Origin of the sequence: Kurthia sp. Dielmo (genome assembly GCF_000307285.2) — a bacterium.
Lineage (GTDB): Bacteria > Bacillota > Bacilli > Bacillales_A > Planococcaceae > Kurthia > Kurthia populi.
The window spans coordinates 271,419-329,089 of the sequence record NZ_HE578956.1 but is presented as its reverse complement, the minus strand read 5'-3'; the positions used below and the strand labels follow the sequence as shown (position 1 = coordinate 329,089).

The window sequence follows — 57,671 nt, the reverse complement described above, 5'->3', positions numbered from 1 at the left end:
TGCACGAAATTTTTTAAGTTCCGCATACGTATAATCAATCACTTCTCCGTCTACCCCAGTCGTTCGCTTCAGCGATTCATCATGAATGACGACTAACTCACCATCACGCGTCATATGAACATCAAGTTCAATGCCATCGACCCCTAACTCAAATGCCTTTTGAAAACTTAATAATGTATTTTCTGGATACATCGCGCGAAATCCACGATGAGCAAAAATTTTCGTCATCGTCTGCCCCCTTTTTTCATTTAGTGTAGCACGAAAAAAAGAGAACTGTATGCTTTTACAGTTCTCTCAATAGATTATTATGCTACATTGTCAACGCGAATATTCGCTTCACCGTTATCCAAGTAAACCGTTAATGTTGCACCAGGTAATGTATCGCCACGTAACAATTCACGTGCGACAACCGTTTCAACATGACGTTGGATAAAGCGGCGTAATGGACGTGCACCAAATGCTGGGTCCACCCCTTCACTCGCAATCCAATCTAACACTTCTGGCTCAATCACTAGATTTATTTCTTGAGAAGCTAAACGTTTACGTAATGAATTCAAATATTTGTCAGCAATTTTCACAAAATGCTCGCCTGATAATGAATGAAACATCACGATATCATCAAGACGGTTTAATAGCTCTGGTTTGAAATGACGTTTCAATTCAGCCATCACTAAGTCTTCAGTTGCATGTTCATTTGAGTCATTCATTTCAAGTAAATAATGTGAGCCTAAGTTCGATGTCATAATAACCACTGTATTTGTGAAGTTGACCGTACGTCCCTGACCATCTGTAATGCGGCCATCATCTAAAATTTGTAGTAAAATGTTAGCCACATCTGGATGAGCTTTTTCGATTTCATCAAGTAACACAACCGCATATGGATTGCGACGAATTTGCTCGGTTAATTGACCGCCTTCTTCATAGCCGATATAGCCTGGAGGTGCTCCGACTAAACGAGAAACGCTATGTTTTTCCATGTATTCACTCATATCAATACGGACAAAATGGTCCTCTGAATCGAATAATTGCTCAGCTAATGCTTTCGCAAGCTCTGTTTTACCGACACCTGTTGGACCTAAGAAGAGGAATGAGCCAATTGGTTTATTCGGATCTTGGATTCCTGCACGTGCACGCCATACTGCTTCTGTTACTAACTTCACTGCATCATCTTGCCCAACGACACGTTTGTGTAACGTATCACCAAGTGCGAGTAATTTTTCGCGTTCACTTTGAAGCATTTTCGTTACCGGTACACCTGTCCAGCGCGATACAATGGCCGCGATTTCATCTGATGTCACGTCTTCACGAAGTAAGCGTGTGTCGCCTGTTTCTGTTAATTTTTGCTCTAATTCTTCTAATTCTTTTTTCAATTGTGGAATTTCACCATGACGCAATACAGCGGCTTTATTTAAATCATACTCTGATTCCGCTTTTTCAAGTTCATTCCGTTTTTGGTCTAAAAGCTCACGTTTCGCCTGAATTTCTTGCAAGGCATGTTTTTCGTTGTCCCACTGAGTTTTCATTGACGCAGAAGAATCTTTTAATTGCTGTAATTCCTCACGTAAATTTTTCAAGCGTTTTTCAGAAGCCGCATCCGTTTCTTTCATTAATGCTTGCTCTTCAATTTCAAGCTGCATTTGACGACGTGTCACTTCATCTAGCTCTTGTGGCATCGAATCGATTTCCGTACGAATCATCGCACATGCCTCGTCAATTAAATCAATCGCTTTATCGGGTAAGAAGCGCTCTGTTAAATAGCGATTTGATAATTCAGCAGCTGCTACGATGGCACGGTCATGAATTTTCACCGCATGATGGAGCTCAAAGCGTTCTTTTAAGCCACGTAAAATTGAAATCGTATCTTCAACAGATGGCTCGCGTACAAGCACTTGTTGGAAGCGACGTTCAAGTGCTGGGTCTTTTTCAATATTTGTACGGTACTCATCTAGCGTTGTTGCACCGATACAGTGAAGTTCACCACGTGCGAGCATTGGTTTTAGCATATTACCAGCATCCATTGAACCCTCTGTTTTACCGGCGCCAACAATCGTATGGATTTCATCAATGAATAAAATGATGCGTCCTTCCGCTTCCTTCACTTGTTTTAACACGCCTTGTAAACGTTCCTCAAATTGACCACGGTAGCTCGCACCCGCAATTAATGCGCTCATATCAAGCTCATAAATTTCATGGTCTTTTAAGCCTTCCGGTACGTCACCTTTCACAATACGCTGTGCAAGCCCTTCGACGATGGCTGTTTTACCAACACCAGGCTCGCCAATTAATACGGGGTTATTTTTCGTTTTACGAGAAAGGATACGGATGACATTACGAATTTCTTCGTCTCGGCCAATGACCGGATCTAGCTTCCCTTCTTTAACCGTTTCATTTAAGTTACGTCCATATGTTTCTAACGGATTTTTATCTTGTTCATTGTTCATTTTCATTTGCATATCGAGTCCCACTCCTTCATCGGATGTAGTTCGTCAAAGAATAGTTTGACCTTCTTTGACCTTTTTGATTAATTTCATTATAGTCTCGTTTGCTTCATAATTCAACTGATATGTTTGACCTTTTTTGACTTTTTCTTTCTTTCTTATTCTACGGCTTTGCAGGCATTTGGTTTCACTTTTCTATTCCCTATTTTGCGAGGAATTGTATGAACTTTTTTCAAAACAAAAAAGGCTCGACCATTGCCGAACCTCATTGATTATTTAATCGTATTAAATTTCTTGTTTTTCAATTCTAATACGACATCGCAAGCATTTGCGATGTCACGCTCATGCGTAATGACGATAACGCATTTTTGCTGTTCATGTGCGAGCTCTGCAAATAGCTTAATGATTTCTTGTGAGTTTTGCTCATCTAAGTTCCCTGTTGGTTCATCAGCTACAACGAGCTGTGCGTCACAGCACATCGCACGAACGATTGCAACACGCTGCTGCTGACCACCTGACAGATGCTGTACATTTTTCTTCGCCATGACTTCTGTAATACCGACACGCGCTAGCATTTCAAGCGCATAGGTTTTGCGGTCTTTACGCTGTGAATTGGTAATTTCAAGTGCTGCTAAAATATTATCCACCGCAGACATATACGGCAATAAGTTGTATGACTGAAAAACGATTGAGACATATTTATTACGATAAGCCGTTAAACCAATTTTTTTCATCGATTTGCCGTCGTATAAAATATCCCCTTTCTTCGGAACATCAAGGCCAGCGATGAGTGATAAGAACGTTGTTTTACCAGAGCCTGATGAGCCGAGTATGCCATATAATTTGCCGCTATCAAACGTTAAATTGATGTCGTCATAGAGCACATCATTTTTAGATTGATACCAATAATTGACGTCTTTTACTTCTAACATATTCGATTCCTCCTATGAGATTAAAATTTTCTTTGGTTTCATACGCATGATGCCAATTGAAGCAATGATGACAGCAAGGAAACTAATGCCTAAGCCAAAGCCACCAAGCTCGATTAATTCCTTCATCGATAATGTAATATCTAAATCACTAATTTGCTCCTGTACATCAGCAGCTTGTGACATATTGCCGCCCATTGTAGGACCTCCTTGGCCACCGCCACTTGGTATCCCTGATGGGGCTCCGCTACCTTGACCGCCACCCATTCCAGGGCCGCCTTGTGCATTTGAAGCGGTATCCGTTGTTTGTGTCGTCGTTTGCTGTTCAATCAATTGCTTACCGACAGCGTTGCCGACAAACTGACCGCTCACACCCGCTACTGCTAGCGCAATAACAAGTACAAAGACAAGCTCTGTAAAGAACTGGGCGATGATTTTACTGCGTTTTTCACCTAGAGACATGAGAACACCAATTTCATATTTACGTTCACGAATGGTTAGCATCACGATCAACGCTAGGATAACGGTACCGGCTACTGCTACTAAAATGACGATTTTATTCGCGAAGCTTTTCACGTTATCAAGCGGCTGTACCATTTGTTGATATACTTGGTCATTTGTTGTTAATGCATACGTATCTGTATCTAAGCCCGTTGCTTCTGCTGCTTTCACAAAGGTATCCATTTTTTCTGGATCTGTTACGTTAAAGACAACGGAATCTGCCGTATTTTTATAGTCGCTACCTTTGACTTTATTCGCAAATGTGTATGATGTATAAATCGTGTTGTACGGATTTAATGATGCCATTTGCATACTACGTGCGTCTGTTGCTTCGGTTGATTTATAAATACCGACAACGCTTAATTTATACGTTTTGTCGTCACCTTTAACTTTAATTGTATCGCCAACAGCAATATCATTTGCTTCTGCTAGATTTGTTTCAATGACGGCTTTATTGGAGTCTGCATCGGCTTCTGTAATGCCTACACCATCAATGATTTCCGCTGTGCCACCTGTAAACGATGAGGCAGTTGCTGTTGCATTTGTACCTGAGATTGAAATATCACCTTGTGATGCCATTTCAGGCATTTGCATACCACCTGGACCACCTTGCTGCTCAGTGTCGCTATCATCAGATGAATCTTCTGATGAAATAGCATCAAATGATTTTGCGTTCACAGTCGTTGTTGATGACAATGAGTACGATGACAAGTTATCGAGTGCGGTGATTTTTTCAACATCATCTAAATCAATTGGTGTAATGCTGAAGCTACTAGGGTCTGGTCGCTCGCCATCACGAGTATTCTCCTGCATCTCCTTCATCGCATTTTCCATATTGGCTGAAAGCGTTACTGTAGCCCCCATACTTTTCTTAGCATTTTCTGCGGCTGTAAGTGAGGCGCTTTGAATCGTCAAACCCGCAAGAATGAAAATTAAAATAGCTGAGAATACAAATGTCAGTAGTAGTGAACGACCGACTTTTGCTTTTGTGCTATAAAAAGCACGTTTTAAAAAGTTCATATCATTTCCTCCTATAAGTAAAATGTGTGACCATTGAGTGATTAAAATGGCTTATGCTGTTGTTTACATTTGTTAGTATAGGAGGGTTGTGCGTCAGAAATATGTCAACGTTTAACTTTTTTCAAAATAAAAAAGAAGTCGCCTATTTGCGACTTCTTTTAAAAATTACTTTTCTATGATAGGTTTGCTTCTTTTTTTAATAAGGAAACAAGTTCCGTTGCAGGCAGTACACGAATAGCTGAAAAATTCTCGCCAGCCCACATCGCTAATAAATCTGGACGATCTAATTCGCCCGCTTTTTTTCGTAGCGGCTGTGTCACATAATGTAGCTCTGGATACGCTTGTGGGGCATCATTGTAGCGCAGCATAAAGTCATTTTCTAACCCGCGTGCTAAGCGCCCGGTATAGGCGCGCGTCAATGCTGTCGTCGTAAAATGCCCATCTAATAATGCTTTAATATGCGTTGGCTTCGTTCCGCTCTCCGGACAGCATAGAAAAGCGGTACCAAGCTGCGCAGCACGTGCTCCGGCATCTAGTACTTCGCGAATACTAGCACCATCCATCATGCCACCTGCTGCAATCACCGGAATATCAATAGCCGCCACCACATCTTTTACAAGCTGCACAAGCGGTGGTGTTTCTACTGGGTCTCTATCGTCAAAAGCCGCACGATGCCCTCCCGCTTCAATTCCTTGCACACATACCTCATCTACACCGAGCTTTTCGGCTTGCTGTGCCTCTTCTACTGAGGTAACCGTTTGAACCGTTTGAATGCCGGCTTTTTTTAATTGCAACACGTGCGCTGGTGTCGGCATATTAAACGTGAAACTTACGACCGGCACTTTTTCATCTAGCATAAGCTGAAATTTTGCTGACCACTCATCATCTGAATAGGTATAGTCCCCAATTGTTGTATCGATTAACTCTGCTTCAATTGCGAGTTTTTCACAGTAATTTTTCGTGAGCGCTGTTTGTCCATTCGGCTGTGCTGGCACGAATAAATTGACGCCAAAATAATCCGTTCCAAGTGCTCGTAACGAATGAATTTCCTCCTTTAGCGCAGCAACCGTTTTATAGCCGCCTGCTAAATAACCAAATCCACCCGCCTGTTCAACTGCATGTACGAGCGCAGGTGTCGCATTGCCACCCGCCATTGGTGCTTGAATAATTTCATACATTCTATTCCCCCCTATCTGCTTTAAGCATACCCTATTTTTCGGCATAAAAAAAAGAGGTGGGCTAAGCCCGACCTCTTATAAATTAGCGTACACCTAATGCCATTTTTGCGTAACGTGACATATGTTCCTTAGACCAAGGTGGATTCCATACGATATTTACGTCTACATCTTTCACTTCAGGAAGTTCGAAAAGCGCTGTACGAATTTGGTCAACGATAACAGGACCTAATGGGCAGCCCATTGATGTCAGTGTCATCGTAATCATCGCAGTGCCTTCGTCATTCATATCAATATCATATACTAAACCAAGGTTAACGATGTCGATACCTAGTTCAGGGTCGATGACATTTTCTAGTGCACCTAGAATGCTATCTTTTAAATCTGCTTCAATTGCCATGAGAACGTAACTCCTCTCTCTATAGTAGATACCTCTATCATACAATTAACGCAAATGCTCTGCAAGCCAAGCAACTCCGGCAAGCATCCCGCTACGATTTACTTTATGTCCCTCATTCTTCGCAATATCAAAACGAATCAACTCTGGATTGTTTTCATATAAAGGCTGGAACTTTGCGACATACGTATCGTAGGCCAAATTAAATGGTACGGTTTTATCTTGCTTCCCATGCCAGAAATAAACAGGACGATTGTTTAGTTTTTCAGGTGTTAAGCTTAAATCGAGCGATGTTAGGGTATTCATTAAATCCGTAAGTTCTTGCTCTGTCAGCTGTAAGTCAAAGCCTTGCGCTTCAATTTGTGCTAATTGACCTTTTGCTAATGTCACGTATGTAGCGGTACCCATGTAAACAGCGGCCGTTTCAACAAAGTCGAAAACCTTTAAGCAACCCAGTGTTGTAATGCCGCCCATCGATGTACCAGCTAAGCCAAAGCGACCTGTAAAGCCTTTGCGACGTAGCTCTTCATAAAGGAATTTTACTTCTTGAATATTTGTTAGCACCGTTTCCCAAAAACGTAAGCTCATTTCAATGGTATTCAATCCTTGTGAGCGCTCACCGTGTAAAATAGCATCCGGCATCAGCACACGCATTCCTTGCTGTACTAAATTATATGCGTAGTGAAGATTATGCTCTTTCGCACTTTGAAAACCATGAATGAAAAGTACGATTGGTGTATCAGCAGTCGCCTTTTCTTCATCATAAACGTGTAACAAAGGGATATTTCCCCATTTTTCATTAGCTACTATCATGTATTTTCAGCTCCTATTCATTCCTATCCTATCAAAAATGCCATTTCATGACAAAACTTTGACGCAGTACAAAAGAAAAAGTAAACTTATTTCGATAGTATTTACGATTTAGTAAGAAAGGGGTAAAAATATAATGAAGCCTCATTTAATTGTGTTAGACTTAGATGGTACGCTATTAACTGATAACAAAATAATTTCTGCACATACAAAGCATGCACTCAAAATGGCACGTGCTGAGGGACATCAGGTCATGATTGCGACAGGGCGTCCTTATCGTGCTAGTAAATTATATTATAATGAATTAGATTTAATGACACCGATTGTTAATTTCAACGGTGCCTATGTTCATCATCCGAGAGCCGCAGCCTTTCATGCGATGCACACACCGATTGGCTTGCCTGATGTGCATGACATCGTAGATTCGCTTGCACCGTTTCAGCTTGATAATATTTTAGCCGAGGTGAAAGATGACGTGTATATCCAAAATCATGATGCGCGTCTACTCGATATTTTAAGCATGGGGAATCCCGTTATTACAGAGGGGCCTTTAGCTCAAACGCTTAAATCTTCACCTACTAGTATTTTATTGCAAGCAAAAGAAAATGATGTAGCAGTGATTCGTAAGCATTTAGCGGATACAAAAGCTGATTTAATAGACCATCGTCGCTGGGGAGACCCGTGGCATGTTATAGAAATTGTACATCGTGGTATTCATAAAGCAAAAGGTGTTGCGCATGTATCGCGTGAATTAGGTATTCCACGCGAACGCATTATTGCTTTTGGTGATGAGGATAATGATTTAGAAATGATTGATTATGTAGGTCTTGGTGTTGCAATGGACAATGCCATTCCTCAATTAAAAAACATAGCGAATGAAATAACAGCCAGCAATAACGAGGACGGGATTGCGGCGCTTTTAGCTGATCGATTACAGCTGAAATTATAGGAGGTTTTTTTATGAAAATTTTTACCGATAGTGCCTGTGACTTACCAAAGGCATATTTTACTGAGCATGATGTCCATTTATTCCCACTACGTGTTGAAATTAGTGGTCAAGAATTTGACGACGTAGTAGGCATCGAGCCAATCGAAATTTACAATCAAATTCGTAACGGCAATCGCCCGAAAACATCCCAAGTATCACCTGAAGCATTCTTAACGGCTTTTACAGAGCTTGCAAAATCAGGCGAACAAGGCTTATACATTGCCTTTTCTTCTAATTTATCAGGCACGTATTCAACAGCAATGATGCTGCGTGAGCAAGTACGCGAAGAGTATCCTGATTTACAGCTTGAAATTATCGATACGAAGTGTGCATCACTTGGTATGGGACTTGTTGTTGAAGAAGCCGTGCGTTTACGTGATGAAAACTTCTCATATGAAGAAGTCATCAACCGCACACGTTTCCAAGCGGAGCATATGGAACACCTCTTTACAGTAGAAGATTTAGATTTCCTAGCAAAAGGTGGTCGCGTGTCAAAATCTAGCGCATTTATCGGGGGCTTATTAAACATTAAACCACTAATGCATATGGAAGATGGCAAACTTGTGCCGATTGAAAAAATTCGTGGCCGTAAAAAAGTCTTTAAACGCATTATCGAAGTAATGGCTGAACGCGGTGAAAACTTATCAGACCAAGTGATTGGTATTTCACACGGCGATGATATGGATGCTGCAAATGAAATGAAACGTATGATTGTTGATGCTTTCCATCCAAAAGCCGTTCAAATCGAGATTGTTGGTTCAACGATTGCGTCTCATACGGGTCCAAGTGTTATTGCAATTTTCTTCTTAAATCGCCAATTTAACGCATAAAAAAACAGGGGTCGCGACTGCGACTCCTGTTTTTTTATGCTCATTAGTTACCGAATAAATTAATACCTACTGGTAAATAGCTACCTACTAGGAATGTGATAATAAAAACAACGATAAAGCCAATCATAAAGCCTTTGCCATTTTTACCTTTTTGACTCTTCACTAATGCCATTTCCATTAAGCCAATTGTGACAACACCTAAAACAAGCTTGATACCATACATCATATCGTTGATGCCATGGTAATTTAAGAATAATAATAGGCCTGAAACAATAATGAAAATGTAGAACAAGCGTAAAATCATATGTGTTACTTTACGACCTTTTGCATCTGGTTTTGAGAAATAAGCAACGAAAAATAAAATGATGCCGACTGCCCAAGCCGTGATGTGCAAATGCGTCGTACTAGATAATGCGTCCATCATAATGATGTCCCCCTCAAAAATTTAAATTTGTGCACTTTTATCGTATCAAAGCCGTTTTAACTATACAACTGATAAAAACCCCCTGGACCAAAGTTCAGGGGGTTTTGTGCCGAATTCGACAATTATTCGAAACGATTCACTAAAGTACCGATACCTTCGATTGATACTTTCACTGTATCGCCTGCTTTTAAAAATTGTGGTGGTGTCATCCCTTTACCAACACCGGCTGGCGTACCTGTTAAAATAACATCTCCTGGCTCTAATGTCACAAGGCTTGAGATTTCAACGATCAAGTCTTCAACTGTGTGCATCATTTGGGCAGTTGTGCCATTTTGACGTACTTCGTCATTTACTTTTGTTACGACCGTTAATTTTTGTGGATCAGGAATTTCATCTTTCGTTACAAGGTATGGACCCATTGGGCAAGAACCATCTAATGATTTCCCTAAGAAATATTGTTTATGTTTATCTTGTAGGTTACGTGCTGTAATGTCGTTGGCAATTGTATAACCAAATACATAGTCGAACGCTAAACCTTTCGGAATATTTTTCCCTTTTTTACCGATAACTACGGCCAATTCACCTTCGTAATCAAGTGAATCCGTTACATCTGCATGCACAGATAATGTTTCTTCATCTGCTGCAATGGCAGTTGGCGCTTTAGTGAATACGACGATATCTTGAGGTGCTTCGCCGCCCATTTCTTTCGCATGCTCACTGTAGTTTTTACCGACGCAGATAATATTTTTCGTCGTACGTGGAATCGGTGCTAACCATTCAATTTCTGTAAATGCACGTTTGAAATCTGCTGGATTTTCTGATTTCTCCGCAGCCTCCACTAACTTACGTGCAGCTTCAACGAATTCAAAGCCAAATGTCATCCCTTCAACGATTGTTTTAGCGAATGATGGTAATACTTGTAGTTGTTCTTGGATTGCTAGCACGTCCCAAACGGCTTCCTCTTTTTTTACTTTAGGTCCGAAGCTAACAACATCGTTATAGCGAAATGATAAAATTTTCATGAATAGTAGCACTCCTTCTTCTTTTTTCCATCATACATCATTTTCTAAATAATTTCCTCCATTTTCGTGCGAATTTTCGGTAAGTTATGAATTTCCACACAATTTGTTGAAATTTCTCTAAAAATGGACATGAAGATGAAAAGAATAACATGGTGACAACGCATTTTCTAACGAATCATTGCGACTTTATCATGTTTTTACAATAATATTCTACAGTACCACTGTTTCACTACTATCAAACGCATAAATTACTTTTTCTGCAATTTTTATTCCTAAAATACATTCGATTGCCTCTGTGTAAAGTGCCAGCTGAATCTCATAACGTTCACGAAGTGCTTGCTCTGGATTCGCATGATTTTTTAAACGGTCGGTCTTGTAATCGAGCAGAATCCACTCCCCTGTCGGCATTTCAAGTAAGCAGTCAATAATCCCTTGGACGATTTGCTCATCACCATCTGCATCGGCTCTGCGATACGTAAATGGTAGCTCACGATGAATTGCTTTTGCCTCTTTGAAACGCGTACCAATGGAAGAGTCGAAAAAGGCTAAAATATTTTTATAATAAATTGTTTTTGCTTCTGCTTCTGTTAACAGTTCATTTTCTACAAGCTGTTCAACGAATGCAGCTACTTGTGGAACCGTCGCAAAGCCTTGCTGTGGTGCATGCTGCATAACGGTATGCATCGCTGTCCCCGCTTCTGTTGCTGTCATCTTCTTCTCCTGCATAAAACGCGGACGTGTTGCAACGCGCTGTGCGGATGGCTTAGTCGTCGCAAAAATTTCTGGTAGTTCCTGCTGCTCAAGCGTTTGCAGACGCTTCAATTCACTAACAGAGGCCTTTGAGCGTTTATGCAAGCGATTTTTATGCGGATACGGGGTATCAAAGCGTTGTTCAATGCGTGCTAGTAACGCTTTATCCACTGGTGTATCCGCTACTTCTACGACTTCATCTTCGACTGTTGCCGCCTGGAATGTCGTCGCATCAACGATTTGAACATCAAAGCGCGACGGCTCATCAGGTCGTGCAGACAATACCATATCAAGCGTCTGTTGGTAATCTGCATGACGCGCAATAGCTGGACCAACCCAGTCAAAATAATTTGAGGCGGTTCGGCGTATATACGGCGGTAGTGGCTCATCGAGAGAAAGCTGTTGCATCTCATGCCACGTAATCGCGGTGTTTTCCCAGTTTTTCACTGTACCGACTAAAAATAGCTTTTCTTTTGCACGTGTCATGGCTACATAAAGGACACGCATTTCCTCCGCTTTCATTTCAAGTAACTTTTTCTCCTTCACTGCTAAAAATGGCAGTGAGGTATATTGCAATCTTTTTTCTGGATCAATCATCTTCACCGCTAGGCCAAAGTTTTGGTCAAATAAATACGGTAAATTGAAATCCATTTTATTAAATGGGCGCCCCATTCCTGCCACAAAAACATAGGGGAATTCGAGCCCCTTTGAGCCATGAATCGTCATCAAGCGTACCACGTTTTCTGATTGGCTAATTGCTTTTGCAGTTCCTAAATCTTCACCGCGTAAACGAATACGGTCAACAAAACGTAGGAACCGGAATAGCCCACGGAATGCTGTTTTTTCATATGCAATCGCCCGGTCATAAAGCGCACGTAAATTCGCTTGACGCTGCTTACCATTCGACATGGCCCCCGCCATTTCATAATAATTCGTATCCATATACACTTGCCAGATTAATTCTGCAAGTGAACCACGGCGGGCTAAATCTCGCCAATCATCAAACTGTAGTAAAAAGCGCTGTAATTTCTCAGCTGTTCCTGCATGAAGACCGCTACGCTCTTTTAGTACAAATGATTTCAGTGCATCATAAAACGATGCTTTCGGTTCGGCTAAACGAATCGCCGCCAACTCATTTTCCGTCATGCCCACAAATGGCGCACGCAATACAGATGCGAGTGGAATATCCTGATATGGATTATCGATAATACGTAATGTATTCATCATAATCATCACTTCAAGCTCTTCAAAATAACCTGCTGATAGCTCCGCATACAACGGGATACCGGCCAATTTAAATTCTTCCACAAAGTCATTTGACCATGTCATAGAACGCATTAAAATAACAATGTCACGGTACTCCATATCACGCTTCATCGGATTACCCGCCGCATCTTTTTCGTACGCATCATACACCTGTGCACCCGTATCAATGAGCTGTTTAATTTGCCCAATAATATACCGCGCCTCAAGTTGTGATTTCTTCATTTCCTCTTCTGCCTGAAGCTCTGGCGTTTCTGCCTCTTCCTCAAGCTCGGGTGTATGCAGTACTGCGAGTGTAATCGGCATATCAAGTTCTGCGTACGGTGCTTGTGGTTTCAATGCAGCCGCATCGTCATAATCGATTTCGCCGACTTCCTCACTCATAATTTGTTTAAAAATATAGTTCGTGCCATCTAATACTTCGTGACGACTACGGAAGTTCGCATTTAAATCAATTTTCATACCCGTATTTTCTGCCTGCTCGGTAAAGCGCGCATACTTATCTAAAAATAGTCCCGGCTCTGCTAATCGGAAGCGATAGATCGACTGCTTCACATCGCCGACCATAAATAGATTCCCATCTGCCTCAGCACCTGCTTTTACTAATTGTAAAATGGTCTCCTGTAGGCGGTTTGTATCCTGGTATTCATCGACAAGTACTTCTTTAAAGCGTGCTTCATACGCTTTGGCGACGTCCGATGCCACAATCTTGCCATCAACTTCCTGTGTTAAAATTGCCAGCGCAAAATGCTCTAAATCGGAGAAATCAACGATGCCTTTTTTATTTTTTGCGGCACTATACGCCACAGTAAATTGTTTCGTTAATTCAACAAGCGTTTGCATTAAAGGATACATATGCTGCATTTCCTCTAATAAGCGCTCTGGACTGCGGCTGAAAAATTGCTCGGTCGCATCAGTTAGTACCTTTTTCGCATCATTACGCTTGGCCTTCGCACGGTCTAATAGTAATTCGTCGCAAGTCCCTTTTTTCTGTGCCTTCAGCTTGCCCCATTTAAACGCTGTGAAAAAGGCATAGGCCTCCTCCCATGAGCGTTCGTTTAGGAATGCTCGAGCTTCGTGTAACAAAATTAAATCTGCCTGCGCGGTTTCACCGTAAGCATCTGGGCCATCGGGTGTATTCGCTAACGCACGTACTTCTAAAATAAGCGCAATGGCCTCGTCGACACTATGCACCATTGTTTGACGAATTGATTGAACAAAATCAAGCTCATCAAGTGACGTCACACCGTCCATATTGTAGCGCTCTGGTAAGTCATCCAACCAACGGAAAGGCTCTGGATTTACGCGAGCCATATCATACAATTTTTCAATTAACACTTCAATGTCCTGGTCATTACGGTCTGATGTAAAGGCATCCACTAGACGATACATCTCACTTGGATCTGCGACATCATATGCCGCCTCTAATACTTCTGCCATCGTGTCATCTTTTAAAAGTGCCGCTTCATTTTCATTGGCAATACGGAAGCCTGGGTCGATATTTAGTAAATATGCATACTGCTTCACAATCGCTAAACAGAATGAATGCAGTGTTGAGATTTGTGCCTTATTCACAAGCGTTAATTGGCGGCGTAAGTGCTGTGATTCTGGATTCGCCTTTACGGCCTTTTCGAGTGCTGTTGCCATTCGTTGACGCATTTCAGCGGCAGAGGCATTTGTAAACGTCACAACTAATAATTCGTCGACATTAATTGGATTGACTTCATCAATGACCTTTTGTATAAGACGCTCAATCAAAACCGCCGTTTTACCTGAGCCGGCTGCTGCAGAGACGAGTGTATCCTGCCCCTTCGCCCAAATTGCCTTCCACTGGTCATCCGTCCATGTGACGTCCTGCGGTTTAATCGGTAATGTTGTCATCTGCCACCGCCTCCTTACGAATTTTCTCAATTACAACTTCTGGCTTGTCGATTGGCAATGCGCGGTATTGTTGATGCGCGTCATTGACATCAAACTGACAAACCGATTTATAGGAACAATATTCACATGCTGTTTTTTGTTTCATACGATACGGACTAATCGACGTATCACCTTTTAAAATGCCTTGTCCCGCTATTTTATGCTTTTGACGGACGAATTTTTGAAGGTCACCCATATCCTTTTCATTAATGACTGAGCTCCAGCTTGCGGATGTCGAGCCATCCTTTTTTAAGTAAGCCGGGATAATATGAGAACGCCCACCATTGTCCGCTAAGTTTTCATCCATTTCAACGAGCACATCTCGATTATCAAGCAGTAGGCCCTTCATTTTGAAGTCCTTCAATACTTCCTGCTCCTGCGCGTCATTACTCAGTACGGCATCCGCTTTTAACATGGGATTGTGGACGTGAATATATAATACACCGCCTGCCTCCGCATGAAGTGGTAGCCATTCACTTGAATTTGTCATCGCAACATCTAAATACGTCAGCATTTGTAGCGATAGCCCATGATAGACATCATTTAAGTCTAATTTTTGCGCAGAAGATTTATAGTCAATCACACGAATATACGGCTTATTATTCACTTCTGTCGCATCAATACGGTCGATTCGTCCACGCATTTGTAGCTTATGCTCATTATCAAGCTGAATAACAAGCGGTGGGAGCATATCGCCCTGTCCTGGACCAAAAGCAGCTTCAATAGCAATTGGCTTAAAGCCCGTCGTTTTGGCATGATTAGCTAGCGACAGCATCGTACGCTCAACGATTTGTGTCAGTTTACGCATAATATAACGATAGCGCGCCGTGCTAAGTAAAATTTTGTGATACAGCATCGGTACGATTTCCGCCACCGCTTCTTGCGAAAGTTTACGGCATTCCTCAACAGACAACTGTCCCCATGTCAGACCGAGTGCCTCTGTTTTTTCTGAAATGTATTTAAGCGCCGCATGGAATAAATCACCGATAGTTGGCGTTTCGAGGCGGTATTCTTTACGTTCCTCTAAATGCAGTCCATAAGTCGTGAAATGTGAGAATGGACAGCTATAATATTTTTCAATACGCGATACACTTGAAATAATGTCTTTTCCATATAATTCACGTGTATATTCTGGTGTTAGATTTTCAGCGCGATTATGCGTAATAAGTGGCCGCATCAAACGCTTCAGTACATCTTCCCAGTAGGGATCATTCTGATAATATTCCTTCAGCGCAGCCCATGCCGGTGTCAGCGCATCTTGGTCATAGTACTGCTTACGAAGCTGAATCATTAAATACGCGAGTGCCGTACGTGGGTGTGCGATATAATGCCAGTCATCCTCGGTATCAAGCGATTCCTCAGGGCTCATATAAATATAGCGCTCCTCTAAGCCCGGTACAAGATCATGAATCTTCTTCAAATAAGTCGACGGCAAGACACTTTTCCCTTCACTATCTGCCATCGTATAGCTAATAAATAATTCATGCGATGCTACGGTAAATGCACGGTAGGCGATAAAATTTTCCTCAAGTAAACGCTCACGAGAGGTTGGTGCAATCTCATTCCCCGTGCGCTCAAACCACTCGCGCTCCGTATCTGCTAGCAAGCCTTCGCGGTCGATACGCTGCGGGTAAACTCCTTCATTCATGCCAATGACAAATACTGCTTTCATATTCATTAAACGCGCTAAATCTGCCGTTACGACTGTCACCTCATCAATTGACGGTGGAATGCGTGAAAACTCAAGTGAATCCAGCCCCTCATCTAAAATTTCAATGAATTCATCAAGCGTTAATTCCACATCGCCAAACATTTCGACGAATTGGTCGAGCACATTCACCCATTCATTCCATGCCTGCTCATGCTCGGTCGCTGCAAGTAGCTTGCCATGCGCATTTTCATAATCTTTTAGCTCTTGTAGCTTCGCAAAAATCGCTAATTCATCAATGAACGTGTATAAAATTTCTGCATAGGCCCGGCCCGTATGTGCTTGCTCTAATTGCTGCTGTAGCTGTTGCAGCGGTTCACGTACAAGTACACGTACCGCTTCAATTTCTTGCTGGAATGCACGCTCTTCATCGGTTTGCTTTGTTGTGAAAAATTCTAAGCCACGGTATTTTTTATACACCCAGCGAATATCATCAAACCAGCGCTCGCCATAAATCCCTTGTGCCATCACAAAGTTTTCTAACCGATCTGCACGCTCGCGCCAAATTTTCTTATCTGCATGTAATGGGAAAAATAAATCCGTCTTAATCGCACGGAAAATCGGCTCATACTTCCAATCCGTTTGAATGCTCTCTAAAATCGAGCGACTAAATTCAATGAGTGGGTGATGCAGCATTGGTTTCTTTTGGCTAATGAAAAACGGAATGTCATATTGCGGAAAAATGGTGGATAGCAGTGGATCATACTGCTCTGCCTGACGGTAAATAATCGCCATTTCATTGTAGGCGATGCCCTCATGTGACAGCGTCCGAATTTTTCGCGCGACCTCATGGATTTCCGCATGAGGATTAACGGCTGCCGCAATATCGAGATGCGCCGTCGTTTTCGCCTGCTTCGGATGATAGTGCTCAAACTGCGATTCAATCGTTTGAAGCGTATCATTGCTATAGCGCATCGTCTGTGTTAAATGGACATCTGGTTTCACTTCAATACCGTTTGAAAACGCGACATCTTTTAAGCGACGTGCTGTATTTGCCGGCTCATAAAATAACGCCTGCTCATCATCTGCATCGAACTCCTGCTCAAATGGTAGTGCTATCGTGACATTTTTTGCGGTCGCAAGAAGCTCTTGCACAAGATCAAACTCCTGCGTGGTAAACGACATAAAGCCATCAATATAAATTGATGCCTCGCGAATCATCGTCGAATGGACTAATTTTTGTTGAAGTAGTGGTAAATAACCCTCGCTATCGACATAGGTCGTCCCCAGTCGCTCCTCAACTGCTGCCTGAATTAATTGAATATCATGCACCTTATCTTGCAACGTGCGCGGTGCGTCTAATTGGTCGAACTCACGTTGAATCAATGCCATCTTGTCGCCATTGACGCTATAGCGGCTTAATTCCTTTAATAATTGCTCCATTTCTTCTGTAAAGCCACGTTTATCCGCAGCTTTCCCGAAAAGACGTAGCTTATCTTTATTTTCTTCTAGGACACTTTTTAGTAGCATGCGGTAACCAAAGCCATTGAGCTCCTGACGGCTAATCCCACCTGCCTCCTGTAAAATGCGCCATGCTAATCGCTTAAATGATGTGACCTGCACGCGAATTGTTCCGCGTGACTCCCCAGCCATCCACGTTAAATTGCGTTCACTTGAAAATGACATTTGGTCTGGAACAACCATAAATATCGGCGCCCCAAGTGGTTCTTTATTGACTGCATCCATGATTTCGCGTTCCATGAAATGTGTTTTGCCAACGCCTGCTCGCCCTGAAATGACACGTAAAGCCATCGTACTCCCCCTCTAAAACGTAATTACCTTTATTATACATGGACTTGCCTGTATTCGCACAAAATAAGAACGTATATTCGCTTATTTCTCAAAATAAAAAAACCTTCTAGTCATCAGAAGGTTTTTTCTGTTTATTATTCAAGTCCTGCGCCATCTTCGCATTCATTCGCTTTTCAGCATATTTACCGCCGCCCCACATAATCAAAATGACGAGCACGACAATAATCGAGCGTTCGGGCTGCGTAATTAACGCACGTAAATCCGAACCAATCCAGCTAATAACAAGGAGCTGGATGATTTTTGCTAACAAAATCGTAACGAAATAATGCTTCTTTTTTAATTTTGATAAGCCGGCCACAACATTGACAATAGACGTTGGTGTAAACGGAAAGCACAGCAACACAAAAAGCGGTGTAAAGCCATGATATTCCACCCATTTAATAAGTTTTGTAACGGCTTTACGCTCTGTAATAAAACGAAAAACCTTGGCGTGACCAAATCGTCTTACAAGTAAGAAAACGCAGTACGCTCCGGCCACAGAACCTGTCCAAGATAATAAAAAGCCCATCCACATACCATATGCAGACGCATTTGCGACGACAAATGCCGCAAGTGGTAGTACCGGTAAAAATGCTTCAAAAAATGGCAATAAGAATGCCAGCAGCATCCCGATAAGTTGATGTTGCTGGGCAACGGCTTGAAAATTTTCTACAGTCAACCACGCTGGCATAGCCTTGCCCCCTTCGTACATAACCTCTAATCATAGAGCGTTTTACATCGTTAAAAGTTTCTACATTGTTTATTTTATTATAGCGGGAACCCTTCTTTATTTTCAAAAAATAGAGATGATTCCATAAAAAAAGAAAGGCGTTGGAACAGCCTCTCCACCGGTATTATTTCAGCACAATTAAGCCAATTCGGAAATGATCATGGCGGAAAATAACATGCTGACGAATACGAATTTCATTTTGCGCATCTAGCACTTCAATACGACAATGTGCCGCATTGATTTGCAATGCCTCATAAAGCTCCGTCTCTGTTTTTACAGGTATGCCATTGACGCGGCGAATAATTTCACCGACCTCGATGCCCATCGCTTCAGCTGGTGACTCTGGTAAGACAGCTGCAACTACAACGCCTGCATCTTGAGGCGTCACCGCAAATTGCCCTTTACGCTCACGTACAGAATAAATAATCGAAATTAACGCGCGACCAACAAATGCGACCGCAACTGCCGCAATGCCCATAATCGGGAAGAAAATTGCCAAAATCGCTTCAATCAATACGAGTACACCAAGCAACTGAATCGTCGCACCGACTTGCGGATAAAAAGCCTTCGCAAGCATTTTACGGGCACGTTGCTGGAAGCCAATAACGACTGGGAATAACACAAGTCCATACGTTTCGCCACCTAATGACAGTTGTGGCCAAAACGGGGCCCAGTCTGGAATCGCGCCACCCGGAATAAAGAATACGACAGGTAAAATCCAAATACGCTTCGATAAATACGTCACTGCACGCAAGCCACGTGCTGTCGTTTGTAGACGAGGCGACGCATTATTCGCTGCATATTTTCGTACAAGCTGCCCTTCAATCAGCAATACAAGTGCGATAATCAGTGGCACTGAAATCAATAAATTTTTATGCATCACTGTCGCATCAAATTGCCAGCCCAAAATCGACCATGACCAATCGTACATATACGTTAGCCAAATCGCGATAAATGCGACCGCAAAGCCGTATGCCGCAGATGCTAAATGATAATAAAATGAAATAACACCGACTAGCATCACAAGGGTTACAAGCACTATGTATTCAACCGGTAAAACGATGCCTACGATGATACTAATGAGTGAGAAAATGAGCGCCATTGCCCATCCTTCTTTTAATAAATAAACAGCCTCATACATGCCCCAGTGAATACGTCGATTAAACGATTTTCGTTCATTAATCACACGACGATACCCAATAAGGATACAAAATAAAATCGCCACATACAGTAGCGGATTCATGAAGAGTCTGCCGATACCTTTTGCTATCTCCACAACGATATCCAGTGTGATTCACCTCGCCTTAATGTAAATTATTAACTGTTTCTATTGTAACAAAGTGAACCTCTTTAGGCGAACGAACTTAGCGCATTTCGTTAAATATCTGTTGTAATTGCGCTGAACTTACGCCACCTTCAACTTTTTTATGAATGATTCCGTCCGCATCAATGAAATATGACGTTGGAACCGCTGCGATTTGGTACACTTTACTTACTTCATCCATCGCATCTAGCACCGTCTTAAACGGCATCTCATATTTTTCAACAAATGCTTCCACTGGTGCGCTCCCAGTCTCTGTTGACGTTAAATTAACCGATAAAATCTCGATACCTTCTTTTTGATGTGCCTTATAGTAAGCGACCATATCCGGTGTTTCCTTGATACATGGTGGACACCACGTCGCCCAAAAATTCACGAGCACGCGTTTCCCCTCGTAATCACTTAAGTTCACCACATCCCCTTCTAGCGTACGCAGTTTAAAATCTGGCGCCTTATCGCCGATTTTAATGCCCTCTGCTACAGAAGGTTCTTTCATCCAAGTAGTATAGATCGTCACGCCAATTAATAGCGCAACAAGTGCCACCCCTAGCCATTTTTTCATGTTCCCACATCCTTTCCATTATCTTAACATGCAAAAAGGGAATGCCCTATATTAGACATTCCCTCTTTTCGCTTATTTCACAGCTAAATATTTTCGGATAGACATTGCACTTCCAAATATCCCAATAACGACGCCCATCGCTAATAAAATGACACTTAGACGCAGCAGGAAATTCGTTGGTTCAAGGAAGCTAAATACTTCATTTTGCACGATAGGTGACAGTCGCTCATAAAGACTCATATAGCCGGCAGCTACGGCGATGATCGGCAGCACCGCACCGAATAAGCCCAGCCACATTCCCTCTAGCATAAACGGCACACGCACATAATTATTTGTTGCGCCGACAAGCTTCATAATTTCAATTTCGTGCTGACGTGCAGCAATTGTTAGCTTAATAGTATTTGAAATTAAAAATACCGCCATCAATACTAATGCAACGATAAATACGAGCCCAATCGTTCGTGTTGTATCGACCATTTGAAAGAACTTATCTATCTTCCCTTTTCCGTATAAGACTTCAGATGTCCCTTTTAGCGCATCAATTTGACGGGCCACATCCGCTGTCTTTTGCGGCTCTGTCGCTTTGACATAGAGCACATTATGTAATGGATTTTCTTGGTCCACTAAGCTTAAATCTTCACCAAAATCATCGACTACTTTTTGTAGTTCATCCTCCTTGGATGAATAGCGCACCTCCGCAACATCTGGTAGCTTCTTAACCTTTTGCGCGAGCGCGAGTGCCTTCGTTTCCTTCATTGTCGTATCAATGAGCACTTTCACTTCAACGTCCTTTTCAAAATCAGAAGCGATTTTATTAACGTTTAAAATCAGCGCCACAAAGACGCCAACAAGGAGCAGCGTCACCGTTACAGCCCCAACAGAAGCAAGTGACATCCAGCGATTACGCCAAATGGATATAAAGCTATCTCGTAGATGACGAATCCATGTTTTAATAGCCATTATAGTCACCTCCAGCTCGGTCACTGACGATGCGCCCTTTTTCAATGCGAACGACACGATGACGCATGCCGTCGACCACTTCTCGATTATGCGTCGCCATAATAACCGTCGTGCCCTGCGCATTAATCGCTTCAAGCACCTTCATGACCTCCCACGTTGTCGTCGGGTCCAAATTTCCCGTTGGCTCATCCGCTATAACAATTTTCGGTTGATTGACGATGGCCCTCGCAATCGCGACACGCTGCTGCTCGCCACCCGACAATTCATGTGGAAAACGCTTTGCCTTCGTCGCAAGACCAACGAGCTTTAGCACCTCCGTGACACGTTGCTTAATAAACTTTTGATCCTTTTCAATAACTTCAAGCGCATAAGCCACATTTTCATAGACGCTTTTTTTCGGCAATAGCTTATAATCTTGAAAAACTACGCCAAGCTGTCGACGTAAAAAAGGTACCTTACGTGCAGATAACTTTGTCACGTCTACTTGATTAACGAGCACCTTCCCGGCCGATGCGCGCTCCTCTGCATATAACATTTTTATAAATGTCGATTTCCCTGCGCCACTTGGACCGACCACATAAACAAATTCGCCTTGTGCAATCGACACATTTAAGCCCTGTAGCGCCTTACTGCCACCAGGATATTTTTTGAAAACCTGCTTCATTTCAATCATTGTGTCGCCTCACCTTTATACTATTCTCTGCTAGTTATAATACCACATATCAGGACGTTCGCACCCTGTAAAATGGCATAAAAAAAGGAGGCTAGCGTATTCGCTAAACCTCCGAAAATATTTATTTATAGAGCATAGCGTACGACTACGGTGCCAGTACGTGCTTCTGCTTCTAATACAAGTGGTGCATTGTCATCTACTTTTTTCTCAAAGCGTACAGATTTCGATAAAAATTGCTCCTGTGATTGCAATAGTTCGACATCATGTAGCTGTACATCGATTTTACCGAAGTTTGAGCTTGCCTCACCACGAATGCCAACCGTATCAGGCACTTGGACTTCAATTGTACCGGCCGTTGTTTGCGCTTTAATTTTTTCAGCATGTGGATCCGTTGTTTTTACTTTAATGGTCCCGTTCGCAGAATGCGCTTCGATTTCGCGGAATGCGCCGTCAATTGATACAAGGCCATTAATCGTTTCCGCATCAACCTCTGTTGCTGCTACCCCTCGAATTTCGATGGCACCATTTGATGTTTCAGCATCAATTTTGCGGAATATTGCGCGTTCTACATTGATTTTGCCATTCATCGTTTGTACATCTAATTCATCTGCATTAATATTCGCTAGCGTAAAGCCGCCGTTAAATAGCTCTGCATGAATTTTTTGATATGTTGCTGCTGGTAAATAAAGCGTTGTATTCACATGGAAGCCGCGGTTATCACTTGTAATGCGGATGGTACCATTGTCATTATCAGCAGTGAATTTCTTTAAGAATTCTTCCTCTACCTCTTCGTTACGCACCATAAATGTCGGAGAGACAGCCACTTCTACATAGGCTGTACCATTTGTAGATTGCTCAACTTGCACATGGCCATTTGGAATTTTCACGCTAATGTCTTGAATATGGCCTGCACCTAAATCAAAGCGATGCGTGAAGCTGCGTTTCTCACCTGTCAAATCCATGTCGCGTACTTTTGAAAATGTATTCGTTAAAATATCCATAAATTTCGTACTAAATTGTGAAAAGTCTTGCTTCAAATCATCAATAAATTCTTTGTCGGTCTTTTCATCAAAGTTTTTTTGGTCGAAATAATCATCGCCCTTTGCTTCCTCATGCTTCGGTTGCTCTTTTGGCGCTTCTTTTTCTGTTGTATGTTGCTTGAATGGTTCTTGTGGAATGTCAGAAGTTGGTGTCGTTTGCCCTGATTTCTCGTCAGCGATTTTCTCCAGTAAATCTAGTGCTTCTGCTGCAGAGATTACACCCTTCTCAACCAAATCCAAAATGCGTTTACGTTCATCTTGCATACGAACAGCTCCTTTAAAAGTTAGTACTACTATTTACGAATCCATTAGTAAAAAGTTTCATTTCGAATGAATTTTTTTACAAAAGCAGCGATTCGCTCTGGCTGTAGCGGCACCGTATTGTCATATTCGAGAACGACATTTTGCTCAAATAACGCCCCATCTGAATAGACCGGAAAGCGCGTGGCCACGTGCTCTGCCCAGTTCATTGCTGCATACAATGTTGGATTGTGCGCCGCTAATTGGGCACGCTCCATTTCAACTGGCAAAGTTATTTCGACATGCCGTACCTTTATATCCGTATCTTCTACAATATGGGCATCACTATAATACGTCGATAGCTCAATCACGGTATCAACGCCATTTTCTTCATTATCAACGACGATTTTGCGTAGCACATCTACCGCCTTATCTGTTTCTAAACGCTTTTTCATGACCGTTTGAAAATTATGGCCATCAATTCCTTTTGCGCTGAGCACTTCATCCATCAAGCGCTCGATAGTCGCTGGTCCATTAATAAAGGCGGCATGCATCTCCTTTGCAATAGCCTTTGCGATTGTTGTTTTGCCCACACTGGCATACCCCGAAACGATTACTAACATCCTCATCACTCCAAAAAAAGAGAGCCTGTCTAACAAGCTCTCAGCATTACATTATTTATCGGCTGCTTCTGCCAATTTTGACGCCATTCGCGCACGTTCACGCGATAAAATTGGTTTTAAATACTGTCCGGTATATGAACCCTCGACCTCTGCCACCTCTTCTGGTGTCCCTGTTGCGACGATCTGACCGCCGCGGAAACCACCCTCAGGTCCTAAGTCGATAATATGGTCTACTGCTTTAATGACATCTAGATTATGCTCAATCACAAGCACCGTATCGCCATTTTCGACAAGTCGCTGCAGCACTTCGAGTAAGCGCGCAATATCGTCTACATGAAGACCTGTTGTTGGTTCATCTAAAATGTAAATCGACTTACCTGTTGAGCGCTTATGTAGCTCGGAAGCTAATTTCACACGCTGTGCCTCACCACCTGATAGCGTCGTTGCTGGCTGCCCAAGCTTCATATAGCCAAGCCCAACATCGACAAGTGTTTGCAGCTTACGTTTGATTTTCGGAATGTTTTTGAAAAATTCCGTGCCGTCCTCAATCGTCATATTAAGGACATCTGCAATGCTTTTCTCTTTATATTTCACTTCAAGTGTTTCACGGTTGTAACGCTTACCATGACATACTTCACATGGCACATAAACGTCTGGTAAGAAGTGCATTTCAATTTTAATAATACCATCGCCCTTACAAGCCTCACAGCGCCCACCTTTCACATTAAAGCTAAAGCGACCTTTTTTATAGCCACGTACCTTTGCTTCATTTGTCGTCGCATAGACATCACGAATATCATCAAAAACGCCTGTATACGTCGCTGGATTTGAGCGTGGTGTACGGCCAATTGGCGATTGGTCAATATCGATTACTTTCTCAAGCTGTTCAATGCCTTCAATACCTTTTGAGTGACCCGGCTTCGATTTCGCACGATTAATTTTTTGTGCCAACGTTTTGTAGAGCACTTCATTAATTAACGTACTTTTCCCAGAGCCTGAGACACCCGTTACCGCTGTAAATACACCAATTGGGATCTCAACTGTTACGTCTTTTAAGTTATTTTCGGTTGCGCTCTTAATTTTCAGCACACGCCCGTCACCCTTACGACGCTCGATAGGTAGTGGAATAAATTTATCGCCACTTAAATAACGACCCGTAATCGATTTTTTATTTTTCATGACTTCTTCAGGTGTCCCCGCCGCAATAATTTCGCCGCCGTGATCCCCTGCGCCAGGTCCAACATCAATTAAATAATCGGCCGCAAGCATCGTATCCTCATCATGCTCAACGACAATTAATGTGTTGCCGAGGTCACGCATCGATTGCAGTGTGCCAATTAAGCGCTCATTATCACGCTGATGCAGCCCAATAGAAGGCTCATCTAAAATGTAGAGAACCCCCGTTAAGCGCGAGCCAATTTGTGTAGCGAGGCGAATACGCTGCGCTTCGCCGCCTGATAAGGTCCCAGATGCACGGTTCAATGTTAAATAATCGAGGCCGACATTATTTAAAAACGATAAGCGTTCATTAATTTCTCGGAGCACTAAGCGAGCGATTTGGAAGTCTTTTTCGGATAGTTCTAACCCATTAAAGAATGCCTGTGCTTCTTGAATCGCGTACTGCGTCACTTCTCCGATATGCTTGCCATCGATTTTCACCGCTAAAGTTTCACGTTTTAAACGATGTCCATGACAGCTTGGACATGGTAGCTCTGTCATATATTTCTCCATTTGCTCACGAATCCAATCCGAATTCGTCTCACGGAAACGACGATCGACATTCGGTAGCACACCTTCAAATGGTGCTGTTTTTTCCCGTGTATTGCCAAACTCATTCGTATAAACGAAATGAATATCCTTTTTACCTGAGCCATTTAAAATGATGTCCATTTGTTCTTTTGGTAAATCCTTCACCGGCGTATCCATATCAATATTAAACGTGTTACATACGGTTTTTAATAACGTTGGGTAGTACGCAGAGCTCGTCGGAATCCACGGTACAATGGCATCCTCATTCAGTGATAAATCCCAGTTTGGAATGACTAAATCCTTATCGACTTTTAGCTGTGCGCCTAGACCATCACAAGTTGGACAAGCACCAAAGGGACTGTTGAATGAAAACATACGCGGCTCTAGCTCACCAATCGAAAAGCCACAAATCGGGCAGGCATGATGTTCACTAAATAATAACTCCTCAACGCCCATCACATCGACCTTCACGCGACCCTCTGCTATGCGAAGCGCCGTTTCAAGTGAATCACTTAGGCGTGTTTCTACGCCCTCTTTCACGATGACACGGTCTACTACTGCATCAATATCATGCTTTTTATTTTTTTCAAGCTCAATGGAATCGTCTAAATCAAGCACTTCTCCGTCAATACGTACACGAACGAAGCCCTGCTTTTTCAAATCCTCTAAAATTTTCACATGCTGTCCCTTACGCCCTGACACAATCGGTGCTAATAATTGTAGCTTTGTGCGCTCTGGATATTCCATAATGCGGTCCACCATTTGCTCGACCGTTTGGGATGTGATTTCAATCCCATCATTCGGACAAATCGGCTTACCAACACGGGCAAATAATAGACGTAAATAATCGTAAATTTCCGTTACTGTCCCGACCGTCGAACGCGGATTTTTACTCGTCGTTTTTTGGTCAATCGAAATCGCGGGCGATAAGCCCTCGATTAAATCGACATCCGGCTTATCCATTTGGCCTAAAAATTGACGTGCATAAGCAGACAGCGACTCTACATAGCGGCGCTGTCCCTCTGCATAAATCGTATCAAATGCGAGGGATGATTTCCCTGAACCTGACAACCCCGTCATGACGACTAATTGGTCGCGTGGAATTGTCACATCAATATTTTTTAAGTTATTTGCACGTGCCCCTTGCACGACAATCTCTGTATTCTTCAACGTAGTCATCCTTCCGCCTTTAGCTCTAAAATCGTATCCCGAAGCTCTGCTGCACGCTCGAAATCGAGTGCCCGTGCGGCTTCGCTCATCTCTACCTCAAGCGACGCAATTAACTCGCCGCGTTCTTTTTTCGTTAATTTTTTATTTGACATATATTTATCGACCTCTTCGGCCACTTTCGTCGCGCGAATCGCATCACGAATTTCCTTATGAATTGTCGTTGGTGTCACACCATGCTCGTCATTGTAAGCCATCTGAATCGTACGACGACGTGCTGTTTCATCCATTGCCTTTTGCATCGAATCTGTTATTTTATCTGCATACATAATGACATGTCCGTTGGAATTACGCGCTGCGCGACCAATCGTTTGGATAAGAGAGCGCTCAGAACGTAGGAAGCCCTCTTTATCAGCATCTAAAATGGCGATAAGCGACACTTCTGGAATGTCGAGCCCTTCACGTAGTAAATTAATGCCGACTAACACGTCAAACGTACCTAGTCGCAGGTCACGAATAATCTCCGTACGCTCTAATGTTTTAACCTCAGAGTGTAAATACTGTACTTTGATGCCCATTTCTTTTAAATAATCCGTTAAATCCTCAGACATTTTTTTCGTTAATGTCGTAATTAATACACGTTCATTTTTCGCGATACGCTCTTGAATTTCATCGATTAAATCATCAATCTGGCCTTCAATTGGACGCACTTCGATTTCTGGGTCTAGTAAGCCTGTTGGACGAATAATTTGCTGTGCCATCTCTGGTGTATGCTCTAGTTCAAATGGGCCTGGCGTTGCTGAAACGAAAATCGCATTGTGAATATGCTTCTCAAATTCCTCAAAGCGTAGTGGACGGTTATCCATCGCAGATGGCAAACGGAAGCCGTGATCGACAAGCATTTTTTTACGCGCCTGGTCACCATTATACATACCTCGAATTTGTGGTAATGTAACATGACTTTCATCGACAATGAGTAAAAAATCATCTGGGAAGTAGTCGAGTAATGTGTACGGCGTCGCTCCTGCCTCGCGTAATGTTAAATGACGAGAATAGTTTTCGATTCCTGAGCAAAAGCCCATTTCACGCATCATTTCCAAATCATAATTTGTACGTTGCTCAAGACGCTGTGCCTCTAATAATTTCCCTTCTTCGCGCATTGTCGCTAGCTGACCTTCAAGCTCTACCTCGATATTTTTAATCGCTTTTTGTAACTTTTCATCACGCGTAACGAAGTGAGATGCTGGGAAAATAGCGATATGCTCACGGTCGCCAAGTACTTCACCTGTCAATGCGTCAATTTCTCGAATACGGTCAATCTCGTCACCGAAAAATTCCACACGAATGCATTGTTCATCACGTGACACCGGGAAAATCTCGATAACATCGCCGCGCACACGGAATTTCCCGCGCGAAAAATCGATATCATTGCGCTCATATTGAATGTCTACGAGCTTACGCAATAGTTGATTACGCTCGATTTCCATGCCAGGGCGCAGTGATAGCACCATTTCCTTATACTCCTCTGGTGACCCTAAGCCGTAAATACACGACACCGATGCGATAATGATGACATCCTCACGTTCAAATAAAGAAGATGTGGCAGAGTGACGTAATTTATCAATCTCATCATTAATGCTCGCATCTTTTTCGATATACGTATCCGTCTGGGGCATATACGCTTCCGGCTGATAGTAGTCATAGTAACTAACAAAATACTCCACCGCATTATTGGGGAAAAACTCTTTAAACTCACTGTAAAGCTGCCCAGCTAATGTTTTATTATGCGCAATAATAAGCGTTGGCTTTTTAATTTCTTGAATAACATTCGATACAGTAAACGTCTTTCCTGTACCCGTCGCACCTAACAATGTTTGATAGCGTTTATTCTCATGAACACCTTCTACTAATTCTGCGATAGCTTGTGGCTGGTCACCACTCGGTTTATAAGGCGCTTGTAAATCAAAATCCATCGAAGTCCCTCCTTGTCAAAATCTCGTACGTACAGTGTATCATATTTCTTCCGAAAAAGCCGAACATACGTTTTTAAAGCAATCAAATAAAAGCACCCATACGAGATGGATGCTTTTATTATTTATACGGACGCACGTAGCGCATTTAATTCAGTTGTTAATTGCATAAACAGTTCCTCATCACGAGCATCTAATGCGTCATCGATTTTCTGCATATAGTATTCCTCGTATTGATCTGCATGTACATGGTTTAAAAATAAATCTAAGTAAATGTCGTTCAGTAATTCCTTACCTTGCAACCCCTGGCCTAAGTGATTTGAATCGTTTGATTTAATAGAACGGTATTCCATATGTCATCACCTCTATACCTTTTTTTCATTATATACCATCTGACATTCACATTTCAACATAAAATTTCTGAATATTTCGTATAAATATAAGGTATTTTATGTAAAAAACATAAATATATAGTATTGAAAACGTTACCATTTCCCGTATATAATTGAATTAGCTCGTAGAAGGAAGGAGTTTTGCTCATAATGAATTTAAAAATTATGGAGTTACAACATTACACTGTGTCAAAAGACTTAATGTTACTCGAACCTCGTCTCTGGAAAGGTCAGCGCTGTACCGTGGTGCATGAGCGTCACCGAAAATATGTCGTGCACGCCTCTGTCAAACGTGTTGTATCCCGTGCCTGTGCGCTATACGGTACATCCATTCAGTCCTCTACTTTATTATCGAAAGAAATTACAAAAGGAACGAAAAAGCTGCCCATCGGTTTAGGTGCCGTGCAGCCGATGATTTTAATTCCAACGGCATCTCCTTCCAATAGTCACACACAATGGGTCGTCTTTGATGCCATTCAAAACTATACCCCGGCCATCTTCAATGAATGTGACATTCAGCTCTCCAACGGTGAAACACATACCCTCAATCTCTCTTATCACAGCTTACGTACACAAATTTCACATGCTCATGCCATCGACAAATACTTTCGAACGTTAAACTTTGAACAACTCAATTCGATGTACTCCCCATTATTTTACGGTGAAGTAGCGCTTCATATGCTACTGCCCGTCGACCAATGAAAAAAGGCTTGGAACGAACTAGGTTCCAAGCCTTTTTACTACTAGTTAAGCCATTTGCATACGTAAATACGCATTAATAAATTGATCGATGTCGCCATCCATTACCGCTTGTACATTCCCTGTCTCCACATTTGTACGGTGATCTTTCACCATCGAATATGGGTGGAAGACATACGAGCGAATTTGGCTTGACCAGCCGATTTCTTTTTGTTCGCCACGAATTTCATCAAGATGCTCTTGTTTTTCTTCTAGCTTCAATTGATACAATTTCGCCTGCAGCATACTCATCGCTTTTGCGCGGTTTTTAATTTGTGAGCGCTCTGCCTGACAAGAAACAACTGTATTTGTTGGAATATGTGTAATACGCACAGCTGATTCTGTTTTGTTAATATGCTGACCACCGGCACCTGATGCACGGTAAGTATCAATTTTCAAATCTTCCGTACGAATATCCACGACCACTTCATCTGTAAATTCTGGCATCACATCACATGACACGAATGACGTATGACGACGACCTGCTGAATCAAACGGCGAAATACGTACAAGACGATGCACGCCTTTTTCCGCTTTTAAATAGCCATATGCATTATGACCGCGGATTGCGAGCGTTACAGATTTCAGTCCCGCCTCATCCCCTGGTAAATAATCCAATGTTTCCACTTTAAAATCATGCTGCTCTGCCCAGCGCGTATACATGCGCAGTAGCATCGTTCCCCAGTCCTGAGACTCTGTACCACCAGCACCTGGATGTAATTCTAAAATCGCATTATTTTTATCATATGGATCACTTAAAAGCATTTGTAGTTCAAATTCATCCACACGATTTTTGAAGGTATCAAGGGATTCACCAGCTTCAGCCAATAGCTCCTCATCTGGCTCCTCCTTTAACAATTCCAAGGTCATCTCTAACTCTTCCTGGTCAGATTCAAGTGAGTAAAATTCATTCACTACTTCCTTTAAGCCCTTTGATTCGTTAATAATAGCTTGCGCTTTTTGTTGGTCATTCCAAAAGGATGGGTCCAACATAATTTCATCCATTTCTTGAATACGGAACTCTTTGTTTTCTAAGTCAAAGAGACCCCCTAAAGTCTTCAATTTTTGTTGCAGTGGCATCTAGCGCATTTCGGATATCTGATAATTCTAGCATGTCGTTGTCCTCCCGTTTGTAAAATCACAAATAGGACTGTGGTCAATGGAACGCACAGCCCTATTTCTGACGATCTTTTATTCTTCAACTGCACCGTGACAGTTTTTATATTTTTTACCGCTACCACATGGGCATAAATCATTGCGGCCGATTTCTTGTTTTTTGCGAACAGGCTGACGTTTTTTCTTTTTGCCTTGGCTTTCCTCTTTCGGATTTACCGCTTGGCCTTTCGCTACTTCTTCGCGCTCTAAGTTCGAGCGAATTTCCGCTTTCATTGCGAAACGTGCAACATCTTCCTTGATTGCTTCAAGCATTAAGTTGAACATACGGAAGCCCTCTTGCTCGTATTCGTGAAGTGGATCTGTTTGCGCATACGCACGTAAATGAATCCCTTGACGTAATTGTTCCATTGCATCGATGTGGTCGATCCATTTTGAATCAATCGCGCGAAGTAAAATAACTTTTTCAAATTCACGCATACGTTCTGGTGTCATTTCCGCTTCTTTTTCGTCGTATTGCTCTTTTACAAGCGCACGTACCATGTCGATGATTTCATCTGATGTTTTACCATGTAACTCATCAATTGTCACCGAATCATCGCGTAGTAAGTTTGTATTTAAGAATGTAAGCATTGACTCGTAGTTCCAGTCATCTGGATTTTCAGCGACTGTGAATGATTGAATAGTTGATACTAATACATCATCAATCATTGATTCTACTAAGTGACGCATATCTTCTGTTTCCAATACTTCGTAGCGCTCTTTGTAAATGATTTCACGTTGTTGACGTGAGACATCATCATATTGTAATAAACGTTTACGTGCATCGAAGTTATTCCCCTCAACACGTTTTTGTGCAGATTCAACCGCTTTTGAAACCATACCTGATTGGATAGGCTGTGAATCGTCCATACCTAGACGCGTCATCATCGCTTTCATGCTGTCTGAACCGAAACGTTTCATTAAGTCATCTTCAAGTGATAGGTAGAATTGAGATACACCTGGGTCACCTTGACGACCAGCACGACCACGTAATTGGTTATCGATACGACGAGATTCATGACGCTCTGTACCTATGACAGCTAAACCGCCAAGTTCAAGCACACCCTCACCAAGCTTGATATCGGTACCACGACCGGCCATATTTGTCGCGATTGTTACCGCGCCGCGTTGACCAGCCAGTGCAACGATTTCTGCCTCGCGCTCGTTATGTTTCGCATTTAATACTTCATGTGGAATGCCACGTTTACGAAGTAGCTCTGATAATAATTCAGATGTTTCAATGGCAACCGTACCAACAAGCACAGGTTGGCCTTTGTGATGACGCTCTGCGATTTCATTCGCCACCGCAACGAATTTCCCTTGCATTGTTGCGTAGATTAAGTCCGGACGGTCATCACGCGCAATTGGTTTATTTGTTGGAATAACGACAACATTCATATTGTAAATGTTACGGAATTCCTCTTCTTCTGTTTTTGCTGTACCTGTCATACCAGACAGTTTTTCATACATACGGAAGAAGTTTTGGAAAGTAATTGTCGCCATTGTCATTGATTCATTTTGAATATCAACGCCCTCTTTTGCCTCGATTGCTTGGTGTAAGCCATCAGAGTAACGACGTCCATTCATAATACGACCCGTGAAACCATCAACGATCATGATTTCGCCGTCTTGTACAACATAATCCACATCTAAGTGCATTGCTGCATGCGCTTTTAATGATTGGTTAATCGCATGTAATAACTGGACATGTGATAAATCGAATAAGTTATCGATATTGAAGGCACGTTCTGCTTTCTCCATACCTGCTTCAGTAAGAGCTGTCGCCTTTGTTTCAATGTCGTATGTGTAGTCGCCTTCACCGTACTCCATTTTGCCTTCTTTATTTTTTGTACCTTTTGCTTGTTTTAACGTGCGCACAAACGCATTCGATTGCTTGTAAAGTGCTGCTGATTTGTTCGCTTGTCCAGAGATGATAAGTGGTGTACGCGCTTCATCAATTAACGCTGAATCGGTTTCATCGATTACAGCATAGTAAAGTGGACGCTGTACGCGCTCTTCTTTATAAAGCACCATATTGTCACGTAAATAGTCAAAGCCCAGCTCATTATTTGTGCTGTATGTGATATCACATGCATACGCCTCGCGCTTTTCATCTTTTGACATGCTGCTTAGGTTCAAGCCGACTGTTAAGCCAAGGAACTCATACAGTGGACGCATTGTTTCCGCATCACGTTCTGCTAAGTATTCATTGACCGTTACAACGTGTACGCCTTTCCCAGTAAGCGCGTTTAAATACACAGGTAATGTCCCCGTTAACGTTTTACCTTCACCGGTTTTCATTTCTGCGATATTCCCCTCATGAAGTGTAGAACCACCCATGATTTGTACGCGGTATGGATATAAGCCTAATACGCGTTTCGCCGCTTCGCGAATATTTGCAAATGCTTCTGGACGAATTTTATCTAAGTCCTCCCCATTTGCAATACGTTGTTTATAGTCTTCTGAGTTTTGTTTTAATTGATCATCCGACATTGCTGCAAATTTGTCAGCAAGTGCCTCTACCTGATCCGCCACTTTGTTTAAGTGTTTTAGTTCACGTTTATTCGGATCAAAAATTTTATTTAAAATGCCAAGCATTTATGTTCACATCCTATATAGTCTTAATCCTCATTCTGCTACTCGATACAAAAGTAACAGATTTATTGAATTATTATCATCCTGAATTCCCTCTAAATTGTATAAATCATTATACATCGCCATATTTTATTGTAATGAAAAAATGGAATTGTAGCAATGAAAAGAGCTGATTCTTCCAAAAAATTACGAACTTTGGAAGAATCAGCTTCATTTAACCTTCTTTTTCTAAGATTTTCGCCGGACAACCGACTGCTGTACACCCCGGTGGCAGGTCCGCAATCACTGCAGAGCCCGCCCCAACAATCGCCCACTCACCAATTTTGCGATTTGGAATAATGGTACTATTTGCCCCAAGGCTAGCACCTGTTTCGACAACGACCTCACGTGTAATCGATGCGCCCGTTGACACATGGACATAATCTTGTAACAAACTCTCATGCTCCACAACTGACTGTGAGTTCAAAATACAATGCTTGCCAATGACCGCGCCCGAGTTTACGACTGCTCCAGGCAGCACGACCGAGCCCGCGCCAATCTCACTATAATGGCTGACAACCGCCTTCGGATGAATGACGATGCCATACTTCTCGTCAGGAAGCTTTAAATAATCGACGAGTTGCTTGCGCACACCATTATCGCTATAAGCTAAAATGACGCGCCGATGATCAATTTCTAACAGTCGTCCTACCTCGCTAAGCGGCCCTCTAAAAATATCACCATCCATTGACGGAATCGCATCCTTATCATCAAGAATCGCAAAAATTCGGTCACCACTCGCTTCGATACAATCACGAATCACACGCGCATGCCCACTATTACCAATTAAAATATAATCCATCACACCAACCCCCTTTTTCTACTAAATTCCCGAATCCGATAAAAAAACACATAAAAAATAGCCTAAAGCAAAAGCTCCAGGCTATTTTGAAAGGTTAAAGTTAGTTAGTTTCGATTAGTCCGTATTTGCCATCTTTACGACGGTAGACGATATTTGTTTCGTCTGTCTCTGCATCTGTGAAGATGTAGAAGTCATGACCTAGTAGGTTCATTTGAAGGATTGCTTCCTCATCATCCATTGGTTTTAATGAGAATTGTTTCGTGCGGACAATTTGTAATTCGTCCTCAGCCTCTTCTACAGCAGGTGCTCCTGTTTCTGTTGCTGGTGCAGTGGCGAAGTATAGACCAACACCCTCGCGATCACGGAACTTACGATTGACTTTCGTTTTGTGTTTGCGAATTTGACGCTCTAACTTATCTACGATTGCATCGACACCGGCATATAAATCATCGTTACGTTCCTCAGCACGTAATGTTAAGCGCTTCATAGGAATCGTCACTTCGACTTTTGTACGTTTGTCGTTGTAGATTTTTAAGTTAACGTTAGCTGTTGCGTCCATATCGTTGTTAAAGTAGCGTTCTAATTTAGAAATTTTACTCTCAACGTACTCGCGAATTGCTGGAGTTACCTCAATGTTTTCACCACGAATGTTAAATGTTAGCATGTAAACTCCTCCTTTTTGAACTCCATCATGTAGAATAATTGATGGATGTCTACCTGTGACTTTATCATACAAATCAATGCTGGGTAGACGTAGCCCCCGTACTATTTACGGTTGTTATAATGCTATATTCTACAGTTCCCCTGCAAAGTCCTTCTTAAACGTTAAAATATTTAAAATATTTTTTAAAATATTTTTTAAATATAGGAAAAAGAACACTTTTCGTGTCAAAAGACGCGATTTTTCACAATCGGAATTAGGCTTTTTTCTTCTCTTTATCGTTTGCGACTTCCTGCTTACGACGCAGTTTCAAATCTTCAATAATGCTTTCTTGCATACGATCATCAATAGTTAGACGTACGCCATATGTACACGCCCCGACACTATTAGGACGATTCCATACCGTCTCGCCTGACACATCAAACGTGCGCTCATGAATGACGAAACGCAGGATTAGCGTGCATTCATCCACATCCTTCGGTAAAGCGCACTCAAAGCCAATGCGCAAGCCACGCGGACTAATATCAATAATTTCCCCGTGCGCCTCTAATGCCGCATCACGGTCTGGGTGCTTCACAAGGCACACCAATTGAATTGGATAAACCAATTTATGTCGAAATGATTCCTTACGTTTATATTCCATAGTAGACGCATTGCAGAAAGCCTTTATCTGCAACGCTACGCCCCCCTTCACTCATCAATTCATTAAATTTATAGTCCCTTTTTCATGTCCTTTATTATAACCTTTATAACATATGAATTAAATAACATAAAACTTTCTGTTCGTTTTTTGTCATTTATAACTAATAAGCTATATTAAAAAAACAGTTCCACAAAAAATGGAACTGCCTTTTCTTTATTTAGGAAAAACCTCTTTGAAGTTTTTCAATTGGTTTTTCATATCAAATACCTTGTAGTAATAATGGTAGCGTGTTTGCGCCTTCGTATCCGCTGCGTTTAATGGTTTTAACGAAATCCCATTAATTTTAACGCTTTTATTTAGGCCGTTACGGATGTTCGCCATGTCGATGGCGTCTTTTAAATATTCTTCTTTTTTACTCGCTTGATTTTCATCTAAATATAGCACCAATTCTTCTAGCATGATAATCATTTCGTATGGATTATACGTGCTCAGTTTATTAGGCGAATTCGATTTATTTTTAAAGGATATTGGTGCCTTACCGTTGAAATCATACTTATACTGCACCTTATCTACTTTTTTATAATACTTCGTAAGCATTTTACGATTTTTCACATATTCTTGCTGTTGCTTCGTTAAAGCATCATACGCTTTTTGTGCTTTTACAAATTGTTTGAAAAATGAACTACCTTCTTTGACTGAATCAATCACCTTATCTACTGCCTCAGCCTGTGCAATATTGTACTCATCAGATAAATATTCTTTATTCGGTAGACTCGTATTATCAAAAATTGTCTTAGCATCGCCTTTTAACGCTTTATGCAGCTTCAACGTTTCCGATAAAATTGCTGCCTGCTCATCATTTAGGGCTGTTAATTCTTTCGTGCCATCAAAGGATGGTAATTTATAAAGATTTTCTCGAATCGCTATTAGTGGCAAGAATTCATTATATCGTGCCAGTACTTTACTATCTAACCATGCTTTTTGATAATCTGATAATTTATTATACATCGCCACTACGTTTGAAATATCATCTGTAATATCGTCTAAATTGACAACATTTGGATTGACAGCATCTAATGTTGATTTCGAACTTAACGCCGCTACTGCCTTTTCAAATTCTTGTACATTGACAGCAGTGGCTGGCGTTAATACGTCGCCACTTAGCTTTGTCCCACTATACAGCTTCTCAAAATAACGTTTTTGCTCCATCATCTTATCTGCACTGCGTAAATACCAGCGCGCATTGTTCGATAAGCCATCATAGGCGAATACTAATGCCTTTAATGCCTCTGCATATTTCTTCGCTTCTTTATCTACAAGCGGTGGGCGCGGGTCTGACGGATCATCGCCATAAGGAATGTCCGTATATTGCGTCACAAACTTCGCATATAAATCTTCCATCTTCTGTGCTTCATCGATATATTTCTTTTGATCCACATAAAACGGTAAGATTTTCAGTGATTTTTCAAAATCAGTTGTTGCTGTTGTTTCTAAATTTTTCACCATCGTTTTCTGAACATTCCCAAGCTTGCCGTACGCGGTCACTGCATTTTTCAAATCTTCCATTTCAGCTAATGTGTACGGTGTACCGATAATCGCACCAGTCGGCTTAGCAGGTGCTACAACCGTTAAAACATCATTTGCCACACCTAAAGCAAACACTTTATCCTGTGGCACAGTTTGTTGATTTAATCGTTCTGCCTTCAACGTATACGTAACCTTTTTCGTCGTCACCGCAGAAGTCGTTACCGTACGTTCAATCACTGCGACATCATTTGCATCACGCAGTGTTGGCACAGAAAAATCAAGTAACAATACAAACTGCTCATATTTCTTCATAATGTCATCTGCGACCACACTTTGAACGTAATCCGATAAACGATTATAGCGATTATAGACGCTTTGTACCGTTTGCTCCGCATACGCTGTTGCGCCGCCTGTGTTCATAATTTTGCTATCAACGGATAAGTCTTTAACGGCTTTTTCAAAGTTCGCTAAATCTTGAATCTCCGTTTTATATTTTTCCTTTAAGGCTTCGATGTCATCTGCATGCTTCACGAATGCTTTCGTTGCCGGCTCCGCTTCATCATACGTCTTAATCAATTCCATTACTTTTTCTAAATAATCTTTGCTGCTCGGCTTTAATGCCTCATACATCTTATCAATTTTTGATGCTTCATCTAAAAATGCTGCACTCGCTAAGAAAGATGTATCACGCATAACCTCGCGCTCTTGTTGCTTGTCTGGCAAATAGCAAGACGTTGTTGTTTCACTGTCTGTACGATGCTTACTTGATGCAATAATCCCTTTTTGCTCCGTATCGAGTGTGTTGTATGCTTTTAACACCTTCAATAAATCCGCATGGGATAAATCCACATATAAGTAGTCATACGATAAAATATCGTCTGTGCTACACCAGTATTTATAGAAATGCTGATAGCGCGCGACATCCTGGATTTGAATTAGCACCATTAATTTATTGTACTCTGTCATTTTTCCCTTTGGCACAAACGCTTGAATGATTTCTGATTTTTGAACATTTTTCTCATAATAATCTTTTAGATCATTCACTTCGCCAATATTGCTTGCGCCTGTGATTTTATCGATTTCTGCAATAAATGCGAGTGCTGCCTCGTATTCTTTTTTATACGTCGTTTCAATCACTTTTAAATCCTCTGCCGCCGCCACATATTTGCGCACGGTTGGCGATGCATTGATAAACGTCGTATACAGTTTAATCATATCCACTTGGTAGGTAGCCGAAGATGGCTTTAATTTTTGATAGGCCTTATCGATTTCTGTAGCTGTTTTGATTTCATCCACTTTCCCAAGCACTTTCGCCTGTGGTGTTTCAGCCCCGCCTACTGGTTTGAATGAATTCATCACTGCATTTTTCGGTCCAACCGACATCTTATCGTAAATTTTAATGGCGTCCTGAATATTTTTAATATCCTGTGTTGTCGGATGCTCAATATCAGTTGCCGCTAGTAAATTTACAACCTCATACGCCTCTACATAGGATTCATATTTCTTCATGACCGATTTTTCGATAATACTTTGTGTGCTCGTATCATGCTCAATCATCGTATGATAATAATCCACCGCCGTAATGACCGGTGTCGCCCCATTTGTCGCTGTATCAACCGCACTCTTCGTATTTAACTTACCTACTAACTCTGTAAATTTATTCGCGATTGCCTGTGGATAATTGCCCGATGTTTTGGACACAAGCCCATTAAACCAATGCAAACGCTCCTGGTTAATAACATACTTTTTCACTTTTGGTGAGGCAGATTTGTATTGGTTGTACACTTTTTTCACATCTGCAGCGAACGACTTACTTCCCGTATCCAATTTCAAAATTGCCGCATCAATTTTAATCGCATTCGCTACAAGCGTATATTCCGTTCCCCATATACGGGCAATTGGCGTCTTTTCATTATCATTTCGATTTGCTTGATCCATGATAACTGCTTTATCGACAAGTAGACGCTGTGGCTCAGTTAACGCATTATATGCCTTACCAAACGCCACAATACGCTCCTCATCACCTGTATTGTATTTGAAATCCTTCTCTTCTACCTTCAACTCTGCTGTACCTGGTTGATATGGCTTCTTCACTAATTCATCCGATAACGTTTGCCCCTCACGAATCAGCTGTGGCATCGTCATATACAGCTCATAATCCTTCACAAGCTCTTTTGGCAGCATATCCATAGCTGCTGGTTTACCAGGATTTGCGGCCTTTTTCGCCTCAAGTGTCTTATACGCGCTTCGCAGTGCTTCAAGCGCTACATCAACATCTGATGCCGTTATAATATCTTTTTTATTATCAATTTTTAATTCATTCGGTTTATTCGCATCAGGCACTGTAATTGTCGCAGTTTTGCCCTGATTCAGTAACGCCACTTGCTCTTTAAACTTATTAATATCCGCAATCTGGTCTTTATACGTTTCTTGAACAGATGCCATCTCTTTGCCAAAAATCGTATATTTCTTCACTTCAGGCAATGCCTTACCAAACGCCACAGAAGAATCGATTAAAGCCTGTAAATCATTTTTATCGACAGCCTTCGTGTACGTTTTATCGAGCTTTTCAGCATCTTTAATTTGCTGCTCCTCTGGGAAGAAGCTACGGTTTTTCAAAATCTTCGCCTCATTCGCCTCATTGCTAAACTCATACGGTACGGTCCCTGGTGGATACGTCGCTGGATACGTCATCGCAATATTGTTCGCATGTAACGCATCGACAAATTTCTTCTGATCATCACCTAATTTGTCATAGAGCTTTTGTGCCTCGACGATGGTTGTACGATGCTTTTCAAGCTGAATATTCTTTTGATCCGCTACCGCTACATTCGCCGCTGTACTCCAAGCAATCGAATCATAGGCCTCCGCACGATTTAATGCACGTAATACTTCTGGTACTGCTTTATAAGCCTCGTACAACTTCACTAAATCTTTATCAAGATATTTCGACAGTTGAATCCCTTGATCTAACTTCGTAGACGCCTTATATGCATCCTCTGCTGCTTTGATTGTAGCAATTGTAACATTTGGTGTATCCTCAAGTGCCTCTAATGCCTTGTTATAGCTCGCTAGCTTTTGATATAACGCAATGTATTTACCATAGATAGTATCAAGTGCCGCTACATAATTAGGGTCTAAATATAAATTTCTATCTGCTGTATTATTTGGATACGCCTCAACAAAATCATAATATTTCTGCATCAGCTCAAATGATTTCGTATTGAAATTACTATTTGCTGGATTCAATGCCTCATACGCTTTTGCTAAATCGACGGAACGATTAATTAAATCCTCATCCTTTAAATACTTATTAATCAGTTCATTTTCATCATCATTGAATAAACTTTTTTGAAAATCATCCATTTTTTTATAGTCCGCTAAAAATGACTGCAACTGCTTCGCTGCTAATGTTTTATTCGACGTATACGTTTTGTCTACATCACCAAATTCATCTAAAATCATGCCATCCTTGCTAATCGTGACTAACGTCGTCTCCGAATCACCCGGCGTGCTTGGGTCTGGTGTTTCTACTAAAGATAATAAAGTAACGACACGCTTATACGATGCTTTTGCCTGTGCCGGAGCCGCGTATTTTTCAAGCTTCTTCACCGTCGCCACAGGAACTGCCGCCTGCGTAATTTTATTTAGCCCATCATACGTTTTCTGAGCCTTCGCTGCCTGTGTCACATAGTTTTTCGTCGTAATCGAATTCACCTGTGACTTCAACGTCGTAATCTTTTTCTCTAGTGGCGCAATCTTCGCCACATGCTTTTTCAACGTACTGTAATTACTGACAAGCTTTTTATCCGTTGTTGATAATTTTTTATACGCATTATTCGCCGCACGCGTTTTCGCAATATAATTCGTCTTTTTTGAATTAATCGCTTTAATTTTATTAATAACCGCCTTCGCCTTTTTCGTTGGCTTCTTAGTTGCCGCCTCTGCTACCTGACCACCATCTGGAAAAGCCGCTGTTAGCCAAACCGGTACAGTCAGTGCCATCGCAAGACTTGTCGTTAAAATTTTCTTATGCACCCGAAAATCATTCCTTTCATCCTAAATCCCTAAGTATTCGTTACTTTCTATACCTTTTGTATCGGTAGAAAGTGGAAGAACTAAAGGGAGAGAATGAAAAAGAGACACTAGCCTATTCGCTAATGTCTCTTCAATATTTTACGAATCAAGTCGATATATACAGAAAACGGATTTTTAAAGGAGTTTATTTTATGAAAGAACAATTACAACGTAGACTAATCCCTACTTATTTTAATGAATTTCAATGTATTGGAGGAGCCTGTGAAGATACGTGTTGCGCAGGCTGGCGGATTGATATTGACCAAAAAACATTTAAACAATATAAAAAAGAAAGTAATCCAGCTATTAAAAATGAACTTCAAAAAAATATTAAGCGCAACAGATCAGCAACTGTTAATGCGTTCACTTACGGTCAATTTAAGATGGATGAAAATAATGCTTGCACGATGCTTACTAAAGAAGGTTTATGTGGCATCCAGAATAGATTAGGTGAAAACGCGCTTTGCCACACTTGTACCATCTATCCACGTGAAATCTCAACAATTAATAATATTTTCGAAAAAACATTAACATTATCTTGTCCCGAAGCAGCTCGCATTGTATTAAATCATCCTGAAGGTTTAGATTTTATTGAAGAAGAAGGAATTGAATCTATTTCTCCTTCTAGAAATTTTGTTCATTCTAATGAAGAAAATGAATTATTTTGGAAAATACGAATTTTTATGATTGACACATTGCAGAACCGAAAATTCTCCCTTGAAATAAGATTATTAGTAATCGCTATGTTTTTACAAAATCATCTAGATTCACCTTCTTTAGAAATAGATTCTTTATTACAAAAATATAATTCTTATTTAAGTTTTAATGACTTAGCTACTATGTTCAAAGATATTCCTATAAACTACGACAATCAATTACAGCTCTCATTATCTGTTTTAAATCATCCATCTTCTAAAGAATTCAATAACATTACCGAAAACATAAAAAAACATTGAAACTTAATGAAACAAATACGCCAGAAGAAGCTAAAGATGCTTTTAAACTCGCATTAGAAAACAACTATAAAATATATATATCTAAGTACGCTTTTATTTTAGAAAATTATTTGGTAAATTCTATTTTCGAAAGAATTAAGGAACCTTCCCTTAAGCATTTAATTGATCAATTTACAAGTATTTGTGTTGATTTTGTTATGCTTCGCTTATTCATTAGTGGTTACACATCAAACACCAATAATCCACTTAATACTTCTATATACATTATTCAAAAATATAGTAAAGCACTTTCGCACAATGCTGAATATAAATCTGAAATCGCTCATATTCTACAACAAGATTATGCTTCCGTTCTTTCACAAATTACAATGTTAATATATATATAAAACGAGAGACCAATGTCTCTCATTTTTTCAGTTTGTTTAAAAAGTCAGCCGTCAATTTTTTTAAATGATGCGTAGCATCATAACTTTTTTCATACATACTTCGATGAGTTTTCAACTCTTGTTTACTAAGTTCCATCAACAAAAAAACCGCCCCCTTTATAAACTAAAGTAGCGCGATTTTAAGGTATAATTCAAATTTTATCTCTTGATTAAATAGTTTTTCGACAATATGAAAAATGAGAGACCAATGTCTCTCATTTTTTATAGACTTATTTCTTTTTATCGTAATATGTGCCGTCCATCGTATTTACCGCACCATATGGATTATGGTACTGTACTTCCGATTTCTTAGACTTTTGCAGATTTTGCATATCGGTCGCAATCTGCTTTTTAAAGCCTTCTAAACGTTCTACAATCCCTTTATCAAGGGCTCGTAATTGTGGTTCATATTCATGCCCCACAATCGGATTAGTCGGCATCACCTTCAACTGATCAATCGTTTGACCACGCGCATCCAACAATTTATTAACATACGAAATATACTCGTCTCGTTTATCTTCTTTATCCTCTGGCTCATTCTCTAAAAAAGAATACAGCTTTTCAGATAAAAGAAGCAGCTGCTTCATCGAATCCATTACACTTGATTTCCACTAAATTGTTTTTGTCGATTCATTTGAATGACCTGCTTCCACGTATCACGGAATTCAATCGCAAGGTTTTCCACTTCTTCTAAAATGGTTACATCACTATTAATATTCGCTTGTGTTAACTGATGATACATATACTCGTATAAATCGAACATATTTTTGGAAACAGGCACATCCATATTTAACGTAGACATCAATTCATTTAAAATCGCCTGCGCTTTTTGAACGTACGTATTACGCGCTTCAATATTTTTCATTTCAATTGCTTTCTTTGCTTGATGTATAAATTTAATACATCCATTATAAAGCATTAATGTCAGTTCACCAGGGGACGCGGTAGTAACACTATTTTGTTTGTATGCATTGTATGCATTTTGTACTGACAATCCGAACAACTCCTTTTAAATAAACCCTAAATACGTATAATCATTTTATCATTGTGAGAAGATAGATGATTGATTATTTGCTTTTTGAATCGCTGTTTCCATTGCAGAAAATTGATTCCAATAACGTTCTTCAATCGATTTTAATCGATCTTTCCAATCTTCAATTTTAGTATTTAAGCCAATAATTGTCTTTCCCAGTGAATATGTTTCATCAGATGTAGAGGTAGCCTTACCAGCTGTTCTCTCAATAGAATCAATAGATTCTTTGGCACTTTTTCTTAATCCTGCAATGATTCCAGTTTCTCCTGCTGTTGAATCCCCATTAAATACTTTTGTTACAGCATTAGGATCTTTTTCGATGGCTGAACGTAATTTATCTTCATCGATTTCTAATTTACCATTTTCTGACCAAGTCTTAGACGTTGTAATTCCTAAATTATATAGACTATTTCCAGAAGAAGCACCATATTCCGATAAAGTTTGTCTCATAGCAGATAACGTTTTATTTAAATTACTATCACCTTTTAAAAGGCCAGCTTTTGCTTTCTCTTCCCATTTCACAATTTCTGTTTCTGTCATTTCAGATTTTTGAGCATCCGTTAAAGGTTCATATGTGATGTTCTTCTTTTCAGATGTTTTTGTGTTTAAATCTTTAATAAGGCCATTATAAGTTTCTACAAATTCTTTAACTTTCTTTACAATATCATCTGTGTTTGTAGTTGAAGTGATATTTATCTTTGAATTAGCTGCAATATCCTGAGTTAAATTCATTTTATATCCAGCTACTTCAAAAGAATTTGTAGCTTGCGTGAGTGTAACACCATTTACTGTCATAGAAGCATTTTTAGCTGTATTTCCAGTATTAAAATTACCCTCGTTCAAAGAAAAACCTAATTTACTAAAAATATCTTGTGCATCCGTAGTTACACCCATAATCGTCTTACTAGACTTAGTGTCTTCTTGAACACCTTCACCAGTAGTATTTGATTTTAATGAAATTGTACTACCACCATTTGCATTATTCGCTATAATAGCAGTAATTCCAACACCTGAAGAATTTATTGAATTAAGAAAACTTTGTACAGTATCCGTAGATTTGAAGGCAATTTCTTTTTCAACTAATTTTGTACCAGTCGAATCTAATCCTTGCAATTTAACTGTGCCATCTATTAATCCTAATTCAGCTAACGTTTGCTTTGAATTAATTGTTGTCGAATTACTTTTTGCTAATCCTGCTGTAGCCATCGTTGCTTCTGAAATTTCTAAATTTCCTGAGGCACTATTAGTAGCTGTTACAGAAATCGAACTAGATGAACTGCTAGCAGCTTTTACATTCCAACTTGAACTTTGCCCATAATTATCCCATAAACCATCCCTAAAAGCTGATAAAGATGTATTTACTTCACGATAAGCATCGCGTTTCCATTCGTATTTTTGCTTTTGTTGCTGAAGCTTCTCCATTTGAGCACTTTCAGCCTTCATTAACTTTTCCATAATCGAATCGATATCCATACCTGATACTAGACCACCGATTTTATTTTTATATTGTAAATAAGAATAAGTTGCTTGTGAACTTGCAGTACCATTTACTGTTGCCATTATTGTTCCTCCTCACTATGCTTGTGTATCAAAAATCTTTCCAGCTAGTTTTTGCATTTCATAATAAGCATCTAATAAAGCTTTAGGCGGTATTTCTTTTACAACCTCTTGTGTTTGAGCATCTACTACTTCGACATAATAACGCTCTAAATCGCCATGAAAAATAAATTTAGAATTTCTTTGCGTATGCTCCATAAATTCATTCAACTTATTAACAGCTGTTTGATAAGCTTGTTCAGTTGGATTCCCCTTTTCATCGGTCATTTCAGAAATATTACTATTTTTCTTCTTCATCACATCTAGATTTTGAGAAGAATTTGAATTAGGTAAAACAACAGTTGAACGTTCTATTACTTTTTCGGATTCATTATATGCTGTCGATAATTTCATAATACGCACCTCCTCTATTTTCTATCGCTTTATTTTTATATCGGACTTATTAAATGAATATGTAGAAATGTTTATGATTTTTGTGTTATATCGAGAAACACTGTGTTTTTTAACTTTGCTCCTTTTTTAGCTGTATTAAATATGCGGATATATGTTTTTGTAAATGCTTGATCAAACCAGCGTTTATAACTTAATAAATTAGGTGTTGTATGGAGGGTCGTATTATCGTTAGCGATAACCTCTAACACTTGATTGTGTTGTTGAATTTTCTTACCTGATGTTGAGCTAGTAGCATGCGTTTGTGTTTCACTAAATCCTAAATCTTACCCAAATAAATATAATTCTTCATATCCGAGCCAATCTATATACGAAAAAGTGGTCGTTGCAACAGAGCCTCCCGTTTCAAATAAAGGCTGTCCATTCTGCATCGCAAATTCCTCTGCAGGTAAAAACCTTTTTGAAAAAGAATTTGCTTTGCTCCACTATGTTTACTAACAGCTTGATGATTTACTGTCCATAAAAAATATAGAATCGCTGTATATCTTTCAGCCAATTATTTTAGCATTGTATCCTGTGCATCAGTCATAAAAATAGCAGTTGGTTAAATATTATGATTTAGTAATATTTTCAAAGCTGAGCCCACACAATAAATATCAAACTCATGCTCATGCTTTTTAAGCCATACAACTGTTTGATTTAATGAAGGACCCGACGCTACAAGTGCTGCTTTTTTTGTCACGATTTCTTTTGAAGAGCATTAAATTTTTTTACATTAGTTAATTTTAGATGATTTTTATTGTTATTTTCTAAGTAAATTTTCATTTCTTGCTCATCCAATAAAATATACTGTACTTCAACATCTTCAATATTTTCTATTAAATAATCTAAATGATAGCCCAGACCTAAGCCAACTAAAATAAATTTTTTGTGAGTGAGCTTTACCTCCGACTTCATAAAACGTTCAACATCCGTTTGTGGATTGTATTTACTATATAAATATCATTTAGCTTTAATGTTTTTTGTTTGTTTTTTGTTTGTTTTTTGTTTGTTCTATTTGCCAATTCATTTTAGTCCTCACTTCCACAAAAAAAGTTATAGCTTTAAACAAGCTATAACCTCACTGTTATTTAAAATAACCCAACACAATATCAATATCTTCTTCATCCATCTGCGGATGAATTGGTAAGGTTAACGCCTGCTCATACCATTTTTCAGCTTTGGGACATAATCCTCGCTCATAGCCTAAACCTTGATAATACGGATGCCAATACACTGGAATATAATGCACATGCACGCCAATATTTGCACTACGCAACTCTTCAAAAATTTGTTTACGTGACTTTCCTAATACCGCAGGATCTAATTGAACAGAATATAAATGCCAGCCTGACTGTGTATCCAGTAACTGATGAGGTGCTGTCACTCCTTTAATCGTCATTAACTTTTCTGTATAATATGCCGCTAATTTTTGACGTTTTGCGATGAAACTATCTAGCTTACTCATTTGTGAAATACCAAGAGCTGCTTGGATATCCGTCATACGGTAGTTAAACCCTAAATCCAGCATCTCGTAATACCAGCCACCTTGTTCTTCTGCATAAGGTGTATGTGTAATACCATGCCCGCGAAATAATAATAATTTTTCATAGTAATCCGGGTTATTTGTAACAATAATGCCACCTTCACCTGTCGTTACCGGTTTGACAGGATGGAAGCTGAACATCGTCATATCTGCAGTGACACCAACTTTTCGCTCCTTATAGTCTGCGCCTAGTGAATGTGCCCCGTCCTCAATGACAACTACATTATTCGCTCGTGCAATCGCCATAATCGCATCAATGTCGACAGGCTGTCCTGTAAAATCTACTGGTATAATTGCCTTTGTTTTCGCCGTAATTTTTTTCTCAATTTCGTGAGGGTCGATATTATACGTCTGTTCATCAATGTCAGCAAATACAATGTTTGCCCCCATATAGCGCGCACAATTTGCACTAGCTGCAAACGTAATCGGTGTCGTAATGACTTCATCCCCTTCACTTACACCTGCCGCATAGCACGCCGCATGAAGCGCTGCTGTACCATTCGCAAAAGATACTGCATATTTTGCGCCAACATAACGCGCGACCACTTCTTCAAATTCTTTCACTTTCGGCCCGGTCGTTAAAAAAGGTGATTTAAGCGTTTCAACAACTGCTTCAATGTCCTCATCCGAAATCCATTGTGTGCTGTACGGTAAAAAATCTGTTCGTTTATTCATTAATATCACCTCATTTTAAATTAAGTCTTCAAATTGAATAGGTGTACCCATTATATAATTTTTTTTGCGATTTTATTTAAAAGTGTTGGGTAATACTTTGGTTCTAAACCATATCCAGGTCTTACAATTCGAATATTTTCTTCTGTAAATATTTCACCAGCTTTAATATCTTTTGCTACATAAATTGAACGTCTAAATTTCAATGAAGCTTTCTCTTTTTCTGTAGGACCATATGTAATTTTTCCAATTGCTTGCCATGCACGCTCAGTTTCCTCAACCAGTGCTTTCATCTCAGATGGTTCCATAGAAAAAGCTGAATCAACACCACCATCAGCACGATTTAATGTAAAATGTTTTTCAATAACTGTAGCACCTAAAGCTACTGCCGCAACCGCGACACCCGTTCCTAACGTATGATCAGAAAGACCGACTTGTACGTCAAATAAATCGCGCATATGCGGAATTGTTGCGATATTTGTGTTTTCTGGTGTTGCTGGATAGGTACTTGTACATTTCAGCAATATTAAATCATTACAGCCATTTTCTTTTGCTGTTCGTACTAATTCATCTAATTCCGCTGCAGTTGCCATACCAGTAGATACAATCATCGGTTTCCCTGTAGAAGCTACCTTTTTGATTAAAGGTAAGTCCGTATTTTCAAAAGAAGCAATTTTATATAAAGGAACATCTAATGTTTCTAAAAAATCAACAGCTGTGTCATCAAAAGGTGTACTAAATGCAATCATACCTAACTCTTTTGCACGATCAAAAATAGGTTTATGCCATTCCCATGGTGTATAGGCTTCATTGTATAAATCATATAAATTCCTTCCTTTCCATAGGTTTTCCTCGTCTAAAATATCAAATCCTTCACCATGCACGTTTAATGTTAAAGTGTCTGCTGTATACGTTTGAATTTTCAAAGCATGTACCCCAGATTTAGCAGCAGCTTCAACAATTTCTAAAGCTCTGTCTAACGATTGATTATGATTCCCTGACATTTCTGCGATAATAAATGGAGTTTGCATTTCCCCGATAGTATATTCATTTAAATTAATCATTATACCCACTCTTTCTAACAATTAAAATGACATCTCTTCCTAACTCTTGTGTAGCTAATGCCTTATATAACTTTTGCTTTAAATAACTATTATATTCAAAAAGTTTTTTTCAAATTCTTTCCTTTTAAAATGACAGCCACGCCCAAGACTATTTTCTGCAATATAATTATCTCCCATTAATATAAACATTTCCATTGGAAAACTAGTTGTTTCTTCAAGAATTTCAAAGCCACAGTTATTTAACAATTTTTTTAGATTATTAAATGAAAAATAATTAATATGCTCAGAAGGTGCAACCCACCATTGATTGTCATGATTAATTTTAGATGCTATTTCTTGTAATTCATTAAAATCATTTGGCACTGCCACGCAGAAAATTCCTCCATCGGCCAAATTATTATAAATTAAATTTAAAATTTCTTTTGGTTGAATCATATGCTCTAATACATGATTCATGTGAATCACTTCAAATTTCCCGATTTTTTCGCTAATTTCCTTGTTATAAAATTCTTGTAAAATATTTAACCCTTGTTCTTTAGCATAAAAACTAGCCATTTGCGAAGGCTCTAAACCAAGTTCCATCCATTGATTTTTCTTCGCTACGTTTAGAAAGTAACCTGCACCTGTACCAATGTCTAAAACTTTTACTGGCTTAGTTGTGTTAATATATTTTTGAATCATATTTATTCTTTCCTGATAAAGATTTTCCCACCATTCTCTATCTTCTTTTAAGTTGTTTATATAGTCAGCTCTATTTTTCTGATAATATTCTTCTGAATATAAAAGTTGTGTTTTTTCTTGTGAAGGATATGGATATACATGAGGGAACTCACAATTTTCACAATCAATAATATTTTGATTATCTTTATTAGCAATAATTTCTCCTTGATGCATAGTTACATTAACTCCTTTTATTTATGTAAATAAGAAATCATATGATGTACTGATTTTTCAAATACATTTGGTTTTCTGTAAAATTTCAATAAACTTGCAAACTCAGCATTATTCCAATGCGCTTTTCTATTTAATATTAAATAAAGTAGTTTATAGTCTAGAGTGATTCTTAAAAATGGCTCTATCATCTCATCTTCTAAGACAACTTCACACTTTTCACCGTTCATAGGAATTTTATATAAATATCCCTGATTAGCATTTATATACACCGTAGTCTGAACTTCCATATTGTGATAAACATTTTTAAATTTATGATTCATCCTTGTTTGAGCAATACAAAAATCTTCTAGCAAGTTCTTTTCTTCAATTTTTTCAAAATCAAAAGAATATGGTTTAGCACTTAATGTATTACTTATATATTTTTCTCTTTCTTCTTTAGAGGGTGGAGAAAATTCATTTGACTTTATTCCATTAGATAAATTTAAATAATCTCCCGAATTAAGCATCATAACATCTGTATCGACATTACTTTTTTCTAATAATACACATACTTCTTTCTCTACATTTTCAAAGTGCGTAGTCGCTGTATACTTATTTAAATTCCATTGTTCCCCGCCAATAACCCTCTGTGCAGCAAAAGGCAGGACATATTTTGGTTGTAAATCTTTACAGTATTGCACTAAACGATTTAAACATTTTAGTCTTATTTTTTCTTTTTCAATTAACTTCTCTGCATTTGTAAAGTTTTCAAAACATTGAGGATAAGGACTAGCACCGTTATAACTTGTTAATAAATAATCTATACTATGATATTTTTCTTTAATGTATTTGTTTATCGGAAAAGAAAGTTCATACGGGCAATCGTTTGTGTTCACAACTACATGTTTCCCACCTTTGAAAACAGCCATAGAATCTATTTGAAGTGACTTCTCGTAACCTTGAGATACTTGACAACCAAAAAACTTATGACATATTAAAGGATCACAGTTATCTGCTGCTAGTATTTCTATACTAAACTCATTATCTAAAAAATAGCTTTCTTTATGGCCCAATTCGATAATATTTTCAAATCCTATAGATTTGAGCTTATTCATTACATGTTTTTCCTCATAACAGTGAATTAAAACGGGTATTTTTTTATCATAAAACTTTAAAGTATTACTGTCTAAGTGATCTTCATGAATATGTGAAATATAAATTGCATCCATATCCATATAATCTTCAATTTTCAATTTGAGGGGTGGATAATGGTACAACCCTCCGTAGCATACACTTTCACTTAACCATGGATCACAGATAATTTTCTTATTATTGTATTCTAATACAACGCAAGCATCTGTTAAATAATGTACTTTCAAAATATCTTCTCCTCGCATTATTTTTTTATATAAGCATAGCTTTCTTTTACTCCTAAATTCGCAATGACATCTAAAATACTTAAATATGGTATAAAACTATCTACATTTTTAGTAGAATAACATTTAGGCTCAAATTCAAATTTTTCTACTTTGATGTTAGAATTCTCAAAATAACCTTCACTTTCTATATATTTCATAGATCCAGGTGCACTTACATAAGTATCTGCATTTATTTCTTTGCAGATATTCAATAAATATTGAGATTTTTTTCCATCAGATTTCAAATTGCTACTATATAGAGTTTTAGTATTAATATTCAGATATTTCATTACTGTCATAATAAAATTAACATTAATTTCTGCTAATAAATTTGTCGTACTTTTTATAATCGTCTCTTCAAAAATAGTATAAACTTCATCAAAATATTTACTTTTTCCATATGCTTGTTTTATTAAATTAAAATGAGTTGTTTTCCATTTATCATCCACTACTTCTACGTTATTAATTAATTGGTCACGTAAACCTGTTTTTTTTACTGGTATCGTTAGCCATTTTTCTTGTTGATTTAAATTAATACGATTTCTCTGTTGCCATGAACGTCTAGAAAATTGGACATCATCAAAAAATATAAAAACGTCTACACTTTCAATCATTGAAAAATAACCTGCCCAAGGTAAATAAGTTGGTTGCATTATTGCACATCGCATTATTTTATATTCCACTCTTTCTTTAAAATTGAAAAGATTAATTGATTTTTATATGAGCCATTGAAATTAAATGACTCTCTTTCTTCCCCTTCCTTTACAAATCCTAATGTTTTATAAATGTGAAGCGCTACAGTGTTATCTGAAAAAACTTTCAACCAGATTCTATTTAATTTAAAAATATTGAAAAATTCTTGTAGGGCCTTATGAATAGCTATTTTAGCAAACCCTTTTCCTCGTTCTAAATTTTCTCCGATATAGATTTGGAAAAAACCACTGTTATGATTTAAATCGAGATGAAGCAAAATATTTCCAATATATTTTTCATCTATATAAATAGCTTTTATTACGACATTTCTTATATTTTCCATCCACTTTTTATGAGACTCTAAAGTTACTGAATTAATTACACCAAACTCTTTTTTTATATCAGGTAAATTTAGCCATTCAACGGTCTTATTATAATGTTCAAAACTATAGTCTTTTAAAATTACTTCTTTCAAATTAACTCAGCCATCCTTTCACTGCATTTACAATTTGTTTTTTACCATTTATATTAATTATTTTTTTACTATTATTTTCATATATACTTAACTTTTCTCTATCAAAAAGGAATTTCTTCATGTACTTTAAAAAACCTTTTTTCCCTAACTTATCTGCTTCACCTAAATATAGGCAGATATTTTCACTACTTAATTGTTTTAAAATTTGGATTTGATTATCTGCTGTTGAAAGATAAGCAGATGGAATCCCTAAAGCGGCTCTTTCCCATGTTGTCGTTCCAGGCGCGCCAAACGCCACATGACATCTCTTCATTATTTCTGCCATGTTCGTTATATTCTTATATATTGTTATTTGTTTATTATATTGCTGTTTTAACTCTTCTAATTCGCTATCAAATTCATAATCTTTTCCTACTACTATCAACAAATGAATAAAATCAAATTCTCCCACCAAAAATTCACTAAATTTCAACGTATAGTTATTAAAGTCCATACCTCCAAAAAAAACATGCATATATATTTTCGAGGAATTTATTTGAAATGAACTTTTAATATTGTCAAATTCTTCACGTAATATCATAAAGTTAGTCCCCAATAAAAATAAGGTGTTTTTCCCACATAACAATTCGTATTGTTTTTTATTATTTTGTGCTCCATACGTTGGATTTAAAAAAATCTCACAATTATGATAACGTTCTTCTCCGTCGTCAATAACCAGAACTTTCAAATTGTTAGTTTTCACTTTACTTTCCCAGTTGGAGTCAATAGCATAATGATCTAGAATTAATAAATCTATATTTTTAACAACTAAGATTTTATTTGTTTCATAAGCATCTATTTGCCAATTACTTAGCATCCATAGCTTCAGCGGTCCTTGTATAAAAGGTAGACTATGAACTGAAAAGCCATTCTCTTTTATAAGTGCCTCTTTACTCCCCCATGTCTCGCGACAAATAAAAATAACATTATCGCCATTCTCTCTAAACTGCTCTGCTAATGTTAAACAACGCATTACATGGCCCGAACCAATATCAATAGACGCATCTACTCGAATTGCTATATTCATCCCATCACCTAAATTTTCTTTTGTTCAATTTCATGATTAATTTCAAACCATTGTGGATTAGCTTCCATTAATTTAATAGCATCTTTTAATTTCAAATCCGTTTCTTTCCCTTTATATACATTTAACAACAGATTAATTAATTCAAAATCTTCTTTTGTATCTACTGTCCAACGATATTTACTATAATTCTCTTTACCTTTATAACATCCTAATCTAAACTTGTCTGAATTTGTATAAATATATGGTGTTACATGTTCTTTATCTCGGTCTAAGATGGCAAATTTATAGCTATTTTTTAAAGCTTTTGCTGTAAAAACTTCCGTATCTAATCCACGTGGAAATGTTCGTTCTAATGTATTGGATACATAGTCAAAATCATTTATTAAAAAGTAGTTAATCGTTTCATCTACAATATCTGGATCAATAATAGGACAATCTGATGTCAGTCGTACAATCGTTTCTCCTCCAAATTGATTCCATGCTCCATAATAACGTTCTAAAACATTTTCTTCTGAACCACGAAAAACGTTTATATTATATTTATTACAAAATTCAACAAGTTGATTATCTTGATTTTCCAAAGTAGTTGCTACAACTAAATTATCAATTTTACGACATTTTTTTAATCTATTAATTTGATGGAGTAAAAGTGGTTTACCATTGATCTCTTTTAATACTTTTCCTGGCAACCTACTTGACCCCATTCTGGCCTGAATTATTGCAGTAACCGTCATTTTAAAACCCTCCAAATGAAAAAATGTAGTCACAATGACTACATTTCTCCAACTAATTCTCGTAATTCTTCAATCGTAAGCCATTGTGTATTTTCATTACTCACATAATGGAAGTCATCCGGTAATGATTTTGAACCTTTTTTAAATTCTTCAGACCACCAACTAAACTCTGGTTGAATCACATAATAATCATCAAATTCGATTGTATGACGAGCATCATCTTCTGTAATCATAGCCTCATGTAATTTTTCACCTGGACGAATCCCTACGATTTTCACGTCACATTCAGGGCCAATCGCTTTTGCTAGGTCTAGAATATTCATACTAGGAATCTTCGGTACGAATAATTCACCACCATGCATACGTTCAAGGTTATCAATAACAAATTGCACACCTTGATCTAGCGTAATCCAGAAACGTGTCATACGATCATCCGTTACTGGAAGGACACCTGTTTCACGCACTTTTTTGAAGAATGGTACAACACTACCACGACTGCCTACTACATTGCCATAACGCACAACAGAGAATTTTGTATGCTTCTCACCAACATATGCATTCGCTGCAATAAATAATTTATCCGAAGCTAATTTTGTCGCACCATATAAATTGATTGGGCTACATGCTTTATCTGTAGACAGTGCAATCACTTTTTCAACACCCTTATCAATTGCCGCATCAATAATATTTTGTGCCCCGTGAATATTTGTTTTTACAGCCTCAAATGGATTATACTCACATGCATCTACATGCTTCATAGCTGCTGCATGAATAACAATATCCACCCCATCAAACGCGCGATATAGGCGTTCTTTATCACGTACATCCCCGATAAAGAAACGTACTCTACTATCTGCAAATTCTTGTTTCATTTCATATTGCTTTAGTTCATCTCGACTGAAAACAATTACTTTTTTTACGCCTAATGTTAGCGCTTGTCGTACAAATTTTTTACCGAAAGAACCGGTCCCTCCGGTTACTAATACTACTTTTCCTTCTAAACTATTCATTTAAATCATCCTCATTTGCAGTCATCTCATAAATCTGCAATTTATAAATTTCTTCTAACAATTCATATTCTAAAATATCTGCACAAAGATTATAATCATTAAATTCAATAGCTTTTGCTATTTCTTTTAATGTTTCATTTATTTTTTTAACATCTATGCTATTGTTGAAATTTAATTCTTTCAAACTATCATTAACATTTATAATCCATGCCATACCTTCAAATAAATCTACAACTTCAGCATTTATTTTCGATACATCACTTGCACTTCTTATACTCCGAATTAATTTAGGTACTTCATTATTCAAAGTTGTAATATATCCATTATAATCTTGAATAATTTCATCGATTACTAAACTCATCAATCTCTACCTCCTGAATAAGTTCCTTGATTATTTTTAAAGACTCTTGTGTTACTTTTAACATTTCGGTATACATATATTTACTTTGTTTATACGCTGCTTGATACTTTTCTTCATCACTAGTATTATTTTTAACTTTAAAATATCTTAATGTATGTAAATTAACAACATTAAAAGCATGATTTAAGCTGGAAGTTTGTAATTTTTTTTAATTTTTTATCAAGTTGGTCCAAGTTTCTTAATACATTTGAATCGAATTTTGTTCTACTAGTATTTCTATCTAACTCTTTAATAGCCTCATGAAATAATTTAATTAAACTATTATGTTTTTCTCTATCCATTGTTAAATTATATAAATAATATTTATCTTCATAATCTGTCAAATCATATAAATAATTTTTATTTACGTTACCTTTAGTAAACTCACGTAAAAATTTTTCAAAAGGAAGTTGTTGAATAGAATGAATTTTTATGCCTCCTTCTGTACAGTTGTAAGTTCGACTTTGAGCATTCATTTTTGATTGAATTAATTCAAATCCTTCTTTCATTTGTAAAAAAACTGAGTTTGTTTTTACACTGTCACCATAATAACCTTCATGAGACAGCAAACCATCTGAAATAACTGCTTTCCTATTGAGATTACCCTCCGCATGACTTTGGCCATTCGTATAAGCTAAATCTTGCCCAATAAGAGCTACTGGACCGTTACTTAAAAATAGCGCTAAATTATAAGCTGTATTAGCAACTGAACTGCCTCCAATCAATGTTTCAACAGTTTTTTTTGTATATTTTTGATAATGTGGAACTAATACTTCTTCCATAGTTAAAAAACAATAATATGCATTTTTAAATTTATTACGAATTCCATAATGTAATGTCGGACAATATACTAGTGGAAAATCTTCAATATTCAAATCCTTAAAGTGATTAAAATTTATTTCTCCGCCATCTACAGATACAACTATATCCGGCCTTATATTGCATTTTAATAATGAATTGATAGTGGTTCCTGCTGCTACCAATACAATTTGATTTCGATATTTTTTAATCAAATTAAATTGTTTCGTAAGAGATGGTCCACCAGATGCTATTACAACAGGAAAATTCTCGTTACTAAACAATTCTTTAATTGAATGATCTTGAACTGCATACTTTAAATTTCTTAAGTAATTTTCATTCCATTGTGAATTAAAATAAGTAATCGTATTTTCCGATATTTGATTAGAATTCATTTTTTCTTGAAGAGTTTTCAAAAACAATTGAAACTTTTCACTTTCACGTATTATCTTGTCATAATTTATAGAAATAATCATATTAATAGAATCTGTTATATGTAAATGATTATTTAAAAACTCTTTAATAGTCTGTTCATCATATTTTTTTAAATATATAATTTTTTCTTTTTTTAAAGGTTGTATAAGTGGATCTACTACAATAATTTTTTCATATTCTGTTAAATTTTTTTCTAACTCCTCATAAATATACCCTGCTCCATAACCTAAAAGAATTTGAACAGAAGCCGAACGATATTGTTCCCTTACAAATCTTTCTGCTTCTTTTTTCGGAAAATATTTACTATGTAAATAAATATTTTGATATTTCAATGTAATATCTCCACTTTTAGATAGTTCTTCAATTACTAATTTATTAGAATCCAACAATATCACCTCTATCGTGTATATCGGTCATTTATGTAGTATATCAAGTTCCTTTTTAATTCACAATTCTC

General features: G+C 38.8%; 48 protein-coding genes and 1 pseudogene (1 of these 49 only partly in view). 5 read left to right on the top strand and 44 right to left on the bottom strand.

The window, feature by feature from the left end; translation table 11 throughout:
- The 7 genes from KTHG_RS01960 to KTHG_RS01930 all read right to left on the bottom strand — a co-directional run.
- Nucleotides 1–228, bottom strand: partial view of a glycerophosphodiester phosphodiesterase family protein gene (locus tag KTHG_RS01960; RefSeq protein WP_020189239.1) — the beginning only. 507 nt of this gene lie to the left of the window's left edge; only the first 228 of its 735 coding nucleotides appear in the window; its start codon is at nucleotides 226–228; its stop codon lies beyond the left edge, outside the window.
- 77 nt (nucleotides 229–305) lie between these two features.
- Nucleotides 306–2,453 (bottom strand): ATP-dependent Clp protease ATP-binding subunit, encoded by a 2,148-nt coding sequence (locus KTHG_RS01955; protein WP_020189238.1) that lies wholly within the window; start codon nucleotides 2,451–2,453, stop codon nucleotides 306–308.
- Nucleotides 2,454–2,710: 257 nt separating this feature from the next.
- On the bottom strand, nucleotides 2,711–3,370 hold the full coding sequence (locus tag KTHG_RS01950; protein ID WP_020189237.1) for an ABC transporter ATP-binding protein: 660 nt from the start codon (nucleotides 3,368–3,370) through the stop codon (nucleotides 2,711–2,713).
- A 12-nt stretch (nucleotides 3,371–3,382) separates the two neighbouring features.
- Nucleotides 3,383–4,888, bottom strand: a complete 1,506-nt coding sequence (locus KTHG_RS01945) for an ABC transporter permease (RefSeq protein WP_020189236.1) — start codon at nucleotides 4,886–4,888, stop codon at nucleotides 3,383–3,385.
- A gap of 173 nt (nucleotides 4,889–5,061) precedes the next feature.
- Nucleotides 5,062–6,066 (bottom strand): NAD(P)H-dependent flavin oxidoreductase, encoded by a 1,005-nt coding sequence (locus KTHG_RS01940; RefSeq protein ID WP_020189235.1) that lies wholly within the window; start codon nucleotides 6,064–6,066, stop codon nucleotides 5,062–5,064.
- Nucleotides 6,067–6,148: 82 nt separating this feature from the next.
- Nucleotides 6,149–6,463: a metal-sulfur cluster assembly factor gene (locus tag KTHG_RS01935; protein ID WP_020189234.1), complete on the bottom strand. Its 315-nt coding sequence runs from the start codon at nucleotides 6,461–6,463 to the stop codon at nucleotides 6,149–6,151.
- A gap of 45 nt (nucleotides 6,464–6,508) precedes the next feature.
- Nucleotides 6,509–7,273: a prolyl oligopeptidase family serine peptidase gene (locus KTHG_RS01930; protein ID WP_020189233.1), complete on the bottom strand. Its 765-nt coding sequence runs from the start codon at nucleotides 7,271–7,273 to the stop codon at nucleotides 6,509–6,511.
- 133 nt (nucleotides 7,274–7,406) lie between these two features.
- On the opposite strand from KTHG_RS01930, the gene KTHG_RS01925 reads away from it, so the two are divergent.
- Complete coding sequence (locus tag KTHG_RS01925; protein WP_020189232.1) at nucleotides 7,407–8,219, top strand: Cof-type HAD-IIB family hydrolase; 813 nt, start codon at nucleotides 7,407–7,409, stop codon at nucleotides 8,217–8,219.
- An 11-nt stretch (nucleotides 8,220–8,230) separates the two neighbouring features.
- Nucleotides 8,231–9,088 (top strand): DegV family protein, encoded by an 858-nt coding sequence (locus tag KTHG_RS01920; protein ID WP_020189231.1) that lies wholly within the window; start codon nucleotides 8,231–8,233, stop codon nucleotides 9,086–9,088.
- A gap of 43 nt (nucleotides 9,089–9,131) precedes the next feature.
- Here KTHG_RS01920 and KTHG_RS01915 read toward each other — a convergent pair whose 3' ends face one another.
- From KTHG_RS01915 to KTHG_RS01850, 14 genes are all read right to left on the bottom strand, one after another.
- On the bottom strand, nucleotides 9,132–9,509 hold the full coding sequence (locus tag KTHG_RS01915) for a YisL family protein (RefSeq protein ID WP_044527248.1): 378 nt from the start codon (nucleotides 9,507–9,509) through the stop codon (nucleotides 9,132–9,134).
- Between the two features lie 125 nt (nucleotides 9,510–9,634).
- Nucleotides 9,635–10,534: a fumarylacetoacetate hydrolase family protein gene (locus KTHG_RS01910; RefSeq protein WP_020189229.1), complete on the bottom strand. Its 900-nt coding sequence runs from the start codon at nucleotides 10,532–10,534 to the stop codon at nucleotides 9,635–9,637.
- A gap of 210 nt (nucleotides 10,535–10,744) precedes the next feature.
- A complete protein-coding gene (gene addA, locus KTHG_RS01905) occupies nucleotides 10,745–14,428 on the bottom strand; it encodes a helicase-exonuclease AddAB subunit AddA (RefSeq protein ID WP_020189228.1) in 3,684 nt (1,227 codons plus the stop codon).
- Nucleotides 14,409–17,927 (bottom strand): helicase-exonuclease AddAB subunit AddB, encoded by a 3,519-nt coding sequence (addB, locus tag KTHG_RS01900; protein WP_020189227.1) that lies wholly within the window; start codon nucleotides 17,925–17,927, stop codon nucleotides 14,409–14,411. Before addB ends, addA begins: the two co-directional genes overlap by 20 nt.
- Before the next feature lie 106 nt (nucleotides 17,928–18,033).
- Nucleotides 18,034–18,657, bottom strand: coding sequence for a TVP38/TMEM64 family protein (locus tag KTHG_RS01895; RefSeq protein ID WP_020189226.1), 624 nt, complete (start codon nucleotides 18,655–18,657; stop codon nucleotides 18,034–18,036).
- Nucleotides 18,658–18,820: 163 nt separating this feature from the next.
- Nucleotides 18,821–19,939, bottom strand: a complete 1,119-nt coding sequence (locus KTHG_RS01890) for a PDZ domain-containing protein (RefSeq protein ID WP_020189225.1) — start codon at nucleotides 19,937–19,939, stop codon at nucleotides 18,821–18,823.
- Nucleotides 19,940–20,060: 121 nt separating this feature from the next.
- The gene (locus tag KTHG_RS01885; RefSeq protein ID WP_020189224.1) at nucleotides 20,061–20,579 is read right to left on the bottom strand and encodes a redoxin domain-containing protein; all 519 of its coding nucleotides are present in this window, start codon (nucleotides 20,577–20,579) and stop codon (nucleotides 20,061–20,063) included.
- 72 nt (nucleotides 20,580–20,651) lie between these two features.
- Complete coding sequence (ftsX, locus tag KTHG_RS01880) at nucleotides 20,652–21,539, bottom strand: permease-like cell division protein FtsX (protein ID WP_020189223.1); 888 nt, start codon at nucleotides 21,537–21,539, stop codon at nucleotides 20,652–20,654.
- Nucleotides 21,529–22,212 carry a cell division ATP-binding protein FtsE gene (gene ftsE / locus KTHG_RS01875; protein WP_020189222.1) on the bottom strand — a complete coding sequence of 228 codons (684 nt, stop codon included), beginning with the start codon at nucleotides 22,210–22,212 and terminating at the stop codon, nucleotides 21,529–21,531. Before ftsE ends, ftsX begins: the two co-directional genes overlap by 11 nt.
- 125 nt (nucleotides 22,213–22,337) lie before the next feature.
- A complete protein-coding gene (locus KTHG_RS01870) occupies nucleotides 22,338–23,516 on the bottom strand; it encodes a DUF4097 family beta strand repeat-containing protein (protein ID WP_020189221.1) in 1,179 nt (392 codons plus the stop codon).
- A 44-nt stretch (nucleotides 23,517–23,560) separates the two neighbouring features.
- Nucleotides 23,561–24,115: a P-loop nucleotide/nucleoside kinase family protein gene (locus KTHG_RS01865; RefSeq protein ID WP_020189220.1), complete on the bottom strand. Its 555-nt coding sequence runs from the start codon at nucleotides 24,113–24,115 to the stop codon at nucleotides 23,561–23,563.
- A 51-nt stretch (nucleotides 24,116–24,166) separates the two neighbouring features.
- Nucleotides 24,167–27,034 carry an excinuclease ABC subunit UvrA gene (gene uvrA / locus KTHG_RS01860; protein ID WP_020189219.1) on the bottom strand — a complete coding sequence of 956 codons (2,868 nt, stop codon included), beginning with the start codon at nucleotides 27,032–27,034 and terminating at the stop codon, nucleotides 24,167–24,169.
- Between the two features lie 5 nt (nucleotides 27,035–27,039).
- Nucleotides 27,040–29,004 carry an excinuclease ABC subunit UvrB gene (gene uvrB / locus KTHG_RS01855; protein ID WP_020189218.1) on the bottom strand — a complete coding sequence of 655 codons (1,965 nt, stop codon included), beginning with the start codon at nucleotides 29,002–29,004 and terminating at the stop codon, nucleotides 27,040–27,042.
- Between the two features lie 122 nt (nucleotides 29,005–29,126).
- Entirely contained in the window at nucleotides 29,127–29,354 is a 228-nt protein-coding gene (locus tag KTHG_RS01850) for an IDEAL domain-containing protein (RefSeq protein WP_020189217.1), read from the bottom strand.
- A 189-nt stretch (nucleotides 29,355–29,543) separates the two neighbouring features.
- On the opposite strand from KTHG_RS01850, the gene KTHG_RS01845 reads away from it, so the two are divergent.
- Complete coding sequence (locus KTHG_RS01845; protein WP_020189216.1) at nucleotides 29,544–30,095, top strand: competence protein ComK; 552 nt, start codon at nucleotides 29,544–29,546, stop codon at nucleotides 30,093–30,095.
- A 45-nt stretch (nucleotides 30,096–30,140) separates the two neighbouring features.
- On the opposite strand, the gene prfB is transcribed toward KTHG_RS01845, so the two are convergent.
- The 6 genes from prfB to KTHG_RS01815 all read right to left on the bottom strand — a co-directional run bounded on the left by prfB (nucleotide 30,141) and on the right by KTHG_RS01815 (nucleotide 41,591).
- Nucleotides 30,141–31,245, bottom strand: a protein-coding gene (gene prfB, locus KTHG_RS01840) for a peptide chain release factor 2 (RefSeq protein ID WP_126990874.1) whose coding sequence is annotated in 2 segments (ribosomal slippage) — nucleotides 30,141–31,169 and nucleotides 31,171–31,245 — 1,104 coding nt in all. Because the reading frame shifts where the segments join, the coding sequence is not laid out codon by codon here.
- 77 nt (nucleotides 31,246–31,322) lie between these two features.
- Nucleotides 31,323–33,884 (bottom strand): preprotein translocase subunit SecA, encoded by a 2,562-nt coding sequence (secA, locus tag KTHG_RS01835; protein WP_020189214.1) that lies wholly within the window; start codon nucleotides 33,882–33,884, stop codon nucleotides 31,323–31,325.
- Nucleotides 33,885–34,095: 211 nt separating this feature from the next.
- Nucleotides 34,096–34,722, bottom strand: a complete 627-nt coding sequence (locus KTHG_RS01830) for an acetyltransferase (RefSeq protein ID WP_020189213.1) — start codon at nucleotides 34,720–34,722, stop codon at nucleotides 34,096–34,098.
- A gap of 100 nt (nucleotides 34,723–34,822) precedes the next feature.
- Nucleotides 34,823–35,386: a ribosome hibernation-promoting factor, HPF/YfiA family gene (hpf, locus tag KTHG_RS01825; protein WP_020189212.1), complete on the bottom strand. Its 564-nt coding sequence runs from the start codon at nucleotides 35,384–35,386 to the stop codon at nucleotides 34,823–34,825.
- Nucleotides 35,387–35,639: 253 nt separating this feature from the next.
- On the bottom strand, nucleotides 35,640–36,059 hold the full coding sequence (locus KTHG_RS01820; protein WP_020189211.1) for a PilZ domain-containing protein: 420 nt from the start codon (nucleotides 36,057–36,059) through the stop codon (nucleotides 35,640–35,642).
- Between the two features lie 180 nt (nucleotides 36,060–36,239).
- On the bottom strand, nucleotides 36,240–41,591 hold the full coding sequence (locus KTHG_RS01815) for a hypothetical protein (RefSeq protein ID WP_020189210.1): 5,352 nt from the start codon (nucleotides 41,589–41,591) through the stop codon (nucleotides 36,240–36,242).
- A 191-nt stretch (nucleotides 41,592–41,782) separates the two neighbouring features.
- Between KTHG_RS01815 and fliB the strand changes: the two genes are divergently transcribed.
- Together fliB and KTHG_RS01805 are read left to right on the top strand one after the other, a co-directional pair.
- Nucleotides 41,783–42,586, top strand: coding sequence for a flagellin lysine-N-methylase (gene fliB, locus KTHG_RS01810; protein ID WP_020189209.1), 804 nt, complete (start codon nucleotides 41,783–41,785; stop codon nucleotides 42,584–42,586).
- On the top strand, nucleotides 42,583–42,972 hold the full coding sequence (locus KTHG_RS01805; RefSeq protein ID WP_020189208.1) for a hypothetical protein: 390 nt from the start codon (nucleotides 42,583–42,585) through the stop codon (nucleotides 42,970–42,972). Before fliB ends, KTHG_RS01805 begins: the two co-directional genes overlap by 4 nt.
- A 269-nt stretch (nucleotides 42,973–43,241) precedes the next feature.
- On the opposite strand, the gene fliT is transcribed toward KTHG_RS01805, so the two are convergent.
- The 17 genes and pseudogenes from fliT to KTHG_RS01720 form a co-directional block, all read right to left on the bottom strand.
- Nucleotides 43,242–43,607 carry a flagellar protein FliT gene (fliT, locus tag KTHG_RS01800; RefSeq protein ID WP_020189206.1) on the bottom strand — a complete coding sequence of 122 codons (366 nt, stop codon included), beginning with the start codon at nucleotides 43,605–43,607 and terminating at the stop codon, nucleotides 43,242–43,244.
- On the bottom strand, nucleotides 43,607–44,005 hold the full coding sequence (fliS, locus tag KTHG_RS01795; protein ID WP_020189205.1) for a flagellar export chaperone FliS: 399 nt from the start codon (nucleotides 44,003–44,005) through the stop codon (nucleotides 43,607–43,609). Before fliS ends, fliT begins: the two co-directional genes overlap by 1 nt.
- Before the next feature lie 48 nt (nucleotides 44,006–44,053).
- Nucleotides 44,054–45,604: a flagellar filament capping protein FliD gene (fliD, locus tag KTHG_RS01790; RefSeq protein ID WP_020189204.1), complete on the bottom strand. Its 1,551-nt coding sequence runs from the start codon at nucleotides 45,602–45,604 to the stop codon at nucleotides 44,054–44,056.
- 15 nt (nucleotides 45,605–45,619) lie between these two features.
- Nucleotides 45,620–45,994 carry a flagellar protein FlaG gene (locus KTHG_RS01785; protein WP_020189203.1) on the bottom strand — a complete coding sequence of 125 codons (375 nt, stop codon included), beginning with the start codon at nucleotides 45,992–45,994 and terminating at the stop codon, nucleotides 45,620–45,622.
- A gap of 601 nt (nucleotides 45,995–46,595) precedes the next feature.
- A complete protein-coding gene (locus tag KTHG_RS22100) occupies nucleotides 46,596–46,733 on the bottom strand; it encodes a 6-hydroxymethylpterin diphosphokinase MptE-like protein (protein WP_186439486.1) in 138 nt (45 codons plus the stop codon).
- A complete protein-coding gene (locus tag KTHG_RS01775) occupies nucleotides 46,730–46,948 on the bottom strand; it encodes a hypothetical protein (RefSeq protein ID WP_020189202.1) in 219 nt (72 codons plus the stop codon). Before KTHG_RS01775 ends, KTHG_RS22100 begins: the two co-directional genes overlap by 4 nt.
- Before the next feature lie 169 nt (nucleotides 46,949–47,117).
- Entirely contained in the window at nucleotides 47,118–48,251 is a 1,134-nt protein-coding gene (pseC, locus tag KTHG_RS01770; RefSeq protein WP_020189201.1) for a UDP-4-amino-4,6-dideoxy-N-acetyl-beta-L-altrosamine transaminase, read from the bottom strand.
- Nucleotides 48,252–48,266: 15 nt separating this feature from the next.
- Nucleotides 48,267–49,312 (bottom strand): annotated as a pseudogene (gene pseI, locus KTHG_RS01765) (pseudaminic acid synthase).
- A gap of 78 nt (nucleotides 49,313–49,390) precedes the next feature.
- The gene (locus tag KTHG_RS01760; RefSeq protein WP_020189199.1) at nucleotides 49,391–50,206 is read right to left on the bottom strand and encodes a class I SAM-dependent methyltransferase; all 816 of its coding nucleotides are present in this window, start codon (nucleotides 50,204–50,206) and stop codon (nucleotides 49,391–49,393) included.
- A gap of 17 nt (nucleotides 50,207–50,223) precedes the next feature.
- Nucleotides 50,224–51,564, bottom strand: a complete 1,341-nt coding sequence (locus KTHG_RS01755; RefSeq protein WP_186439485.1) for an MBL fold metallo-hydrolase — start codon at nucleotides 51,562–51,564, stop codon at nucleotides 50,224–50,226.
- Nucleotides 51,565–51,581: 17 nt separating this feature from the next.
- The gene (locus KTHG_RS01750) at nucleotides 51,582–52,256 is read right to left on the bottom strand and encodes a WbqC family protein (protein ID WP_186439484.1); all 675 of its coding nucleotides are present in this window, start codon (nucleotides 52,254–52,256) and stop codon (nucleotides 51,582–51,584) included.
- Nucleotides 52,257–52,270: 14 nt separating this feature from the next.
- Nucleotides 52,271–52,771: a GNAT family N-acetyltransferase gene (locus tag KTHG_RS01745; protein ID WP_020189196.1), complete on the bottom strand. Its 501-nt coding sequence runs from the start codon at nucleotides 52,769–52,771 to the stop codon at nucleotides 52,271–52,273.
- Nucleotide 52,772: 1 nt separating this feature from the next.
- Entirely contained in the window at nucleotides 52,773–53,837 is a 1,065-nt protein-coding gene (gene pseG / locus KTHG_RS01740) for a UDP-2,4-diacetamido-2,4,6-trideoxy-beta-L-altropyranose hydrolase (protein ID WP_020189195.1), read from the bottom strand.
- An 8-nt stretch (nucleotides 53,838–53,845) separates the two neighbouring features.
- Entirely contained in the window at nucleotides 53,846–54,571 is a 726-nt protein-coding gene (locus KTHG_RS01735) for a cytidylyltransferase domain-containing protein (protein WP_044527194.1), read from the bottom strand.
- A gap of 38 nt (nucleotides 54,572–54,609) precedes the next feature.
- On the bottom strand, nucleotides 54,610–55,581 hold the full coding sequence (gene pseB / locus KTHG_RS01730; RefSeq protein WP_020189193.1) for a UDP-N-acetylglucosamine 4,6-dehydratase (inverting): 972 nt from the start codon (nucleotides 55,579–55,581) through the stop codon (nucleotides 54,610–54,612).
- Nucleotides 55,574–55,942 (bottom strand): DUF8042 domain-containing protein, encoded by a 369-nt coding sequence (locus KTHG_RS01725; protein WP_020189192.1) that lies wholly within the window; start codon nucleotides 55,940–55,942, stop codon nucleotides 55,574–55,576. The genes pseB and KTHG_RS01725 overlap by 8 nt, the downstream gene beginning before the upstream one ends.
- A 170-nt stretch (nucleotides 55,943–56,112) precedes the next feature.
- Nucleotides 56,113–57,600, bottom strand: a complete 1,488-nt coding sequence (locus KTHG_RS01720; protein ID WP_020189191.1) for a motility associated factor glycosyltransferase family protein — start codon at nucleotides 57,598–57,600, stop codon at nucleotides 56,113–56,115.
- Nucleotides 57,601–57,671: the final 71 nt, after the last annotated feature.

What these genes read in the sequence shown, in the direction of transcription:
- KTHG_RS01955 (WP_020189238.1), bottom strand. Translation starts at nt 2,453, where the DNA reads ATGCAAATGAAAATGAACAATGAACAAGATAAAAATCCGTTAGAAACA.
- KTHG_RS01950 (WP_020189237.1), bottom strand. Translation starts at nt 3,370, where the DNA reads ATGTTAGAAGTAAAAGACGTCAATTATTGGTATCAATCTAAAAATGAT.
- KTHG_RS01945 (WP_020189236.1), bottom strand. Translation starts at nt 4,888, where the DNA reads ATGAACTTTTTAAAACGTGCTTTTTATAGCACAAAAGCAAAAGTCGGT.
- KTHG_RS01940 (WP_020189235.1), bottom strand. Translation starts at nt 6,066, where the DNA reads ATGTATGAAATTATTCAAGCACCAATGGCGGGTGGCAATGCGACACCT.
- KTHG_RS01935 (WP_020189234.1), bottom strand. Translation starts at nt 6,463, where the DNA reads ATGGCAATTGAAGCAGATTTAAAAGATAGCATTCTAGGTGCACTAGAA.
- KTHG_RS01930 (WP_020189233.1), bottom strand. Translation starts at nt 7,273, where the DNA reads ATGATAGTAGCTAATGAAAAATGGGGAAATATCCCTTTGTTACACGTT.
- KTHG_RS01925 (WP_020189232.1), top strand. Translation starts at nt 7,407, where the DNA reads ATGAAGCCTCATTTAATTGTGTTAGACTTAGATGGTACGCTATTAACT.
- KTHG_RS01920 (WP_020189231.1), top strand. Translation starts at nt 8,231, where the DNA reads ATGAAAATTTTTACCGATAGTGCCTGTGACTTACCAAAGGCATATTTT.
- KTHG_RS01915 (WP_044527248.1), bottom strand. Translation starts at nt 9,509, where the DNA reads ATGGACGCATTATCTAGTACGACGCATTTGCACATCACGGCTTGGGCA.
- KTHG_RS01910 (WP_020189229.1), bottom strand. Translation starts at nt 10,534, where the DNA reads ATGAAAATTTTATCATTTCGCTATAACGATGTTGTTAGCTTCGGACCT.
- addA (WP_020189228.1), bottom strand. Translation starts at nt 14,428, where the DNA reads ATGACAACATTACCGATTAAACCGCAGGACGTCACATGGACGGATGAC.
- addB (WP_020189227.1), bottom strand. Translation starts at nt 17,927, where the DNA reads ATGGCTTTACGTGTCATTTCAGGGCGAGCAGGCGTTGGCAAAACACAT.
- KTHG_RS01895 (WP_020189226.1), bottom strand. Translation starts at nt 18,657, where the DNA reads ATGCCAGCGTGGTTGACTGTAGAAAATTTTCAAGCCGTTGCCCAGCAA.
- KTHG_RS01890 (WP_020189225.1), bottom strand. Translation starts at nt 19,939, where the DNA reads ATGAATCCGCTACTGTATGTGGCGATTTTATTTTGTATCCTTATTGGG.
- KTHG_RS01885 (WP_020189224.1), bottom strand. Translation starts at nt 20,579, where the DNA reads ATGAAAAAATGGCTAGGGGTGGCACTTGTTGCGCTATTAATTGGCGTG.
- ftsX (WP_020189223.1), bottom strand. Translation starts at nt 21,539, where the DNA reads ATGGCTATTAAAACATGGATTCGTCATCTACGAGATAGCTTTATATCC.
- ftsE (WP_020189222.1), bottom strand. Translation starts at nt 22,212, where the DNA reads ATGATTGAAATGAAGCAGGTTTTCAAAAAATATCCTGGTGGCAGTAAG.
- KTHG_RS01870 (WP_020189221.1), bottom strand. Translation starts at nt 23,516, where the DNA reads ATGCAAGATGAACGTAAACGCATTTTGGATTTGGTTGAGAAGGGTGTA.
- KTHG_RS01865 (WP_020189220.1), bottom strand. Translation starts at nt 24,115, where the DNA reads ATGTTAGTAATCGTTTCGGGGTATGCCAGTGTGGGCAAAACAACAATC.
- uvrB (WP_020189218.1), bottom strand. Translation starts at nt 29,004, where the DNA reads ATGGATTTTGATTTACAAGCGCCTTATAAACCGAGTGGTGACCAGCCA.
- KTHG_RS01850 (WP_020189217.1), bottom strand. Translation starts at nt 29,354, where the DNA reads ATGGAATACCGTTCTATTAAATCAAACGATTCAAATCACTTAGGCCAG.
- KTHG_RS01845 (WP_020189216.1), top strand. Translation starts at nt 29,544, where the DNA reads ATGAATTTAAAAATTATGGAGTTACAACATTACACTGTGTCAAAAGAC.
- secA (WP_020189214.1), bottom strand. Translation starts at nt 33,884, where the DNA reads ATGCTTGGCATTTTAAATAAAATTTTTGATCCGAATAAACGTGAACTA.
- KTHG_RS01830 (WP_020189213.1), bottom strand. Translation starts at nt 34,722, where the DNA reads ATGGATTATATTTTAATTGGTAATAGTGGGCATGCGCGTGTGATTCGT.
- hpf (WP_020189212.1), bottom strand. Translation starts at nt 35,386, where the DNA reads ATGCTAACATTTAACATTCGTGGTGAAAACATTGAGGTAACTCCAGCA.
- fliB (WP_020189209.1), top strand. Translation starts at nt 41,783, where the DNA reads ATGAAAGAACAATTACAACGTAGACTAATCCCTACTTATTTTAATGAA.
- fliT (WP_020189206.1), bottom strand. Translation starts at nt 43,607, where the DNA reads ATGGATTCGATGAAGCAGCTGCTTCTTTTATCTGAAAAGCTGTATTCT.
- fliD (WP_020189204.1), bottom strand. Translation starts at nt 45,604, where the DNA reads ATGGCAACAGTAAATGGTACTGCAAGTTCACAAGCAACTTATTCTTAT.
- KTHG_RS01785 (WP_020189203.1), bottom strand. Translation starts at nt 45,994, where the DNA reads ATGAAATTATCGACAGCATATAATGAATCCGAAAAAGTAATAGAACGT.
- KTHG_RS01775 (WP_020189202.1), bottom strand. Translation starts at nt 46,948, where the DNA reads ATGAAGTCGGAGGTAAAGCTCACTCACAAAAAATTTATTTTAGTTGGC.
- pseC (WP_020189201.1), bottom strand. Translation starts at nt 48,251, where the DNA reads ATGAATAAACGAACAGATTTTTTACCGTACAGCACACAATGGATTTCG.
- KTHG_RS01760 (WP_020189199.1), bottom strand. Translation starts at nt 50,206, where the DNA reads ATGCATCAAGGAGAAATTATTGCTAATAAAGATAATCAAAATATTATT.
- KTHG_RS01750 (WP_186439484.1), bottom strand. Translation starts at nt 52,256, where the DNA reads ATGCAACCAACTTATTTACCTTGGGCAGGTTATTTTTCAATGATTGAA.
- pseG (WP_020189195.1), bottom strand. Translation starts at nt 53,837, where the DNA reads ATGAATATAGCAATTCGAGTAGATGCGTCTATTGATATTGGTTCGGGC.
- KTHG_RS01735 (WP_044527194.1), bottom strand. Translation starts at nt 54,571, where the DNA reads ATGACGGTTACTGCAATAATTCAGGCCAGAATGGGGTCAAGTAGGTTG.
- pseB (WP_020189193.1), bottom strand. Translation starts at nt 55,581, where the DNA reads ATGAATAGTTTAGAAGGAAAAGTAGTATTAGTAACCGGAGGGACCGGT.
- KTHG_RS01725 (WP_020189192.1), bottom strand. Translation starts at nt 55,942, where the DNA reads ATGAGTTTAGTAATCGATGAAATTATTCAAGATTATAATGGATATATT.